51 protein-coding genes (2 of these 51 cut by a window edge) are annotated in these 57,671 nt (G+C 34.6%); 3 read left to right on the forward strand and 48 right to left on the reverse strand.

All coding sequences use genetic code 11. The features are described 5' to 3' along the window. From D8M06_RS09630 to D8M06_RS09665, 8 genes are all read right to left on the reverse strand, one after another. Nucleotides 1-562, reverse strand: partial view of an ABC transporter substrate-binding protein gene (locus tag D8M06_RS09630; RefSeq protein WP_121204192.1) — the 5' portion only. It extends 470 nt beyond the left edge of the window; the window shows 562 of its 1,032 coding nt (coding positions 1-562); its start codon is at nt 560-562; its stop codon lies beyond the left edge, outside the window. An 822-nt stretch (nt 563-1,384) separates the two neighbouring features. Beyond that, a complete protein-coding gene (locus D8M06_RS09635) occupies nt 1,385-2,023 on the reverse strand; it encodes a DUF421 domain-containing protein (protein WP_121204193.1) in 639 nt (212 codons plus the stop codon). A 120-nt stretch (nt 2,024-2,143) separates the two neighbouring features. Beyond that, a complete protein-coding gene (gene asnB, locus D8M06_RS09640) occupies nt 2,144-4,039 on the reverse strand; it encodes an asparagine synthase (glutamine-hydrolyzing) (protein WP_121204194.1) in 1,896 nt (631 codons plus the stop codon). Nucleotides 4,040-4,103: 64 nt separating this feature from the next. Then, nucleotides 4,104-4,892 (reverse strand): hypothetical protein, encoded by a 789-nt coding sequence (locus D8M06_RS09645; RefSeq protein ID WP_121204195.1) that lies wholly within the window; start codon nt 4,890-4,892, stop codon nt 4,104-4,106. Then, the gene (locus D8M06_RS09650) at nt 4,885-5,421 is read right to left on the reverse strand and encodes an RNA polymerase sigma factor (protein WP_121204196.1); all 537 of its coding nucleotides are present in this window, start codon (nt 5,419-5,421) and stop codon (nt 4,885-4,887) included. The genes D8M06_RS09645 and D8M06_RS09650 overlap by 8 nt, the downstream gene beginning before the upstream one ends. A 315-nt stretch (nt 5,422-5,736) precedes the next feature. Continuing rightward, the gene (locus D8M06_RS09655; RefSeq protein ID WP_121204197.1) at nt 5,737-6,279 is read right to left on the reverse strand and encodes a hypothetical protein; all 543 of its coding nucleotides are present in this window, start codon (nt 6,277-6,279) and stop codon (nt 5,737-5,739) included. Between the two features lie 9 nt (nt 6,280-6,288). Further along, nucleotides 6,289-7,458 (reverse strand): ParM/StbA family protein, encoded by a 1,170-nt coding sequence (locus D8M06_RS09660; RefSeq protein ID WP_121204198.1) that lies wholly within the window; start codon nt 7,456-7,458, stop codon nt 6,289-6,291. Nucleotides 7,459-7,725: 267 nt separating this feature from the next. Continuing rightward, a complete protein-coding gene (locus D8M06_RS09665) occupies nt 7,726-9,774 on the reverse strand; it encodes a catalase (protein WP_121204199.1) in 2,049 nt (682 codons plus the stop codon). Nucleotides 9,775-10,044: 270 nt separating this feature from the next. On the opposite strand from D8M06_RS09665, the gene D8M06_RS09670 reads away from it, so the two are divergent. Then, entirely contained in the window at nt 10,045-11,322 is a 1,278-nt protein-coding gene (locus tag D8M06_RS09670; RefSeq protein WP_121204200.1) for a GGDEF domain-containing protein, read from the forward strand. A 40-nt stretch (nt 11,323-11,362) separates the two neighbouring features. On the opposite strand, the gene rlmN is transcribed toward D8M06_RS09670, so the two are convergent. Beyond that, entirely contained in the window at nt 11,363-12,430 is a 1,068-nt protein-coding gene (rlmN, locus tag D8M06_RS09675; protein WP_121204201.1) for a dual-specificity RNA methyltransferase RlmN, read from the reverse strand. A 325-nt stretch (nt 12,431-12,755) separates the two neighbouring features. Here rlmN and D8M06_RS09680 point away from each other — a divergent pair, with 325 nt between their 5' ends. Next, nucleotides 12,756-13,826 (forward strand): YecA family protein, encoded by a 1,071-nt coding sequence (locus tag D8M06_RS09680; RefSeq protein WP_121204202.1) that lies wholly within the window; start codon nt 12,756-12,758, stop codon nt 13,824-13,826. A 59-nt stretch (nt 13,827-13,885) separates the two neighbouring features. Here D8M06_RS09680 and D8M06_RS09685 read toward each other — a convergent pair whose 3' ends face one another. The 38 genes from D8M06_RS09685 to D8M06_RS09865 all read right to left on the reverse strand — a co-directional run bounded on the left by D8M06_RS09685 (nt 13,886) and on the right by D8M06_RS09865 (nt 55,159). After that, complete coding sequence (locus D8M06_RS09685) at nt 13,886-14,860, reverse strand: metallophosphoesterase (protein WP_121204203.1); 975 nt, start codon at nt 14,858-14,860, stop codon at nt 13,886-13,888. A 385-nt stretch (nt 14,861-15,245) separates the two neighbouring features. Beyond that, nucleotides 15,246-15,398 (reverse strand): paeninodin family lasso peptide, encoded by a 153-nt coding sequence (locus D8M06_RS09690; RefSeq protein WP_121204204.1) that lies wholly within the window; start codon nt 15,396-15,398, stop codon nt 15,246-15,248. Continuing rightward, nucleotides 15,352-17,334 (reverse strand): asparagine synthase-related protein, encoded by a 1,983-nt coding sequence (locus tag D8M06_RS09695; protein ID WP_121204205.1) that lies wholly within the window; start codon nt 17,332-17,334, stop codon nt 15,352-15,354. Before D8M06_RS09695 ends, D8M06_RS09690 begins: the two co-directional genes overlap by 47 nt. A 249-nt stretch (nt 17,335-17,583) precedes the next feature. Then, the gene (locus D8M06_RS09700) at nt 17,584-19,377 is read right to left on the reverse strand and encodes an ABC transporter ATP-binding protein (protein ID WP_121204206.1); all 1,794 of its coding nucleotides are present in this window, start codon (nt 19,375-19,377) and stop codon (nt 17,584-17,586) included. Between the two features lie 15 nt (nt 19,378-19,392). Beyond that, nucleotides 19,393-20,565, reverse strand: coding sequence for a nucleotidyltransferase domain-containing protein (locus D8M06_RS09705; RefSeq protein ID WP_121204309.1), 1,173 nt, complete (start codon nt 20,563-20,565; stop codon nt 19,393-19,395). Between the two features lie 10 nt (nt 20,566-20,575). Beyond that, nucleotides 20,576-21,022 (reverse strand): lasso peptide biosynthesis B2 protein, encoded by a 447-nt coding sequence (locus D8M06_RS09710; RefSeq protein ID WP_121204207.1) that lies wholly within the window; start codon nt 21,020-21,022, stop codon nt 20,576-20,578. A gap of 17 nt (nt 21,023-21,039) precedes the next feature. Further along, nucleotides 21,040-21,327, reverse strand: a complete 288-nt coding sequence (locus tag D8M06_RS09715; protein WP_121204208.1) for a lasso peptide biosynthesis PqqD family chaperone — start codon at nt 21,325-21,327, stop codon at nt 21,040-21,042. Then, nucleotides 21,324-22,253, reverse strand: coding sequence for an ATP-binding cassette domain-containing protein (locus D8M06_RS09720; protein WP_121204209.1), 930 nt, complete (start codon nt 22,251-22,253; stop codon nt 21,324-21,326). The genes D8M06_RS09715 and D8M06_RS09720 overlap by 4 nt, the downstream gene beginning before the upstream one ends. Nucleotides 22,254-22,613: 360 nt before the next feature. Further along, entirely contained in the window at nt 22,614-23,678 is a 1,065-nt protein-coding gene (locus tag D8M06_RS09725; protein WP_121204210.1) for a YVTN family beta-propeller repeat protein, read from the reverse strand. A gap of 50 nt (nt 23,679-23,728) precedes the next feature. After that, nucleotides 23,729-27,070 (reverse strand): non-ribosomal peptide synthetase, encoded by a 3,342-nt coding sequence (locus D8M06_RS09730; RefSeq protein ID WP_121204211.1) that lies wholly within the window; start codon nt 27,068-27,070, stop codon nt 23,729-23,731. 31 nt (nt 27,071-27,101) lie between these two features. Continuing rightward, nucleotides 27,102-27,839 (reverse strand): 4'-phosphopantetheinyl transferase family protein, encoded by a 738-nt coding sequence (locus tag D8M06_RS09735; RefSeq protein WP_158591775.1) that lies wholly within the window; start codon nt 27,837-27,839, stop codon nt 27,102-27,104. Nucleotides 27,840-27,875: 36 nt separating this feature from the next. Then, nucleotides 27,876-29,066, reverse strand: a complete 1,191-nt coding sequence (locus D8M06_RS09740) for a phosphotransferase (protein WP_121204213.1) — start codon at nt 29,064-29,066, stop codon at nt 27,876-27,878. Nucleotides 29,067-29,098: 32 nt separating this feature from the next. Further along, nucleotides 29,099-30,871 carry an ABC transporter ATP-binding protein gene (locus tag D8M06_RS09745; RefSeq protein WP_121204214.1) on the reverse strand — a complete coding sequence of 591 codons (1,773 nt, stop codon included), beginning with the start codon at nt 30,869-30,871 and terminating at the stop codon, nt 29,099-29,101. Nucleotides 30,872-30,886: 15 nt separating this feature from the next. Next, nucleotides 30,887-32,077, reverse strand: a complete 1,191-nt coding sequence (locus tag D8M06_RS09750; RefSeq protein ID WP_121204215.1) for a glycosyltransferase — start codon at nt 32,075-32,077, stop codon at nt 30,887-30,889. Between the two features lie 86 nt (nt 32,078-32,163). Further along, nucleotides 32,164-32,664: a hypothetical protein gene (locus D8M06_RS09755; RefSeq protein ID WP_121204216.1), complete on the reverse strand. Its 501-nt coding sequence runs from the start codon at nt 32,662-32,664 to the stop codon at nt 32,164-32,166. Nucleotides 32,665-32,692: 28 nt separating this feature from the next. Beyond that, the gene (locus tag D8M06_RS09760; protein ID WP_121204217.1) at nt 32,693-33,835 is read right to left on the reverse strand and encodes a hypothetical protein; all 1,143 of its coding nucleotides are present in this window, start codon (nt 33,833-33,835) and stop codon (nt 32,693-32,695) included. Between the two features lie 40 nt (nt 33,836-33,875). Beyond that, on the reverse strand, nt 33,876-35,063 hold the full coding sequence (locus D8M06_RS09765) for a glycosyltransferase (RefSeq protein ID WP_121204218.1): 1,188 nt from the start codon (nt 35,061-35,063) through the stop codon (nt 33,876-33,878). Nucleotides 35,064-35,090: 27 nt separating this feature from the next. Further along, on the reverse strand, nt 35,091-36,281 hold the full coding sequence (locus D8M06_RS09770; protein ID WP_121204219.1) for a glycosyltransferase: 1,191 nt from the start codon (nt 36,279-36,281) through the stop codon (nt 35,091-35,093). Nucleotides 36,282-36,317: 36 nt separating this feature from the next. Then, on the reverse strand, nt 36,318-37,409 hold the full coding sequence (locus tag D8M06_RS09775) for a polysaccharide pyruvyl transferase family protein (RefSeq protein WP_158591776.1): 1,092 nt from the start codon (nt 37,407-37,409) through the stop codon (nt 36,318-36,320). 25 nt (nt 37,410-37,434) lie between these two features. Beyond that, nucleotides 37,435-38,436, reverse strand: coding sequence for a glycosyltransferase family 2 protein (locus D8M06_RS09780; RefSeq protein ID WP_121204221.1), 1,002 nt, complete (start codon nt 38,434-38,436; stop codon nt 37,435-37,437). A 17-nt stretch (nt 38,437-38,453) separates the two neighbouring features. Next, nucleotides 38,454-38,870 (reverse strand): FAD synthase family protein, encoded by a 417-nt coding sequence (locus D8M06_RS09785; RefSeq protein ID WP_121204222.1) that lies wholly within the window; start codon nt 38,868-38,870, stop codon nt 38,454-38,456. Beyond that, the gene (locus tag D8M06_RS09790) at nt 38,857-40,041 is read right to left on the reverse strand and encodes a CDP-glycerol glycerophosphotransferase family protein (RefSeq protein ID WP_121204223.1); all 1,185 of its coding nucleotides are present in this window, start codon (nt 40,039-40,041) and stop codon (nt 38,857-38,859) included. Before D8M06_RS09790 ends, D8M06_RS09785 begins: the two co-directional genes overlap by 14 nt. A 20-nt stretch (nt 40,042-40,061) precedes the next feature. Then, on the reverse strand, nt 40,062-41,096 hold the full coding sequence (locus tag D8M06_RS09795) for a glycosyltransferase family 2 protein (protein WP_121204224.1): 1,035 nt from the start codon (nt 41,094-41,096) through the stop codon (nt 40,062-40,064). Nucleotides 41,097-41,108: 12 nt separating this feature from the next. After that, nucleotides 41,109-42,287: a glycosyltransferase gene (locus D8M06_RS09800; protein ID WP_121204225.1), complete on the reverse strand. Its 1,179-nt coding sequence runs from the start codon at nt 42,285-42,287 to the stop codon at nt 41,109-41,111. Next, on the reverse strand, nt 42,259-43,416 hold the full coding sequence (locus D8M06_RS09805; protein ID WP_121204226.1) for a glycosyltransferase family 1 protein: 1,158 nt from the start codon (nt 43,414-43,416) through the stop codon (nt 42,259-42,261). Before D8M06_RS09805 ends, D8M06_RS09800 begins: the two co-directional genes overlap by 29 nt. Further along, nucleotides 43,403-43,774 (reverse strand): helix-turn-helix domain-containing protein, encoded by a 372-nt coding sequence (locus D8M06_RS09810; protein ID WP_121204227.1) that lies wholly within the window; start codon nt 43,772-43,774, stop codon nt 43,403-43,405. The genes D8M06_RS09805 and D8M06_RS09810 overlap by 14 nt, the downstream gene beginning before the upstream one ends. 3 nt (nt 43,775-43,777) lie before the next feature. Continuing rightward, nucleotides 43,778-44,968, reverse strand: coding sequence for an aminotransferase class I/II-fold pyridoxal phosphate-dependent enzyme (locus D8M06_RS09815; protein WP_421904257.1), 1,191 nt, complete (start codon nt 44,966-44,968; stop codon nt 43,778-43,780). Between the two features lie 12 nt (nt 44,969-44,980). Beyond that, entirely contained in the window at nt 44,981-45,613 is a 633-nt protein-coding gene (locus D8M06_RS09820) for an acetyltransferase (RefSeq protein ID WP_121204229.1), read from the reverse strand. 1 nt (nt 45,614) lies between these two features. Continuing rightward, nucleotides 45,615-46,214, reverse strand: coding sequence for a sugar transferase (locus D8M06_RS09825; RefSeq protein ID WP_277749475.1), 600 nt, complete (start codon nt 46,212-46,214; stop codon nt 45,615-45,617). Between the two features lie 4 nt (nt 46,215-46,218). Beyond that, the gene (locus tag D8M06_RS19835) at nt 46,219-46,392 is read right to left on the reverse strand and encodes a YwzD family small protein (protein ID WP_158591777.1); all 174 of its coding nucleotides are present in this window, start codon (nt 46,390-46,392) and stop codon (nt 46,219-46,221) included. Between the two features lie 38 nt (nt 46,393-46,430). Then, on the reverse strand, nt 46,431-47,471 hold the full coding sequence (gene galE / locus D8M06_RS09830; RefSeq protein ID WP_121204231.1) for a UDP-glucose 4-epimerase GalE: 1,041 nt from the start codon (nt 47,469-47,471) through the stop codon (nt 46,431-46,433). Nucleotides 47,472-47,493: 22 nt separating this feature from the next. Beyond that, on the reverse strand, nt 47,494-48,570 hold the full coding sequence (locus D8M06_RS09835; RefSeq protein WP_121204232.1) for an EpsG family protein: 1,077 nt from the start codon (nt 48,568-48,570) through the stop codon (nt 47,494-47,496). A gap of 26 nt (nt 48,571-48,596) precedes the next feature. Then, nucleotides 48,597-49,487 (reverse strand): glycosyltransferase family 2 protein, encoded by an 891-nt coding sequence (locus tag D8M06_RS09840; protein ID WP_121204233.1) that lies wholly within the window; start codon nt 49,485-49,487, stop codon nt 48,597-48,599. Next, nucleotides 49,484-50,596, reverse strand: coding sequence for a glycosyltransferase family 1 protein (locus D8M06_RS09845; RefSeq protein ID WP_121204234.1), 1,113 nt, complete (start codon nt 50,594-50,596; stop codon nt 49,484-49,486). Before D8M06_RS09845 ends, D8M06_RS09840 begins: the two co-directional genes overlap by 4 nt. Next, nucleotides 50,581-51,735: a glycosyltransferase family 4 protein gene (locus D8M06_RS09850; protein WP_241558922.1), complete on the reverse strand. Its 1,155-nt coding sequence runs from the start codon at nt 51,733-51,735 to the stop codon at nt 50,581-50,583. Before D8M06_RS09850 ends, D8M06_RS09845 begins: the two co-directional genes overlap by 16 nt. 28 nt (nt 51,736-51,763) lie before the next feature. Then, nucleotides 51,764-53,587, reverse strand: a complete 1,824-nt coding sequence (locus D8M06_RS09855) for a polysaccharide biosynthesis protein (protein ID WP_121204236.1) — start codon at nt 53,585-53,587, stop codon at nt 51,764-51,766. A 209-nt stretch (nt 53,588-53,796) separates the two neighbouring features. Beyond that, nucleotides 53,797-54,450 carry a CpsD/CapB family tyrosine-protein kinase gene (locus D8M06_RS09860; RefSeq protein WP_241558927.1) on the reverse strand — a complete coding sequence of 218 codons (654 nt, stop codon included), beginning with the start codon at nt 54,448-54,450 and terminating at the stop codon, nt 53,797-53,799. Further along, nucleotides 54,431-55,159 (reverse strand): YveK family protein, encoded by a 729-nt coding sequence (locus tag D8M06_RS09865; RefSeq protein ID WP_121204238.1) that lies wholly within the window; start codon nt 55,157-55,159, stop codon nt 54,431-54,433. The genes D8M06_RS09860 and D8M06_RS09865 overlap by 20 nt, the downstream gene beginning before the upstream one ends. 395 nt (nt 55,160-55,554) lie before the next feature. Here D8M06_RS09865 and D8M06_RS09870 point away from each other — a divergent pair, with 395 nt between their 5' ends. Continuing rightward, on the forward strand, nt 55,555-56,580 hold the full coding sequence (locus D8M06_RS09870) for an LLM class flavin-dependent oxidoreductase (RefSeq protein ID WP_121204239.1): 1,026 nt from the start codon (nt 55,555-55,557) through the stop codon (nt 56,578-56,580). A gap of 397 nt (nt 56,581-56,977) precedes the next feature. On the opposite strand, the gene D8M06_RS09875 is transcribed toward D8M06_RS09870, so the two are convergent. After that, nucleotides 56,978-57,671, reverse strand: the 3' portion of a protein-coding gene (locus D8M06_RS09875) for an ion transporter (RefSeq protein ID WP_121204240.1). Its footprint extends 98 nt past the window's final position; only the last 694 of its 792 coding nucleotides appear in the window; the start codon falls outside the window, past its right edge; its stop codon occupies nt 56,978-56,980.

Consider the following 57,671-nt stretch of genomic DNA (forward strand, 5'->3'; position numbering starts at 1 on the left):
CCCCAGAATTATAAACCATCCCTACTGATGAATCTGGAAAGGTTTCATCAATGAATGCAACAGTCTCTGCAATTGCATCTGGATGCAAATCAACATTCCCAGTAATATTTTCTCCTGCTTCGTCCATGGATGGAACGAGGCCTGCACCAACTGCATCCGAAACAGATGTAAATACAATAGGAATATCACTAGTTGCTTGTAAAGCTCCTAATGCACTTGGTGTTGAATTAGCAAAAATTAAATCTACACCATCTGCAACAAAACCGTCTGAAATTGGTTTAACGTTATTTTGATCATTTTGAGCACTTTGAAAATCAAACTCAACATCTAACCCAGCATCAGAAAGTGCTGCTTGAAAGCCTTCATATGCATTATCTAAAGATGGGTGCTCAACTATTTGTGTTGCCCCTACAATATAACTTTGAGAGCTGTCAGTCTCTGTTTCTTCCCCTTCTGTTTCACCAGAATCTCCTGATGTGCCTTCATCTTCATTTGATTCGGACCCACATGCAGCTAGAACAATAAGACTAATAATCCCAATAAATAGCAAAAACTTTTTCATGTCCACTTCCCCCATTTACTGTGTTAAAGTTTCTAAATATTTAAACGTGATTATATCATACTATTGACCCAATCGCGAGAACTTTTTAACTATTTTTATTAAACTTTCTAATCTTTTTAAACAAAATAGTACAGCAAGTAAGAAAAAGGAACAATATGCAAGTGATTTTTTTACATTTTTAGCTAAGGCTCTTTTCGTATAGTTCGTTGCTTTTGATGTTTTACAGTTGATAGAAACTCCTGATCTATTTAATTAAGAATAGTTTACTCTCGCTTACACTTATTTCTGCTGGCATTCGCTCCGCTAAGATAGGTGTACAGAATATTTTTGAGATTCTAACTCATTAAATCACGTTTAAGGCCGTTATTATTCTTATAAACAACCTATTTTTTGCTTATACAAGTAGGGCAGACAACTTAGCGGAGGAAATACACGGAGACTCCTGCGGGATGATTAGCCTAGGTGAGACTACGGAGAGCGATAGCTCGGAGTAGGCTCAGCAGCGCCCGCGGAAAGCGTAGTGTATTTCCGTAGCGGATATATAGCAATATTCTTAATTAAAGTAATCAATAGTCTATATAAAATGTAATGAAACAAAAAAACAACAATCTTTTAGAAAAGAGCCTTAGCTAAAGATAACCTTTCATATGAAACTTCTACAATCAATTTACAAAGATTTAATATTCAATAAATTGTTTATTTTTAGGTATCTTTGTGTTATAATTTATACAGTATCAACCAATACTAACTATTGTTACCCCCAACCGCCATTACTTAAGTGTTTTGGCGGTTTTCTTATGTATTATCAACAAAACCCGCCAACTACTGTAAACGGTTTGGCGGGTTGTTTTTATGTGATTTTCTTTGTATCTCAGCAAAGATTGTTTCCTGCTGTTCAGGAGGGACAGGTTGTTTATCTTTATATTGCTCCAGTTCATTCTCTTGGCTTGTAAGCTGATTCTGTAATTGCAAGATCATATCTTTCAATTGCTTAAATTCTTTTTTCGTTACAGGCTGAGAATCTTCTTTTAACAGTAACGCGACCCTTCCGTTTGGCTCTAGAGTGGCCCATTGTACATCATCTACACGTTGTACACCTTGCTGCCGTAAGTTCATCTCTAATTGATCGACAGTCATTCTTAGTTTTTTTAAATTGTTCTCTTGTAATGTACCATTATTAATAAGTATTTTGGATTTCCCTGTGATCAGGTTTTCAAAAAAATCTCCCTTTATTTGCAAGAATTCTATAACAACTAGAGATAATACTAGTACTAGTCCGACTGCTAAGGTACTCCAAATATTATCACCGGCGATTGGCTGAACAAGTAAGGAACCGATTCCTATCATGATGACCGTTTGCGCCAATGTCATTTGGGAGATAGATTTCCTTCCAGCAAATCGTAATAAAAAGGTTCCACCAATTAAAATAATAATCGCTTTCCATAATAAATCCCATTCCATCAATTTCACTCCCACCATAATTTCTCTTTTTAGTCTTAGTAGGAGGTTTATTTTTATACTAGCTTTTCGTTCGTTTGGTTACTTTTTATTCCTTGCATATAAGCAATACCTAAGGCGCTTTTAGTTTGGCTGAAGTATTTTTTCTCCGGTATTTTCACCGAAGTCATATACTCTTTCCATATAGATTTGATGCCAAATCATAAAGACTAGGACTGTCCATATTTTTCTAGCATGATCCTTATGATTTGCAGCATGTTCTTCCAATAGACTTAAAACAACTGCTTTGTTAATCCATTGGTTGGTTTCACTTTGTATCATGATATTTTTTGCCCATGCATACAGTTCATTTTTTAACCAGTATTTTATAGGCACAGGAAATCCTAGCTTTTTACGATGAAGCACATGTTCAGGCACCATACCCTCTGCAGCCTTTCTTAAGATCGCCTTCGTCGTACCATCTGCAATCTTGTTATCTACTGGAATACTTCTAGCTACTTCAAAAACTTCTCTATCTAAAAATGGCACTCGTACTTCCAGGGAATTTGCCATGGTCATCTTATCCGCCTTTAGTAATATATCCCCTGTTAACCATGTGTGCATATCTATATACTGCATCTTCAGCACCGGGTGTATATCCTGTACGCTTCTATAAAGATCCATCGTTTGAGTTCGATAAGGTATTTCTGGATTATATTGTTTTAACAGTTTTTGCTTTTCCTCTTCTTCAAAAATCTTTGCGTTACCGATGTACCGTTTTTCCAGTGGTGTTGTACCTCTTTCCAGAAAGCTTTTTCCTTTCACCCCATTCGGTAACAGCTTTGCAAGATAATAGAGGGCGCGATTCATTTTATCCGGTATATATTGAAATAGACGCAAGGAATGAGGTTCCCGATATATGTTATAGCCACCGAAAAGCTCATCTGCACCTTCACCTGATAATGCCACTTTTACATGTTTCCTTGCTTCTCGAGCAACGAAGTACAAAGGAACACAGGCCGGATCAGCTAATGGGTCATCCATATGCCAAATAACCTTTGGTAATTCAGTAATAAATTCCTCTGGTGTTATTGTACGGGAAATATTTTCAACCCCTATTTTTTCAGCACTTTCCTTAGCCACGTCAATTTCAGAATATCCATCTCTTTCAAACCCTACAGAAAAGGTTTTAATAGTAGGATGGTATTGTTTCGCTATGGCAACAATAAGCGTTGAATCAATTCCACCAGATAAAAAGGACCCGACAGGAACATCACTTTGAAGATGCGATTGTACGGAATCAAATAAAACTTCACGCACACAATCTATCATTTGTGTTTCACTCGCTACAACTGGTTGAAAGCTAGCATGAAAATACGGCTTTATCTTCATTGAACTATTTTGCTCTTTGACAAACAAATGGCCAGCAGGGAGCTTCTTTACCTCCTTCGTTAACGTGAATGGTTCTGGCGCATACTGAAAAGACATATAATGCTGTAGTGCCTCTTTATCTAAAGTCTCTAGCTGAGTCAATTCGGAAATGCATTTTTTCTCGGAAGCAACTATCCATTCATTTTCATTCTCCATATAATAGAATGGTTTAATTCCAAATGGATCACGTGCACCATAGATTTTCTTCTCCATTGTGTCCCATATTACAAAGGAAAACATTCCACGTAATTCGTGAACTCCGAAAATACCTTTCTCTAAAAATAGATTAGCCACTACCTCCGTATCCGTTTTTGTATGAAAACGATAGCCCTTTTCCAGTAGCTGCTGTTTAATTGTTAGATAATTATAGATTTCCCCATTAAAAACTAAATGATAACGATTATCCCCAAATGAAAAAGGCTGATGCCCACCTTCTAAGTCAATGATGCTAAGCCGCTTAAATACTAGGGCAGTCTGGGAATCATGGTAAAAACCGTCATCATCCGGCCCCCGATGATTAATCCTTTCTCCTGCTGCCTTTATCGCCTGCAACCGTTCCTCACTAAACTGTAGCTGCCCATTTAAATGTACTCCTAAAAACCCACACACAACATTCATCTCCATATCCTAATTTAGATGTCAATTTGACTTTTATGACCAAATGAGTTTTCTGCTATTTGACGACCTCAAAGCTCTCCAGCATATAATGGAATCTTGCTCCGTGACCTTCCTCTGCTTCTAAAAAGTATGCCTGCTTAATGACAAACACCTGGCCATTATCCGCTTCTGTTATATAATATCTATGGGTTGGTGTATCCCAGTGAAGACCTGTAACGCCATTTTCATCGGTATATTCTAAACCAATACTTTGTACTACTTTTGCTTTTATTGGTGTGGTTACACTCTCTTCTCTGTGTAACTCCATTTCCTCGTCCTTAGCAATCGCTTCTTTAATCTGAGAGATTACCTCCTCGGTGGTTGTGTTTTCTATGCGGGTGATTTCCATATAAACATCTGGTAACTCTTCAGGAAGTGGTTCTATCGTTTCAATACGATCACTTTCTTCTCCTTCCTTCATCTGATAACGATCTTCATCGATGTAAATGACGTATCTTAGTTCTTCATTAGCCTCCAACCGAACGTTCGAATCTTCCTTCTGTCCCTCCAGCTCAATTTCCTCTTTCTTTTCTTCGATAAATAATTCCCGTAAACTTTGAAACATTGCCTGCCCTTTCTCTATTTGATCCTCTGACAACAGTCCAATAAATAAGATTGCCGCAACAACAGCCGCTGTCAATCCAATCACGAACCCTTTTCTAGTTCTGTTATTCGGCCTATTAGTCGAAGATGAAAATAACTCGCTGCTAATATTGTTCCAGACGTCCTCTTTTAAATGGGTCATTTCATCTGTCTGGTCTAATAACTGTTTTTTAACATTTTTTTCAAATTGATGATCATTCATCTTTGACACCTCCTAACATTCGTTTCAACCGTTGTCTTCCCTGGTACAATCGTGATTTGACCGTATTTACATTTAACTCGAATATTTCTGCTATTTCTTTTTCCGTAAAACCATTTAAATACTTTAAAATGAGTGCAGTTCGGTGTTTCTCATCCAACTGTTTTAAAGCAGATGTAACATCCCTATTATCAATTGGTTCTTCTACCTGCTGATTTAAAAAATCTAACAATTGCTCTGATTCAATACTTATTGCTTCTTTTGATTTCTTTTTTAAAAAACGATTGCTTTCATTAACTAATATCCGATAAAACCATGGCTTAAATGGTTTTTCTATATCATAGGAATCTATATTCCGATAAACTTTTATAAACGTTTCTTGAACGATATCAGCTGCATCACTTGTATTGTTTGTTATGGCATAAGCTGTCCTTAACGAATAATCAGCGTATAAATCATATAATTGTTTAAAGGCTTGCTGGTTTCCTTTTTTTATCTTGCGTATCAGCTTTGCTGTTTTTCTTTCTATCAACGAAATCAACCCCCTTCTTTCAGAGCTCTTACTATATATACCTTTTCAGTTTGTAAAAAGTTTTATTAAGGTGATATTTATTAGAAAAATTTTTTGGAAGCTGTATTGTTGGAGAATTTTTGTAGAGAATGGTATAAAATTCGAAACAAGTACTATAGGTAAATAGTGATAGTAATGCCGCTGCGGAAATACACTACGCCGAATATGCGCTACCCCGATTTTTAACTATGAAGCCTTTATGTAAACACTTGCTTTTTACGCTAAAAAAAGAACTGCCAAAGATGGTATCTACCATTTTTGACAGTTCTGCTGTAATTACTTGTTCATGCTTGAGAAGAAGTCTCCCAATGGATCTGCTTCTGCTTTTTCTTTTTCCTTCGTTTCTTCCTCGCTATGGACATCCAACATATCTATGTCGACTTCGTCTAGTTCTCCGGCTGTGGGTTCGAATTCTACTTCGGGTTCACTTGATGCGGCTTCTTCCACTTCTTCCTGGAAGGAAAACACTTCATCGATATTACTGGAGTTACTATTTAACGAAGACAACAATGTCGTGGCACGCATGGGATCGTTGAGCAAATGATAAAGAATTGTCCCTATCATTGCTTCAGAATGTTCGTGTTTTAACCAGCTTTTTTGTTCTTTTGTTAATTTTTTCGGGAGGGGAATTGTCACTACCTCTTGATTTTTCGAAAAGGATTCATTTACGCCCTTAAGAACATAACTGGCTATCGTACTGGAAAAATTCCTTCGTTCCGTTTCTTTTAGCCTTGATAGTTGTTTTAACAGATAATCAGGTGTATCAGAAGGGACACGGAATGTAATAGATTGTCCACGTTCTATTCCTTTTTTCACCATTTAATCACCCTATTTTGCTTCAGTAGCTGCTTTGTCTTCCTTCTTATCTTTACTGCTCGTACCGATATACTGATTAATTAACTTGTAATATGCATTAGCCATCATCCAAATGCTTTCTTGTTCATCCTCAAAGAATTCAATGTTATAGCCATCTAATTTATTATTTAATGCTTTGATATAATCTTTTAATACAGCAGATCCCCCACCTACAAAGTAACAAATTTCCGATTGGGAGTTTTTCGACCAAACATTTCTCAAGAAGCGATACTCCTTCTTCGCTAATTCTAAAAGAATATGATCGGTAATATCATGCACATTTGTTCTGCTGCCCTTCACCATGATATGGTGGCGATTATTTTTTCTTGTAATAATATCTACAATGTCACGACGACTATCTAATTCCACACCATGTCGGGACCGTATCTCTTCACGAATCTGCTCTAACGACTCCGACACACCCAAATTAAACCCTTGTGCCTTATCATCATCAACATTTCTGTTTCTAATGACAGCTATATCGGTTGATAATCCCCCGATATCCTGAATAAGTATTTGTTTATCCAGTAATTCTTTATTTATTACTTTCAAATCATTATCCATTACTAGATTCACATATGCCGCAAATCCCTCTGGATATACCTTTACATCATCAAACTTAAGGTTAACCTTTTTCCCTTGGTGCTTTGGTGTTACTAAAAATTCAACTTGGTGTACAGACCCTAATAATTGGGAACGGTAACCAACGTCTTTCCCTTCTTTCACTTCTCGTAATGGTAAACCTGTTCCTAGTGTATAGTTCGCGTCTACAATATCACTTTTTTCTTTAAAATCAGAAGATTGCACTGCATCTAATGCCAATGCCGCAAATAACATAATCAATGTTTGATCTTCTTCCGATTTACTACTTCCCGGATCAAGTTCTTGTGAGTTAGTAGTTTTCGTTGCTAGATTACCCACTCGATAGATGACACCATTCTCTTCCAGTGCAGGGGAATGCACGCGTATATGTATGTTATCTAACACCTCTTTCTTATCTAACTCTTCTATCCCTATTACAGGACGATCCTCTAAATCTGGTGCAATGATATTTGGGATGTACAATTCATGGTCTAATTTACCGAATATTCCTTTTAGCGCATCATTTCCGACATCAATTGCCGCCACTCTCGATTTTGCCATTGTTATAAAACTCCTCTCATATAACTATCTACTATTATAGAATAATAGTTTTTGTACTAGATTACAATCAGACTTTTTTCGTATTCTTAAATGTTTACATGTACACAAATAGTAAACGTTATTAAATCAAGCCCTACACGATTTTGTACACAAGAAAACAAAAATGTATACATTGTACACATTTTTGTTTTCTTGTAATCAATTTTGCAAACTTGACTTTTCAGGTCCCCTCCCCTATTAAAAAGGGATGGTATTTTTATCTCTGCCTTACACTACTTTTCGATTCCAATGTCTGTGTTCAGCAATAGCAAGTGTAAATTCCTTAATAAAAGTAGGGCCCTTCCCTTCTACAACTCCGATACTTCCATTCAGATTATTCTCTTCCAGAAATCTTATCCCATCATTAGATGCACCAATCGGCTTGTAATGTTTGAATGCTTCATTGAGATAGTAAGTCGTGTTTTTATGAAATACATTACTAGCTACGGATCCACCAACAACATAAATGGCATCATATAATACAGGGTCTGTTGTAGAAAAAGTGTGATCAACCATTAACGAACCACCATTCGTCCCTGTGACAGCTCCCTGTTTTTCACTAATTATTTCATAAGTAATACCTTCTGCATTCAATCCATGCAATATTTCCACAACATCTTTATCGCTAAAACCGTTATTAATTATTACACCTACTTTTCGTGTTTCAGCAGTTTTCGCTGTATTCATCTGACTGAGTGCCTTCGATGACTTTGTAACGGTTGATTCATTTGCATTTTCTGGTGGTGTAGCGCCTATATTCTGAGCTACTGCAGTGGCCAAGTCCCTATCCACGTTAGCGAACATGTCCACTACTTGCTGCCGAACGGTTATATCCTTTACACTTCCGACTTCAAAACTGAAGGCATCAATAATATGCTGTTTCTCCCTGTCACTCATGCTGTTCCAAAATAACTTAGCTTGTGAAAAATGATCGTTAAAACTTTCACTTCTTTGTCTTACTTTTCTTCCATCCACTTTTTCTTGATAATGTGCATAACCGCCTTTATCTTCAGGAACAGGACTTGGAGTGTTATCCGCTAACGAATTTTTGTGGTAAGAAACCTTCCCTTTATTAATTGTTTGGCGATGAAATCCTTCACGCTGGTTGTTATAAAACTGTACAACCGGACGATTAATTGGAATCTCGTGGAAATTAGGCCCACCAAGACGAAGCAATTGTGTGTCGGTATAGGAAAATAAACGCCCTTGCAATAATGGATCATTGGAAAAGTCAATTCCTGGCACTACATGACCAGGATGAAAAGCGACTTGTTCCGTTTCCGAAAAGAAGTTATCCACATTACGATTAAGTGTTAATTTCCCAATGATTGTTACTGGAACATCCTCTTCTGGCCAAAGTTTCGTTGGATCTAGAATATCAAAATCAAAGGCAAACTCATCTTTTTCCTCAATAATTTGGACACCTAATTCATACTCTGGAAAGTTTCCCATTTCAATTGCATCGTATAAATCTCTACGATTATAATCCGGATCTTTCCCAGCAATTTTCTGTGCCTCATCCCATACAAGAGAATGAACGCCAAGCTTTGGTTTCCAATGGAATTTCACAAAATGAGCAACGCCTTCCTTGTTTACAAAACGAAACGTATTAATTCCGAAGGCCTCCATCATGCGATAACTTCTAGGGATAGCTCTAGGCGACATTAGCCACATAACTTGATGAGCAGACTCTTGATTATTTGCTACAAAATCCCAAAATGTATCATGCGCACCAGATGCTTGCGGAACTTCATTATGAGGTTCTGGCTTCAGGGCATGCACAATATCCGGGAACTTAATGCCATCTTGTATAAAAAATACAGGCATATTATTAGCTACTAGGTCGTAGTTCCCCTCTTCGGTAAAAAATTTCGTGGCAAAACCTCGTACATCTCTTACCGTATCGGCAGACCCACGAAACCCAACAACTGTTGAAAACCGAGTGAACACAGGAGTCTTTTTACCTGCTTTGGACAAAAACTTTGCTTTCGTATACTTTTCCATTGACTCATATGTTTCAAACACACCATGTGCTGCCGTTCCTCTGGCATGTACGACACGTTCAGGAATACGTTCGTGATCGAAATGTGTTACTTTTTCTCGAAAATGAAAGTCTTCCATCAGGGTGGGACCACGTTCTCCAGCGGTAAGAGACAGTTCATCTTCTGACATTTTCAACCCTTGATTCGTCGTCAACTCCTTTTTCGAGTCATCTACTTTAAAGTTCTTTAACTGGTCCTGCTTGCTTTTTTCATTCACGTTTTCTTGTTCATGCATAAATATACCTCCCATTCTTATGTATCTATTAGATAACTTTTCCAAAGGAGGATAATCTATGCTTACATTTTTTCATGTAACGGGAGGTTATCTATGTAATGCTTCCATTTGCATCATTATATTTTAAGAAAATTCCTTTTTATTCCTCTCTTCTATTAATTTGTGGTATTATAACTATAATGTAGGTATTTTATACTAAGTAGAGCAGAGTTAGAAGGTAATAAATGCTAATTTGATTACCCCTGCAGATAGAAAGGAATCTAATTATCCATGGGACGTCTCAAGGTATTTATCATAGGTTTATTTGTTGCTTCCGTTGTTATAGCAATTGTATCAGGACCCATTCAAGTGGATACCTCACTTTATATAAAGACATTGGTAATCTACCTTACTTTCACCTTTCTTTATTCCCATTTAAATACGATCTTTAAGAAGGGAAATGTAACGTTAGAGTATGGAATCTCCTATGGACTCTCCATCGCTATGTTCACAGGACCACTCGGGGTCTTTATTTATGAATTAATTATTCGGTTCTATACTTATTTTCAACGAAAACATACCAATACTGCAGATGAGGACGAATTCCTGCATACTTTTTATAATATAGGTGCTTTTGCACTAAACCACGCAATTGCATTCTACCTATTTCACTCTTTAATCCCTTACTTTGGCAATAATACTATTGGATATTGGGCTTTAATTGTCATTCTCGTTGTTCTCATAAATTTTTTATCTGATATTTATCTCAGTATTGTGTTACACAGTATCGGAGAAATCAAAACCCTAAAAGATGTATTCGACTTTATGATACAAAGAAATGTAAGCGATACATTAAAAAAGGCTGTATCCAATGGTCTGTTATATGTATTCCTAATAGAACAACGGTGGGACCTGTTATTCGCACTTTTCGTACTAAATTACCTTGTAAGCCGTTCATTTATGGTTAAGTCTCAAAGTATTCAACATAAAATGGAACGTGACCGTTATGAACAGATGGCATATACTGATTTTCTTTCCAAAGCACACAACCGTGCATATATGAATAAAATTATGAATGAACTTAATCAATCAGGAGAATATCTTTCCATAGTTGTATCAGATATAGACTCATTTAAACGTGTTAACGACACCTATAACCACACAGTTGGTGACCAAGTCATTCAAAGCTTTGCAAATGTGATGAAAAGTTACCTAAATAAAGACGATTACTTATTCCGAAGTGGTGGAGAAGAATTCACCCTCATTCTAAGGCATAGAACGTACGATGAAAGTGTAGCGTTAGTAAAGGATATCAAGCAAGGGATTGAAAACAATAGTGTACAGGCCGAATATCAATCGAAGAGGATATCTATTTCCTGCACAGCTTCCTTTGGCTTATATTACTTCAGAGCAACAGAATCGATTAACATAAAAGATGCTTACTCCATAGCAGATGATTTGTTAATAAAAGCGAAATATCATGGAAAGAACAAGGTTTTTAAGAAGAATGGAGTGGAAGATGTATCAATATATGAGCGATATTCTGATGAAGTAGAAAAGAAAGCATAAAGGACAGAAGTGAAATATCACATCTGTCCTTTTAATGGTTTTATACTGCTTTAGATTTTTTCATTTGTTTACTTCTTAACTGTCCACATGCTGCGTCAATGTCAGCACCATTCTCCCAACGAACGCCGCAATTGATGCCGTGTTCTTTTAACGTTTCAAAGAAAGCTTGAATAGAGTTAGAATCACTGCGTTGGTATTGGATATGCTCATCCACTGTATTATAAGGGATCAGGTTTACATATGCCAGATGTCGATGTTTTTTCAATAGATTAGCTAACTGAATAGCCTCCTCTTTATGATCATTCACATCTTTTAGCATAATGTATTCATACGTAATACGTCTATTTTTCTTCTCTAGATAATAATCAATAGCCGGCATAAGTTTCTCAAGCGGAAATGCCTTATTGATCTTCATGATGCTTGTACGTAGCTCATTATTAGGCGCATGAAGCGATACAGCAAGGTTCACTTGAATATCTTCATCAGCAAAGTCATATATCTTATGTGCTAGGCCACTCGTCGATACAGTGATATGTCTTGCACCAATATTAAGACCTTTATCATCATTCATTACATGCAAGAAATCCATAAGATTTGAGTAGTTATCTAGTGGCTCACCAATACCCATTACAACGATATGGCTGACACGCTCATCTTTCCCTTGCTTATCCAAATGCTTCTGAACGTTCATGATTTGCTCAACAATCTCACTGCCATTTAAATCACGACTCTTGCGCAACAGACCACTTGCACAGAAGGAACAACCAATATTACAACCAACCTGTGTCGTCACACAAACGGATAAACCGTAGCTGAAACGCATCAATACCGTCTCAATCAAATTACCATCAGACAGTTTAAACAGGAATTTTATCGTACCATCTTTTGACTCCTGTCTAATATCTTCATCTAATGTATGCAGAACAAAGTTTTCTTCCAGTAATGCAATCGTATCTTTGTTAACGTTTCTCATTTCATCAAAACTGTTTACACGTTTTTTATAAAGCCAATCCCATACTTGGTTTGCTCTAAAACGCTTTTCTCCACGCTCTACAAGCCAATCCTGCAACTGTTCAAAGGTTAGCCCATAAATGGATGTTTTACTCATTATAAACCCTCATTTCGCTTCATTTCATTCTATTTAACATCATACTCTATGTGACGATTTGAATCAAATTGAAAATAGTGGTATATTTTTGGATTGGATACAGTTTTTCCATTTTGGGAGAAGATTATAGCATTTACAGGAAATAAATCGTCTATGTAGTAAGGTATATTAGGTTTCCTTTTAGTATATCGGGGCACACTGACATTTTATTATCTCCCAGATTCATATAAACGTTTATGTATAGATATTTAGTATTACTTGAAGGATTGGCTAATATCCTTCATAATTAAAAGGTTAGAAAAAGATTTGATGAAGTAGGTATGTAATGATGAGTAAAATAGGACGAAATGAACCCTGTCCTTGTGGCAGTGGAAAGAAATATAAAAAGTGTTGTGGAACAACCAATATCGTATCTTTTAATACAGATCAATATAATTTGGAATTAGATCAACTACATAGAGATCTTGTCGACTATACTTCGAATATGCACGGAAATACCTTAACTAAAACACTTAGCAAATTTTACCAACCGTTCATTCAAGAAGATAGCGAACGAAATAAAATATATGTAACAGGTCTAACGTTATGGGCGATTCTTAATGTAAACTGCCTTGATGAGGACCAAACAATTTTTTATGACTTTTACAAAAAGCAGAAATCAAAAATCAAATACTCAAGAACAAAACAGCTATTTGAAGAATGGAGTCAACGTACGCCAAGTGTATATGAAGTACTCTCAAAAGATCCTAAATCCAATACAGCTAGATTAAGAGATGCCATAACGGATGAGCATTTTGACGTATCATCTGGTACAGGCAATTATTTAGTAGAAGGCAATATAGCCATAGGCATCCTTGTACCATACGTACAAAAATACAACTTCTTTGCAAATATCTTAGAATTCAATCCTGATAAGAAAAAAGAAATCATCGATTTAGCAAAAACATATCATCAGAAATTTAGTAATATGAAAGATTGTTTCCCTGACTTCTTAGGAGATGTTCTTACACTGGAAGATAACAATCAACTAGTCTGGAACAATCCATTGCACGAGAAGGCAGCTCAGTCTTTTGCCGAGCAATTGCAAAAGAAAAAAGTAAATCAGGACTTTATTCATATTGGAATCCTTCTATGGAACTATTACTGCCAGAAAAAGGATCCTACCTTCAAAAAAATCGGTGGCTATGCCGGAGCATTAGAATATCTAGTACAGACTGCCTTTCTAGGTAATAATGTTACACAAGGCAACATAGCAAAGGCATATGAAACATCTGCAGGTACGATTTCAAGTAATTATCGAAAACTAATGGATGTATTAGAAGAAGAAGTTCATAGAGTAAAAGCGAATTTGGATTCAAATGGGAATGAATCCTTACCACACGCTCAGGAGAATTGATCAATCAAGGATAAACAAAATAAGAAGGCTGGTATTCTCTATATGTGAAACTAGCCTTCTTATTTTGTTTTTAGTTTTATGAGATTTATTTCCGGGGAATTAAATAAACGAAATTCCAAAAAGGATATAGCATCACTGCTGCCGAGACCTGTACTAACGTATTGTTTTGTTCCAGCGTATTCCCATAGGCCTTTTACCCGGTCTTGTGGTGGGAAGAAGCTGTTTGGAGTATACCAAGGGTCAGGGATGAAAAGGGCTCCATAGAATGGGATACGAATTTGTCCACCGTGGTAGTGACCGGCTAGTATTAGGTCGAAATCGCGCCACCTTAGGTTTGGATCGTTTTTGATGTAGTCGATGCGGATGTCTGGGATGGGGTAGTGGTTGAGGGCGATTAGGACGTCTTCCTCCTGTATTTCATTTAATCCACTCTTAAGTTCTTCTAGTTTCGTTTTTTGATAAGTTATATATCTTTCATCATCTGCATATTTCGGATAATCTGCACCATTTACCTTATTTATTTTATTAGGGTTATCGACAATAGATAGTTCAAGATTGGTAAAATACACCTTTGCTTCATCTACTTGGATGAAGTCGTAGGTTTCTAGTAAAGAGACTCCCCTATCCTCCATCCCTTGTATAAATTCCCCTTTTTCAACAGTTTCTCCTATTTCGTAGCTGCTTGGGTCTGTATTTCCAGGGACATACCAGGCATTTTCTTTGTCTTCTATACCATCTAATAACGTATAAAAGCTACTATAATTTGTACTTTTTTCGTTATCCAGCATATCTCCGGTAAAAACAATTGCATCGTAGTCTAGGTTGTTGATTTTATTTATTAGTTTTGATTGATTACTGCCGAATTGTTTTTCGTGTAAATCTGTAATCTGAAGAATCTTAAAACCCTCAAACTTCTCTGACATAATTACATTTCCTACATCTTCCTCAACAATTACTAATCTATTATTATCCCAATAAATATAGACTACAAACAAAATTAAAAGTACTACAATTAAATTGGTTATCCTTTTCATAATAACATCGCTCCTACCTACCTTATAGAAATACCTTTGTTTAAAAGCATAATTGAATACTGAGCACACATATTATCAAAATAGATGGATAAATTGCCTTTTACAAGATCTTGATAAATATCAATATGTAGTAAAACAAGGACAATCAATAGATTAATAATTCCATTTATTTCAAATATAAATAGAATAATAACCCTCATACAAAATAATAAGTATAAGGGTTATAAAATAGAATTAACGTTTACTTTTAATGAGATTAATGTGCTGTTTTATCACCATCATATTGGTCTGAATTTCAAACTTAGTATAGTCGTCGTCAGGTTACAATAAGCTTGCCAATACTAACAGAGTTTAGCTTAGACGGAAGCAACCAATTCTTGTACGATTAACTTCCGATATTACCAGGATCTGGATCAGGTTCAACCTCTTCATACTCTCTTCCAATAAAGGTCCAGTCATTCGTATTACCTTTCCAACTTGCCATTGTCTCTTTAATATTCAACAATTCCAATTTTGGCTCTTTCCATTTCTTTTTCATTTGTATCACCTCCTTTAATGTTAAATGAATGTAGAAATCGATATACGATTATACTTCGCATTAAAACTTTAAGTTCAGGGGTAGGCGCAAATTCTACTTTCGGAACTTCCGCTTTTGAAAGGGCATATCTAATTGATTCCAAATTAAAATATTGCTTCACATCTTTATCTAGTAATAGTTGTTTTACCTCTTTAGTAAAATCTGTCCAACACGGTATCATGCGATGAACCCAATCCATTCCTTGAATACCATGATATTTTTGATTTAATCTCACTTTATTCGGTAAATAACCCTCTGTTGCTTGCCTGATAAGAGCTCTGTCTAAACCGTTATTAATAAATTGATCAATAGGTAGTGACATGCAATAATTTATTACGCGAATATCATTTGTTGGATCACGCAATAATAATCCGTATTGCAAAGATAATTTCGCATTAGATGTTCCAGATGAATTCCAAATAAATTCGTTTTCAATAAGGTATTTCCTTTCATTAAAAATAGTAAGTCCAGAGAATCCATTTACTCCTATTCCATAGTTTTCAAGTTTTTCAAATATGTTCATTTTTTTAGCAAAAATGGGATCTATTAGCATAGGAAATTGATAAGACTCTTTTTGTCTTAAAAAAGGAAATGCTTGTTTAGTTATAACCTTAAATATCTTCTTTCTTCCTACTCCAATGTTTTTACTATAATTTTTGAGTTCACGTACAAAACGAATCCATTTCATACTTTTTAATAAATATCCATAATATTCCAATGCCGGACCCCAGGATATCGTAAAGTTACCTCTACCTCCGCTCAATAAAATCCCAATCTCTTCATTACTTGCATGTTCGAAAATACCCCTTATCCAAAACGAATTCTCAAAGAACTTATAGGGCGTTTCGATAATATCCAACCAATCATCTATATCTGTGTACGGGTTTTTGTTATCTAGGCTTAAATAACGTTCCTCAATATTCCCTACATAATCAACTGTTGCACGAATAAAAGGGCGTTCGTCAGGAAAGTAATTTCTTGGCGTATAATCATCAAAACCTCCAGCAGGAATAGAACTATAAGTATGTAACTTTTTATGTTGTTTTCGTAATGTTTTAGCAGCAAAACTTACAATAGATCCTGAATCAAGTCCACCACTTAACGTTGAACCAACGGCTTTAAATGTACGTAATCTTGAGTCAACCGCCTTCTGGAAAACATCACGGAAACCCTCGATATATTCTTCATCTGATTTAAATCTAATCTCTTCATCCAATGATAGTACCTGATATCTAGAAAGAGTAACCTTTCCATCCATTACAGTAATCGTATGTGAAGGCGGAACTTGTTCAATGTCCTTAATAATCGTTTTTGATGCATCAACTACATCTAGCATGATTGAAATTGCCAAGTACTCAGCAAGCCACTCTTCATTTAATTGCTTTTTAATATAGGGTAATTTTAACAGTGGTTCCATTACAGTACAAAATGCAAATTGCTGATCATTTTGGTAATAATATAGAGTTCTTGCACCAGAAAAATCTCTCGCACCAAATAACTTTTGCTTTTTTCTATCCCAAATCATAAAGGCAAAATCACCAATTAAATATTTTACAACTTCCTCTCCCCATTTCGAATAAGCAAGTAGAATCAACTGACTATCCGGCATGATCTTTCTTTCTTCATAATGAACTCCTAAACGATCAAATAATTCATCCCGATTATCAATCATCGCATCTGACGTAATTGCCAATTGCCTTTCATAATCATAAAAAGGCAATTGCTCTCCAATTGATTCTGGTGTAATCCACTGTGCATGACACCCCAAAAAGACATTTTCCTGGTTCCATATTTGTACATCATCAGCAGGATACTTCCTTAATGCCTGCATCATTTGTTGTCCAAAATGATGGGGAACAGGCTCTTTTACATTATAAATACCAGCTATTGCACTCATCATATCTTCTCCAATATAAAATGATTATCTATAGAAAAATTCTTTATTAAGAACATCGATTGTAAAAAAGTTTATTCCTTGGCATTATTCTAATCCAACTTATAACCTAATTGATATCCCAAACAATAGATGTAAACTACTAATTTACAACCAGTTTGTTTCTTATAAAGAACATAACATCATTTGATAAAAATTACAATAATTACTTTTTAAATTTATAAAAATCAATCAATCTATTTTCTCCCTATATTAAAGCAATGCCTCTGTTTGCCGGTTTAATAGATTACTAAATAAACTCTTTCTCTCCTTAGATAATTGGGAGAAGCCTCCTTGCTGAATGACTCTACCTTCATCTAAAACCACTACTTGATCGGCATTTTTAATAGTGGACAAACGATGGGCGATAACAATAATTGTCATTTTCCCTTTTAGACGCTCTAGTGCTTGTTGTATATTGGCTTCATTCTCCGTATCAAGTGCACTTGTCGCTTCATCTAGTACAAGGATAGATGGTTTTCTTAAAATCGCTCGTGCTAAGACTAACCGCTGGCGTTCCCCTCCAGATAGTTTAATACCCCTATCACCTATAACTGTATCCAAACCATTTGGAAGGTTTTGAACAAACCCCAAAGCTGAAGAGAATTCAAGTGCCTCCCACATTTCTACCTCGGTTGCATCTGTCTTCACCAACTGCAAATTTTCCCGAATACTTGTATTGAATAAAAATGGATCTTGTGGGACATAGCTTATCGCTCGACGTAATGATAATAATTTATCTGTTGTTAATACATTTCCATCAATATAGACCTTTCCTTCTTCTGGTTGATTCAATCCCATGAGAATATCGATTAATGTACTCTTCCCTGCACCAGATGGGCCAACAAATGCAGTCATTTGATTAGCAGGTATAGTGATGTAGACATCTCTTAAAGCATAGTTTGATTTATTTTGACTATATCGGAAAGAAACGTTTTGACATTGGATACTTTTCATTACATCAAGCCGATTATTATCGAATGCTTGACTAGTGTATTCCCTTGCGACTTCACATTCATGTTGTAAAGATTTTACTACTTGAAAAGAAGGAATGGTCGTTGCAATTTGTTCCAAAGTTGCTTGAATTCCAGCTACTCTTGGCCATAGTCTCGAGAAGATAGCAATGACAAGTAATAATTGGGCTGCCTGTGCATTAAACATGATTAATGCAAAGTAGATGAAAACCGCAATTATTAAGGCAGATGCTACTTTATAATATAGTTGGGAAGTTGACTTTAGCCTTGTATATTCCACCTGTTCATTTTGCATATTTTTCGTTATGACTCCATACCATTTCAATCGTGACTCTTCCAATGTATTACTTTTGATATCTTTAATCCCATTCAATTGATCGGTTATACCCGCAATATACTCTCTTCCCAATTCATAATTCCGACTTCCAAGTGCCAATGACCTTTTTAGGAACTTACGATTAAAGAAAATGAGTACTAATCCACAAAGGAGTACAAAGGCTGTAATACTTGGTGATAGAATAAAAGCAAGGACGATTTGTATCATGGAAAATGCTATGGATGCAATAAACTGTAAAACAGAATGAGCACCAGCACTTGATCTAGCAATCTCTGCTGTTAGTACATTAATTAGGTCCGATTTTCTATTTCGAATAAAAAAATCCCAGTTTGCACGCAATAGGGATTGATAGGTTTGTACACGCATGTATCTGAGAAACCCTTGTTGTAATATCGTATTTTTAACCGATAATTGTCGCTTGACGATATTTTGACTAATGACGATAAGCAGATAAATTCCCAATATCATCGGTAAGCCAGTGGAAGCTGGAATCCCCTCCAAAAAGTTAAACATACCTAACACCGGAATTTCTGATGCCCCCATATCAACAATCCCACTCATGCTGATTAGAGGAACCAATAATAGAATACCGACCCCTTCTAGTAGTCCAATACCAGCCATAGCAAGTAAGTTAAAATAGATAATCTTCCCTGAATAAGTATGAATCTGTTTTAAAAAATAAACAATTGGTTTCATTGATCAATATTCCTCCTATGGAAGCGCATGTTTCCTTTTTTTCCTCCAAACCCATAAGAATGGGCGTAAAGGAAAATAAAGAAAATGGAAGGGTTTTGGCAATGGCAAGGTCTGGTAATCTTCCGGGTATGGATAGAGAAAACTTAAAATAAAGAAAGCTCTCTGCTGAATACTCATTAGCGAAAATAAATGACTTTTATGATAGCGAGCAATTTCTTCCGGAACTGGGTCCGTATGTAAATTTACCTGTCTTTCTAGGTAAAAGATAGCTTGTTGTGCAAGTTGTTTTGAACTTGTTTTATTTGCTATAACCCTCATTCTGTTGCTTAATTTAGCCTCAAGTAGTTGAGAGGCCAAAAGTAAACCTTGCCCTGCAGCCCGTTGGTAATGGCATTTTTTAATAACTTTCTGCGTCTTTCCCCAATGGAAATCTTGTTCGAGTAACTGCCCAATATCCACGAGCCAGCGAAGCCTTGACCACCCATGTCTAGCTCCATGGGAAATAAGAAAGAAAAATAAATCCTCCTTACTTAATAGATAGACAGGAAAAGTTGTAAGTTTACTCGTTCGCTTTCTATCCCATAAACTCTTGAAGAAAGGTTCATATGCTGGACCAGGATTTAAGCGCCAATGAATTTCTAATTTGACTTTTGTTACTGGATGGAAGTAGGTTACATGATGGTGGCGCCATTTCCAATCATTTAAAACGGTATGAATATAATCATCTTTTTCATATCCCTGATTAATAAGCAGATTGTCCGCCTTACCTAGCTGCTCTATGGGGATTAATAGATCCAGATCACTAGATGTTCGCATGGAGATATCCCCATAAAGGTCATGTGCCAATGCTGGTCCTTTTAAAAATATGACTTGAATATGATTAAGAGCGAATTCCCTACTTAGCCCCTCCATCACACCACTCAATTGCAGCATTTGCAATGTATTGGATTTGTATTGATTGGAAAGGAAATTCCTTACATGAGGAGGTATGGCATCTAGTTGTTTAATCTTTGAATGTAGGATTGGATATACCCGATGATGTAGGGATAATTCCATAAACTGCTTCCAATCTATATCTTTTAGTAATGCAGAATCTATTTTTCTTGGTTTATCCCCTTTTAACAAATAAAGGATTAGTTTCAATTCTTCAGGCAGATTGATTGTCTTTAGGAAAAAGGCATTTTTCATAAGTTCTCCATCACCTTCGCATATTTTTTGCAAACTTACTTACAACCGTAAATCGTTCCATTCCTTCTGAACCTGTTACATAATAAGGTCCACTACGCAACCATGCATGCGCAACTAAGTGACCGTTCTCATCTTTTGCTGTCCCTAAGTAAAGCGTGCTTTCAATCTTACGCCTTTCAAGCATTTTCATTGCAGCAATGGCTTTTACCAAACATTCACTTTCCCAAAATGTATATTTGCTCATTAAATAGATGGTTTGGGAAATTTCAGATAAAGTTTTCTTATCTACTGATTGAATTTCATTGGATGTTTCCGTCATTTTCTCCCCTAATGTTGGGGCAATTTTGGAAAAGGGTCTCCCTTTTAGAATACGAGCCAACCCTAAATAAAAATAAGATTCCAATAAGAGCCATTTCATTTTATTATTAAGTAATAATAACAACTTAAGCTTTCGCATTAGACTCTTTTCCTCTCTTAATCATCGATTTGAATTAAACCCTCTTTTAATAAATGGTTCAAAAAGCTCATAACCTGTTCTTCACATTCCTTTTCCCCGACATCATATTGAGATAATAATCTAGTAATCAGTGCTTTGATTGTAATTGGCGATTTTAGATACTCCCAAATCTCTCCACCGATTTCACCAAGATTATAATATTTTCCATTCTGAATACTTAACATGACCTTCTCTCCATCCATGTCGCTAACAATATTGCCCTCTACTTGGCTTACCACTTGTTCCTTCGATATTGTTTGATTCATATCACTCTCTCCCCCTTTTGAACATTATTTAAAATTAGGTTGACTAACTCATTTGCCGTAAATTGATCTTCTGGTCTTTTAATTTGATAAAAATCGATTTTATTTGCCATTTTTGCTGTTGTTTCAAAATGCCATTCCATTAATCCAGAACGACCAATAAGGAAATTCCGATATGTATGAGCGTATAATGTGTATAAACGTTCCAAAACTTGGATTGACCTTATTTCTGGTAAGCCGCTTTCCTTTTTAGTCAACTCAATAATCCCTGCAAGCGGCATTGGCTTGGTTATAAATTGGTTCTTAACTGGTACAGCAAATTTGGTTTCTCTTTGAATGACAGGTCTAAAGTGGGTGGATTCCATTCCAAAGTGATCAAGGCTCTTCTGCCATAACTTTTGTTGCGGGTAGGATGGTGTGACAATTGGTTGGTTCTCTTTATCTAGGGAAATAGCAATTACATCATCACTTAATAATTGATAACCTCGTCTTAAAAAGGCAGATGCAAGTGTGGACTTTCCAGCACCTGAGTCTCCTACAATGGCATATGCTTTTCCATCAATCACAATAGCACTGCCGTGTAAAGGGAGGATATTGCGTTGTAACAATATGGCGCCCATACAAGTACCTAAGAGGTAAAGACGGATTTGGTCTTCGTGTGCATTTTCATATGGTGATACAGTTATTGTATTCCCGTTTTCGATTTTGAAGATGGCTACTTCTGGGACTTCGAACATGCATAGGTTATTGGTAACGTAGAAGTATTGTTTTGGTTTGGAAAGTTCGAACCATCTATTGGTTAAATTACCTCTTTTTATTTTAATATCATAAGAAAAGGATTTATCTGAAAATAATTCAGGTAGTGTAAATTCACTTTCTATATTAAATCCAAATGCTTTATAACTATTTTTCTGAATTAATATAATCATGGCCTTCCCCCTATGTCTCTTTCTTTTGATAGTAAAATTTCCTGAAATAAGTTTTTCCAATCAACTGATTTCAGCTTTTTCACTTTTTACTAATCTATATATGCACTTTACCCCCGTTGTTCTTAATAAAGAATAATAAAGGTAAAAAAATATACCAAACAATCTGTTCACTATAACGAATTTAATTATGATATAACTTTAGCACCTATTATTTCAACTGTCAATAAAAACATAATAACAATAGACTAGGACTAACTATATAATAAATGCTGTAAAATACAATTGAATATAAGAAACAGTTTAAAATTAAATTTTTAAACCATGCGTAGTTTATCACCCTTATAATAATGATTGTAGTGGTCAGTATTCTGTTTTTAGCTGAATTCCGTGTGGCTTACTTCCTACCTCTATCTCATCAACAAGCTCCATCTTTTCTATATCAATACTAACAACTTTGTTAGATCCACTAAGAGTAAAGTAAACCTTTGATTTATCCTTATTAAATGATATATGTTTAGGTGCAGAAACGTCTTCAACCTTTTTAATAATCTTATCAATGGTTAAGTCAATGATGCTGACACTATTTTCATTTTTATTCGTTGCAACTAAAAGGGAATTTCCATCATCAATAACAAAATCAGTTACATCATCACCAGAATATATTTCATTTACTTTTTCACCTGTATTGGTATCAAATACTTCTATTGCACCATAACTACTTGAAGCCACATAAAGCAAGCTACCTTCAGCATTTGTTCTTGCAACCATAGGAGGACCACCAACTTTGTAAGCGTCTATTACACTATCATTTTTAATTACATACACCAAATGATTCTGATGATCCGTGATATATAATTTTTCTTCATAAACAAATGGATAATTAGTTTTAGCTCCATTTCCTATATCTATCTCCCGAATTACTATATTTTTCTTTGTGTCAATAACATAAACATATTGATCACCTACAGTTGTAATATATAACTCACTTTCATCCTTAGACAGTGCGATGCCATGTGGGTCTATACCAACTTCTATTTCTTTTATCATTTTCTGCTCATTTATATTTATAACTCCTACACTATTTCCATTACGGTGGGTAACATATGCATTTCCACTCTCGTATTCAAATACAACATTTGCAGGTCTTTCGCCTGTCTTTATCTCACTTACAACTTGGTTAGAAGGAAGATTAATAATAGATATTTTATTTTCCTTTTCACTTTGTACATAAAACTGCTTACTAATGTCTGTTGATGTAATTTCTTTTGATTCCTCCTCTGGAAAGCTATTGGTTTTAATATCTGGTTTCTGTTCCACCCTGTTTTCTTGTTTACTTTGTTGGCCGGCATCTTCCGTAAACAGGCTACAACCGGATATAAATATTAATATAGTCAATATTATCATTGTTACAGATACATTTCTCAATACAATCTTCCCCTCCCTTTACCGTTTTCTCTCATGTCTATAATGCCATTTCATTGATTCACCTTCGTTAAATACTCTCCGAGGTATTTAACGACCAATTTAACGTTTGGCTCTTTCAAAAGAGCCTCATGGTCAGCTTGCATATTGTATTCATATATACGGCCATTTTTTGTTGTATCCCATCCCAAATTCTCTTCATAACCTTTGTATTCATTTGCTCGAATAAGTAACATATTATTCGGATATGGATTAGGTTTGTATAGATTAATCGCTTCTCTTAATATAGTTCTATTCGATACCTTTACTGTAGCAGGTGAAGTTCTAACTAACTGTATAGCATTTTTAACTTTACTCTTTAAGAACGTGGCCCTCTGTTTTAACGGCATATTAAATAGCTGTCGTAGATTACTTCCTATTATTACTTTATAATTATTTGATTTTTTTACTGAATTCGTTATTTCTACTGGTTTACGCATTGGATTAGCAAAATTGAGAATAGCTAGTAACGAAACCTTCTGTCGTTCCTCAAGCAGCTTATAAGCCATTTCATGGGCAATGGCCCCACCAAAGCAATATCCAAGTAGGTGATAGGGACCAGTCGGTTGTATTTTTCTGATCTCCTTTATATATCTATCAGCTAACATTTCCACACTAATTGATTCGCCGCTAACTTCATTGTTTACAAATTTTAACCCATATAATGGTTGTTCATCTCCCAATTCTAATGCCAAATCCCTATACACCAATACTTCCCCACCTCCTCCATGAATACAAAAAAATGGCGGCTTTATTCCTAATGGTTGTATCGGAACTAATGAAGACGACGTATCTATTAAACTCTCATTTGATGTAATATGTTTAGCTAACTTTTCTATCGTATCGTCCTTAAATATGATAGAAACAGGCAAATTTTTATTAAATTCCTTTTCAATTTCAGAGAACAATTGCATTGCTAGCAAGGAATTTCCACCTAATTCAAAGTAATGATCTTTAACCCCAATTGGTTTTACTCCTAATAATGTTTCCCACAATTGTACCAACTTTTCTTCTGTTTGATTCCGGGGTAAGGTAATTTGTTCTGATACTGATATGACCGGTTCTGGTAATCGTTTACGATCTATTTTACCAACCGGTGTAATGGGAACATCTTCTAATTCCACAAAAAAAGTAGGGACCATCTGTTGTGGTAATTTGTCTTGAATAAAAAAACGTATCTTTTGTTGATCAAATTTCACACCATTATTCATCACCACATAAGCAACAAGATCTTTATTTCCAGTCCTATCAATATATGTTCCTGCCACAGCTTGACGCACCCCTGGACATAATCCTACGATGGACTCAATTTCCCCTAGTTCAATTCGAGCTCCCCTAATCTTGACTTGATCATCCTTCCTTCCTATAAATTCAATATTTCCATCTGAACGGTAACGTACCAAATCACCTGATTTATACAATCTTCCCTCTGATTTATGGAAGGGATCTGGAATAAATCTTTCATTAGTTAATTCTTTCCTATTCAAATAACCTTTCGCAATACCATCTCCCGACATATATAATTCCCCAATAACACCAATCGGAACAGGTTGAAGGTATTTATCTAATATATACACACGATCATTGGAGATAGGGCGACCTATCGGTATGGTATAGGATTCTGATACCTCGCCTTTAACATGATAGCTCGTTGTATTAACAGAATTCTCAGTCGGGCCATATACGTTAATTAAATGACAACCCTTTAACCTTTTTAAGGATTTTTGGGCAAGCCTAACAGGAAGTATTTCACCTCCTAATAATACTTGCTTTAATCCTTTCAAATATTTAGTATAATCCTCAAGCAATACATTATATTTGCTAGGTGTCGTACCCAATATAGTAACTTTTTTCTTTTCTATTTCCTTTGCTATTTCTTTAAAAGTCGGCTTATTAGAATTTAAGATAACAAGTTTTGCCCCATTTAATAATGAACCATAAATTTCAAATGCTGATGCATCAAAGGCTATAGGTGTGAGATTAATAAAGGTATCTTCCTTTTCTATGTTTGCATAAGTAATATTCTTTACTAGCCGTACAACACCACGGTGGCTAATTGAAACACCCTTGGGTTTTCCTGTTGATCCTGAAGTATATATTACATAAGCTAAGTTTTCGGGATCACTGGTTTGGGAAAATTCAGAAGGTTGAGTTGCAATTGTTTCAACTTCCTTATCTATACATATAAGTTTAGAGTTACAATTAGGAAGTTTGTTAGAAATGCTTTCTGTAGTGATTACATAGGACGCACCAGAATCGTTCAGCATGTAACCTATCCTCTTTTTAGGATACGAAAGGTCTACTGGTACATATGCTCCACCAGCTTTAAGTACCCCTAAAATACTGGCCAACATATCGATAGAGCGATTAAGGCAAATAGCCACTAGATCTTTGTTTGTAAGGTTTAATTTCCTTAGGTAATTAGCTATTTGATTCGCTCGCTTATTCAATTCCTTATATGTCATCTCTTTATCCCCAAAAACTAAGGCAACATTGTCAGGATGTAGTTTTACCTGTTCTTCGAATAGCTGGTTTATACTGGAATTCCTAGGGTAACTTATTGTTGGCTTATTCCATTCCACAAGTAACTGATTTCTCTCTTGATTTGTTAGTATAGGAATTCGAGAAATTGTAATTTCAGGATTAACAAGTACCTCCTCCAGTAGTCTATTAAAATGCCTTGATATCCGGATAATGGTTTCTTTTTCAAAGAGTTCCCTATCATATAAGAAAGAGCATTTCAACCCATTATGCATTTCTTTAATCTCTAAGCTCAGATCAACAAAACCGCTATAATCAATATCAGCCTTTTCTAGTCCATGTGCTGATTTTTCTTGATTTATAAAATCTAAATTTCGTATATTAAGCATTACCTGAAAAAAGGGATTATTACCATTTAGTTTTTCACCAAATTCATCTACAAGTCTTGTAAAAGATATTTGGTGCTCGTAAGCTTCTAGCACCACTTTCGTTACTTCTTTTAAAGCATCCCGGAATGTCATATCTGTTTGTAGTTGTGTTCTCAATACTAAGGTATTAATGTTCAATTGTTCTTTTTTAGAAATATGAGCACCAATACTAATATCCTCCTCGTTACAATAACGATGCAATAATATTTTAAGTATGGTCATGATAAGTATAGAAGTGGAAACATTCTCCTGTTTGGAAAAGTCCTTCATGTTTTCCTTAATATCTTTCTCAATAGTAAAATTATAGAATTCACTCTCAAAACTGGATACAGATGGTCTCGGATGGTCAAATGGAAGAGTTAGCTCAGCTGGTTTGACTCCTATTTTGCTTTGCCAATATTCTAAATCACGTTCTTTATTCTTTTTTTCCAAGATAATATTATTCATTACTTTCACTCCTTACATTATATAAAAACAGTTATCCATCATGATCAGTAAAGCGAAAAAAGCGAACGTGGGGATTTTCAGAACCGATTGCCAATGTCCCTATAAAATCTTCTCCATAATTAAATGAAACCAAAGAGGAATTCGTCATAAATTCACCGTCTTTGGTTTCTTCCATACCACTTAATCCTATTCCTTTAGCTTTTAATAGTGCTTCCTTACGCGTCCAAAAGTTGAAAAACTCCTTAATTTGGTTACCCTTAGGCAATCTTTTTAAAAGGTTCACTTCTTTTTGAGAAAAGTATCTTTTTGCTATGCCCAACCAGTCAAAATCAGATTTAACATATTCGAGATCAATTCCAACTTCATTCTTCGCCGAAACAACATAACACACTACACCTTCAGAATATGACATATTAAATCGAACTGCGTCTTCCCCCTCTTGGTAGTTTAAAAAGGGCTTTCCATACTTATTTTTACCGAACTTTATAGAAGAGGAATCTTCCTTAACATATTTGGATATGATAATTCGTAAAATTGCATGAGATGTAATATATCGGTGCTGGTCACGAATGAATCTAAACTTCATTGCATTAACATTTTCATCTGGAGAAAGCATATTATAAATTTGTAATTCAAAATCCATGGATGCTAGCCAGGTATGAACCTCCTGTCCAGTTTGGAATTTCTTTCTAGAAGCTACCTGTGTGATTTCAGTAACGTCTTCCCAATAAGTGAAACGTTGTTGTGGTTGTTCTTTAAAATGCCCCATGGAAACCCTCCACATCATTAATAAATATTCGTATTTTTAACTTATTTTTATTTGGGGAATCTTTTCTATATAACTCTCAAATAGTTTAAATCTTTTTATCCATGTTAAAACTTCTCCAATTTGTTTTACCCTATTATCATTTGTTCCTTCAAACTTGAGGCTAACTAATTCCAAAAAAAACAAATAGCGATATAAATCATATTGTCCAGATAAAGTTTTTATATCATACTCGTACGTGTAGTTTTCTTTTAGCTCGTCATAAAACAAACTGCAACTTGTGTCTAAAACTTGAGTTAACTTGGCAATGCCATTTATGTCTACTTCATTAAAATGTTTTCTTTTAGATGCCAGCATAAACATTGTATAGTAAAAGTCAAAGTAAAAACTACGAACACCAACAGTATTCCAGTCTATAACATAAGATTGACTCCTACCTAAAAGAATATTTCCTTCCCATAAATCACCATGTGAAAACACCAAATATATTTTTTCCTCCTGATAATAAGTATTAATTGATTCTTGAATGTATGCTAGAAAGTCTTTTATAGCTTTCATATCGGCTGCATTTTCTTGGTTGATTTTTGAATTCTCTATCAATAATTCCAAATTAACAATTTTATTCTTAACATAACTAGAGAGAATAGTTTTCTTCGGTCTCAATGTTGATAATATTTCTTCAAGTATGGGGAAAACCTCAGAATAGAATGTTGCTAAATTAGTAAACTTATAAGATGGCCTTCTAGCGTTTACATAGATTTCCTTTATATAACGTTCTATGACATTCCACTCAATAAGTCTTGGTGTTAATTTGCATCTTGTTGCCCTTCTAACAATATCTATCCTTTCATTAACTTCTATCTTTGATATATAGCTAGGGAAAACAGTAGTTACCACTCGTTTTTTTAAATCAAAAACTTTTAATTCTCCCTGGCGCAACTTTAATAAAAAATGTCCATAATGTTCAGTAGTTACAAATTGCAAATTTCTGCGTTCCTTATGTCCCTTTCTAACTTTATAAAAGTTGCAAGTGAACTTTAATACGCGAATTGCTCTAATTACAAAAATTGGTAAAAGGTTTAGTAACTTAAATCTAGTTCGTCCTTCAAATATTCCGAATGACTTTGTCTTACTATAGAGAGTAAAGAAAAGTGTAATAATACTTTGTTCGATATTTATATACATTTTTTTATCAAATAGTACATATTTATAACCTGTACTTTCACTCATATTTATCACCACCTTTATAAATTAATAATCCCTTACATAACTGACCTCTTCCATTTATCCTCAGTCTTTGCTAATTTTCCATTGCTTATTGTAAACACAATATCGCAATTTTCTATCGTACTTAGTCGATGAGCAATAATAATCAATGTTTTTTCACCCTTCAATCCATCTATCGCCCTCATAATGTCTCGTTCAGTTTCATTATCCAAAGCTGATGTTGCCTCATCCATAAATAATATTTCAGGATTATGGTATATTGCCCTAGCAATTCCGATTCTCTGACGTTGACCACCAGAAAGTCTTACCCCTCTTTCTCCAACTGATGTTTCCAATTGATCAGGAAGTGCTTCTACAAACTCTTTTAATTGTGCCTGTTCTAGCGCTCTCCATACTGCTTCATCATCAATCTGCCCCTCCTTGATTCCAAAAGCAACATTGCCACGGATGGTATCATCGGTTAAAAATATGAACTGTGGAATATAACCTATTTTTTGCTGCCATAATGATTTGTCAGCGTATATACTTTTACCATCTATTAAAATACTTCCTGTTTCTGGCTTAAACAGTCCAAGGATAATATCTACAAGCGTTGTTTTACCGGCACCAGACTCCCCGATAAATGCGACCGATTGGCCAATTGGAATAGTAAGAGAAACACCCTTCACTGAATACTTCTTCTGATTAGGATAACGAAAGGATACTTCATTTAATTTTATGGAATCGACAAATGATCTTTTTCCTTGATTAATCACTGCTGTATCAATACGTCCAATATTTGGAGATTCATCTTTATTCATAAATAAATCCTCATAGACTACAGCTAATGCTGGTTGACTGTAACGAATCGTTGTTATTAATGACACAATACGGGTAATAGAAGGCATTAATCGAAATGCTGCCATCGCAAATAGTGCCATTGTTGAAATAAGTTGTGTTGTACTTGTACCCTGGAAAACGATAATTAGCATCGTTACAAGAACAATCGATACTAATATTGTTTCTATGAATAACCTTGGTATTAGTTCTAACATTTTCATATATCTGCTGTTGTTCGCCTTAATTTGACTTTGACCAGTGTAGGATTTGATAAAAAAATTCTCTTTACCTGATACTTTAACTTCTTTACTTGCTCCTAACCCCTGATTAACCCATTTAATCATCGTTCCACTTACTTTTTGTTGTTCTCTACCTAAACTACTAATTTTTTTACGGAGAAATGCGAAAAATAGAATGACACTTCCTCCTAACAAAATAGAAGCCACCATCGATGCTACTGGTGCTGTTACCAGTAATAATATTAATATACAGGTAGTGACAAGGACTTCTGTAAATAATTGAAATCCCGACATGATGACCCCCTGAAATACCTTAGATACTTCTCCATTTACATTACGGAGTAAATCTGCTGTATTTCGTTGCAAATGAAAAGTATATGGTTTTGTTAAATATTCTTTAAATAAATCACGGGATAACTTCACTTGCTGATTTAAGATAACTCTGAATTGGACATAGTTGAATAAGAGTAAGTAAAGATTCTTACAAACAAATACTATCAACAACATTACAACGGAAAATATGACAAATGTTGTTGTTGATTGGAAGGAAAACATTATATATATATAGGATAAAATTGCTTGTTCATGAATGACACTAGGATTTGTTATTATCCCTACGAAAGGTACAATCAACCCTATTCCTATCGTTTCAAATAAGGCAGCTACTATCATCATAAAGAATAGAATGATTAACTTCTTCTTTTCCCTTTTATTGAAAAGAGTTAATAATTTTTTAACTACATTTTTCAATGTTTTCTCTCCTTTCTAATTTATATAACGAAGCAATTTTTCAACTTCAATAGTTGTATCCAATTCATTGTTAGATAAATTAATAACTAATTTATTTTGTTTTATAGGGTCTTTAATAATAGATTTAATTTGCTCATATAACTCATCTTCACTGATTTCTACAATCCAACCATTATGTCCATTAATGATTTGCTCATGGGCTCCAATAAAATCAGTTGTTACTATTGGCTTATTTAGACATTTGGCCTCTGCTAACGTTAGACAATAACCTTCATGTCTGGATGGTTGAACGTAAATGTCTGACCTTTCCATATATGGGAAAGGATTGGTTTTAGCACCCAATAAAATAAAGTCATTTATTAAATCATACTCTTTAATTAACTGTTCATACAGTTTCCTTTGATTCCCGTCCCCAACACAATACCACCTTACTTCATATCCATTTTGTCTTAGTCTAGATAAAACTTTAATAGCAATATCCTGTCCTTTTTCTCTGGAAAACCTACCAACAGTTACAATCCTAATTCCTTCATAATTTTCATCAAAATCAACTTTTTCTTTTGACATTTCTTTAATTATCTTTTTAGAAAGGATATTCATAAATACCTCTGTCTTATTTTCCATAGCAGGTATCTTTTCTACTAGTTTCTTTTGTGCTTCTTTTGAGACAGCGAAAACTTTATCAAACTTTTTATATAACTTGTTATACAGTTTTTCATTAATCATATGTTTGGAAACGTCAAAATGAACCCAGGATAATTTCCTTTTAGCAGTTACTCTATTCGCTATAAAATAATCAATTATATCGGTTGGTCCCTGATAGGAAATAGCAACATCATATTCCTCTATGTGCTGTGGAATAACTTTAAAAATATTTTTATAAAATATGTACCTATCTTTAAATAACTTTTCAGAGAGAATGTATGAGCTTACGAATGAAGGGATCTTGAAAAACTCTCTGTTGTTCCAATAATCCCTTACCGTCATGTATGGTGACTGTATAATAGTCGGTTTTACCTTTTTATACCATGTTACTTCCTCTACCTTTATCCAATCAGGGACATACTCTATAAAGCCACCCTTTTTTTCAAGCAATAGTATAGTAATATCATACTTTTCTTTTGGTATAACTGACAGAAGGGATAATAGAGATTTTTCTACACCACCAATATTCATACTGCTTAACATAAATAACACTTTCTTCATCTCTAACCCCTCCATCTTTTAATAAGCTTTAATCTGACCAGCACTTGCACTTCTAATAGATTCTCGGCTATTCTCAATCTTGAATTTCATAATTTTACTACTAAATATTTACCTATGCTAATTTCATTCAACAAATATGCAGTAGTGATAATAGATGAAAGCATATTTAATAGGAAGACTATAAAAGAATAGCTAAATATATTCATAAAATCCGGCGGTTCTACATATAGAAATACTAAAAAGAAAAATTCATTTAACAAGAAAATGCTAAATGAATAATTACTAATTGTTATTATTAATTTTGGAGTCTTTTTAACCTTGGATGATAAATACATAAATAAAAATATCATAGAAGCAGCATATAATAACATATCTACTCGTTTTGAACTTTGGTCAATTAAAAAGAACTTATTCATAAGCAACGTACAAACTAATAGCACAAACGGCATCAAGAATACTATCTTTTTATATTTACTTAAAAAGGCTAAAACAGTGTTTCCAATTTGCAGTGCATGACCAAATGTTACAGCTAGACAAGCGATGCACCTGAGCCAAAAGACTTCATTTATCAAGTGACCAGTTTTCATTTTTAATCCCTCAATTTACGTGGATTTTTTATCTCCAAACGATTCTTCTCATCTTCAGATAATTAGCTGCAAGCTTTGAATATACCGGAGTTTTAAAATTTAGTTTTACCATTTCTTCATAAATTTCTTGCATATAATCATCAGAATCACGATATGCTAGAATTTTAGCTATATATTTATCCCTTCTCTTATAATAATTATCAAGGTTGAATATAGATGAAAACTCCTTTAACTTCCCTAAAACCTCTATAGTAAATAGCGTTCTTACACACTTTTCACAGCCACCACAATTAACCCCATCAACAATACAAACATTGAGATACTTTTCTGCTGGTTTATATTGTGAAACAACCCTTGTTTTTTCTACTCTCGTCTCGTATGGGTTTGTTGAAAAGAAACTAAGATTTTCTGTTGATAGCATGCTCATATTAAAAACGTCATAATGACCAGGGCTTCCTGGTTTTAATTCAAAATACTTCAATGAGTATGCCGATGAATAATAATAGACATGAAAAAGCTTCTGTAGTGCCAGTGTTGCAGAAATATTTCGATATGAATGTGTCTCATAAAACCCCATGTGTAAAATCTCACTAATATTTGAGTCTACTGTAATCAAATCTATTCCCAGTTCATCTGCACATGGTTTCACTAAGTTTACACGCTTTTTAAATAAGGATCTTGCATTAGCTCCACCTAAAGTTCCATTCGATCCAACATTATAAAATGTAAAATGGGAGATTTTATAATCATTAGGACATTCGCCTGCTAAATGACTGCATATCGTTGTAAACGTATCTACTCCGCAAGAAAGTCCTGTACCCACACCCCCAGCATTTGTCAAGGGATCAGCTACCAAATTATCACAGTGTATCTTAATTGGTGTATATCCACGAACTTCAGCTGTCAATGGTAAAAGGTGCATATTTAACGTATAATAAAGTCTTTCCGAAATAGATCCTAAAACTTGAATATCATATCCCTTTTTGAATGCTAATAAAAACAGTCCCACGACAAAGGCATCTACTCTTTCAACAGTCAGATAATCACGATACTTATTTTCCACCTCATACCAAAGGATGTCACTACTACCATCCATTTCAAATGTAGACTGCAATTTTACCCCTTCATCGGTTTCCACTATTTCTGGACTATGTATTGTTAACATACTCATTTTTATCATTCCTCCTTATCCCATCAATTATAGATAACACTTAAACAAGACGATAAATCTTCTCCATCTCAAACTTATTATTATGTGTCTCTTTTGATAAGTTGGAACTAAATTCACGACATTGTTTTGGATGGTTAATTAATTCCTTTACTGCCTGATAAATGTCAAACTCATCCACATTGACAATAATACCTGTTTCATTGTTTTTAATTTGCTCTATTGCCCCTATGAAATTAGTCGTTACAATCGGCTTTCTAAGAGCCCTAGCTTCGGCTAATGTAATACAATAACCTTCATGTTTAGAAGGCTGTACATATATGTCACAATCTTTTATATATTGGTATGGATTAGGATCCTCTCCTAATAAAATGAAGTGTTCATTTAAATGTAAGTTATCTATCATCTCCTCATACCTTATTCTGGAATCCCCCTCCCCAACGCAGTACCATCTAATATTAAATCCATTCTCAATTAATTTTGAACATGCCTTTATGGCTAGATCTTGGCCTTTTTCAACCGTTAGTCTACCAACCGTTACTATTCGAATACCATTAAAATCATCTTGAAATCCTTTTCCTTCTATTGCAGCTTCAGTAATCAAATTTGCTGATATTAAATTAAAAAAGACCTCGGTTTTATGCTTTAAAACAGGCAACTGATTTATTACCTTCTCTTTTCCTTCATTCGAAACGACAAAAATTTTATCGAACCTTTTATAAACTTTGGCAGCAAAATATTTATTAAAGCCTATTTTAGTAATATCGAAGTGAATCCATTGGACTTTCTTTTTAGCATTCACTTTTGTTGCAATAAAATAGCTTATGAGATCCATTGGACCAGCATAAGCAACTGCAATGTCAAATTTTGTTTTCATGACAGGTACATTCTTTAATAAATAAAAATAGAATATACTTCTTTCCTTCCTTAGCTTAGAAAGTAGATGGAGAATAATTATGCTACATGCACTTATTACCTTACCTTTCTCCATTGTCTTCCAAGCTACTTTTAACGGAGGGTTATTTACCATATCTCTTATATCGTCGTAGAGACTTACATATTCTATATGGACATGATTTGGAATCAAATCTAAGAACCCTCCATACTTTTCTAACATTAATATGGTTACTTCAAAGTTCTCTTTTGGGAGCTCAGCTATCATATTAAGTAGGGCCTTTTCCGTTCCACCAACATTCATATTTATGATCATAAATACAACTTTTTTCTTCATTTAGTTTATCTCGCTTTCATATAGATATTAACCGATTAACTGATAAAACTTTGATATTTCCTCGATATTTCCTTTCTTCTCGTTATGTAAGTAATCAATGATACTTTGTTTTAATTCATGATCATTTATCAGTTTCAAAATTCCATCACATATTGCCTCAGCATTCATATCAACAACAAGACCATTTTTCCCATGAATCATTTGATTATACACTGCATCAAATCTAGTTGTAACTACTGGGATATTTAGCATTCTTGCCTCAGCAATTGCTAGGCCAAAGCCCTCAAACTTGGATGTTTGTACGTATATATCAGTATTTTTGAAGAATGAATATGGATTTGCTTCTACTCCTAGCAAAATAAAATGACCTGCTAAATCAAATTTTTCAATTAATTCCTCAATCTCATTTTTCAATGGGCCTTTTCCTAATACATACCATCTAAAATTTATCCCTTTTTCTTTAAGCCTTAAACATGCCTTTAGTGCAAGATCATAACCCTTTTGGTTTGCTAATCTTCCAACAGTTAAAATTCTTAACCCATCAAAAGAATCCTTATAGCTATTCCCTATACTTGCCATACTGGAAATAAATTTGGGATTATTTACATCGTATATAATATTAATTTTATTTTCATAATTAGGGAAAGATTCTAGTAATGTTTCTTTCGTTGAATCAGATACAGCAACTATTTTTTCATATTGATCATAAAATCCTTTTTGAAACCCCTTTTCCATTTCATTTAGTCGATAACTAACATTCACCCATGCAAATTTTTTTCTTGCTTTAACTTTTTCCGCAACATAATATGTTGGAACGCCTTGCGCATAACTAATTGCAACATCATATACCTTTGGATTAGTTTCGATTACACTAGAAACACTTTGCCAATAAATTATGGCCTTTTGTGGATTGCTATATTTTTTTTTGCGAATTCGAGTTGAATATTTAAGTCTGGAAGCGAGCATTTTGAACTTACGCTTCGTTATAGCATATTTTAATGCTTCCTTTAAGGTCTTCTTCACAAAATTAGTATATTTTAAGGGTTTAAGAATTGTAACTTCCTCTGGGACTAATTCTTCTAATGGATACCCGTGCGCAAACAATTGCAGGTCAACAGAATATCTTGAGTAATCCAACATGGATAAAAGCGTAACTAAGCTTTTCTCCGCACCTGCAGTATCCAATGAATCAATCACGAATAAAAGTTTTTTCTTCATTTTAATCACCCCTTTTATATCCATTTGAACCCTTTTTCATGCTAAAAATACATCTAATTTTTCAAATTGTTTATCAGCATTTAGAAAAACTTTACTATTATTAAATGTATTATTTTTTATTGCCTCTACTACACTTTCTACACTTAGGTTTTCTATATCTTTTATATGGCAACAAACCTTATTCATTTTTAAATCCACTAATAAGTTATATGTTTTTTCATTATATATAATTGGAAAGAATGGCTGATTATTTAACATTGCTAAAATAACCGAGTGAAATCTTGTTCCTATTATTATTTGACACGATTTAAACTCTCTTAAAAAAGTTTCTATATTCCCATCATAATTAAATACCTGTAAATCAGAAGAAAAATTAGAATTAATATTTTCTTTTATGAAGTTAATTACTTTTAAATCACCCTCATTATCACAAAATGAGAATAATTTTATTTTGTAGCCTTGGTTAATATAGTCTTCTATTAAGCTGATTACCTTATCATTATATGGCTCATAGTATTCCTTTAATCCTTCCAGTTTTTCTAAATCAATAATAGAAAACCCAATTGACTTTTCATTAGTTCGCTTGACCTTTGACCCTAAAGAAAAAGCAATATCCGGAGCTAATCTTACATTGTCAAGGTCCTTAAAAATAGTATATGAATAAGTATCCCTAAAACAAATATCATCATATTCATAAAATAATTCCTTATATTCTTCAATAAATTGCTCATCCTTATATGGCCCAAAATTAGCACCTAATACAAATGCCTTTTTTCCTAGTTTTTTAAATTTCCTTAAAAGGTATTCCCTTTCACTTAACTTTAACTTCCATGCAGGACTTTGCATAAAGATTGATCCACCAATATTTATGAATGCATCATATTTTTTATAGCTAAGAAATAAATCATTTAACAAATAGAAGGGATTATAATTATGGTTTCTAAAATTGAGCCCCCTGTATAAATACGTAATTTTAACATTACGGTAATTTTCGAAAATACGTTTATAATTTCTGTTTGCAGTTAATAAATCCCATTCTACATTCGGATACCTGTCAAATAATATTTTCAAAAATAAATCGTCACCTAAATTTTTTGCAAAGTATGCACATACTAATATCTTCTTCACTATTCAATTCTCCTAACCACATTTTTCATCTAAAGTTAAACACTTCTCTAATCGGAATTATATTTTTGATTTGATGAGAAAGGAAAAATAAGCGTATGTTAAAATGAACGATTGTGATAAGTAATTTGCACTTAAGGGATAACTTGGAATTTTTAATAATTTCTTTATAGTATTTACGTATGTATTTCTTAATTACATACACGTATCCAAATTTTTCCCTTTTTCCTGAAACTTGATAAAGAATGGCATAAATATTGTCTATACACCCATAAGTAAAAGTAGCTATAAATTCATTTGCTAGTTGTGGATAATTTTTATTCATAAAAGTTAATATTTCATCCCATCCAATAAAAGCATCTAATCGTTCTTTATAATATTTAGATGTTAATATACTATTTTTCTGTTTCACGTAGATATATCCAATGTAATTAATATAACTAGCTTTACATGAATTAGAAAAAAGTTTATACGTAGTTGATAAATCTTCATGTATTCTCCCATCAGGAAAGCAAATATTTTTGAAACAGATTCTTTTAAATAGTTTGTTACATAAAGAAAACCTATATAAATTACCTTTAAAAAGTTCATACATTGCTTCTTGGTTATCCAATTCTTTTATATAAATTTTATCAATACTTTCGTTTATCAGTTCCCCATCAATTTCCCGACCTAATTTACAAATAGCAATGTCACTCTCTGTTTCTTGGCACAATTGATATAAAGTTTCATACATCTTTTCCTCAATGTAATCATCCCCATCAACAAAACCAATGTATTCACCTTTTGCTTCTTGAATACCAATATTCCTTGCCGAACTAACTCCTCCGTATAGCTTGTGTATTACTTTTACCCTACTATCCTTCTTAGCATACTTATCACAAATAACTCCACTGCTATCCTTTGAACCGTCATTCACAACAATCACTTCGAAACCAGTAAAGGTTTGTGCCAAAATGCTATCTAAACATTTTTCTAAGTATGGTTCTAAATTATAGACCGGAACAATAATACTTATTGCTGGATTCATCTATAATCCCCCACTTCTTATAACCTAATTTTCTCCTTCACAATAGTTGAAGAAACACCATCCGTATAAGGAAAGTAAACAATCTCCACTCCAACTTCCTTAAACTTCTCTTCCAATTCATTAAAAAGAGCACTTCCTTTCCAATCATCTCCTACAAATAAGACGTCAAAAGGTAAGTGCTCCCATGCTTTATATTTATTTCTATTTACTTGTGGTACTACTTTATCCACATACCTGATCCCTTCTACAATTTCCTTTCTCTCTTCAAACGGTATTACTGGTTGTTTATTTTTATAATTCCTTACAAGTTCATCCGTACTAACACCAACAATTAGATAGTTACAGTATTCCTTTGCTTTCTTTAAAATATTTAGATGGCCGACGTGAAATAAATCAAATACACCTGTGGTATACCCTATATTATACCGCCTCATCAAACTCACTCCTTTCATCTTCAAAACAAATTCTTTCAATACGTTTCAACAGTTTCTCAGAGGCATTTCCTCTCTCATAAGAAGATATCTGATTTAAAAATTGGGTTAATTTCACTTGATATTGATTTGGATCATACTCTGCTATTTCCTCTTGTAACTCTTTATCACTCATTACAGTTATAAACGGTAACTCATTTACATCAAAATACAACTGCCTCTCATTATTTATATAATCCTCCAAGTCTGGCACATAAAGAAAACAAGGCTGCTTAGTTAACGCATAATCAAACATTAGGGAAGAATAGTCGGTTATTAAGATATCAGCTATACTTAAAAGCTCCTGAACATCATCATAAGAAGTAACATCCAATACTTTTTCGCCTAATATTAATTGACTTGATTTAGAAAGGAGGTGCGGATGCATTTTCACTAATACACTCCATTTACCTCCAAACCTTTTCTCCAAAGACTTTATTAAATTATTATAATCCTTATAGTAGTTATTTAGTTGATTTCCTTTCCGGAACGTAGGTGCATATAATGCAACCTTCGTCCCAGAAGAAAGCTGTAATTTTTGGTAAATATTTTCTTTTCTTTGTTTGTCTGACTTAAAGAATATATCATTTCTGGGTGTTCCATATGGGAAAATCTCTCCACCAAACCAAAATGTTCTTTTGAATATCTGTGTACTATAATTACATCCTGATAATAATAGATTACATTTCGATGAATCCTTCTTTGCCATTTTTACATAATCAAGAGGCAGCGAAGCTTCTGCATCCTTTTCGATTTGTTTCAATCGCAAAGAGCTATGCCATGTCTGAATATAATATTGATTATTTCGTTTAACAAATAAATCTGTAGTTCGAAAATTTGTAATGATAATTTTAGAAGTACATAACTCATAGAAATAACGGATGGACATCGTTTTAACCTTTCTGAAACCTTTTATTTCTCCTTTAGATTGGACATCATTAAAAGCCCAAACTAAGTCGAATTTCTCATTAGAGTAATGGGATAAGATATATTCTGTAATATACTTAGGATTGCATCCATACTGAGCACCATAGTAACTAATGAAAAAGATCTTATTCCTCTTTATTGGCAAACAATTAAATATAAAAATGACCAATAAACAAACATAGTGCTTCATTATACTGAACAGTTTCATATGAGTATCCCCTTTTATCTTCAAACTTCCACTCGCTTCAAACCTTCATTTTTTTCAAGAAACTTTATTCTCCTAAGCCCTTTACGAACTGCGAGGAAGAGTAATAGTAAAAATGGATGTATAGAAAATAAAAATAATTGTCCCTTTAATTCTTTATCATTAGAAATTGCTTTCTTAAAGCTGGTATAGTTATCTCTTATGTATGATTGAACATTTCTACGATGGATTCCACTTTTATCTTTTTTTCTATTAAGTATGAGCAAGTTATAGTGTATAAGACACATCTTCAAGATATTTTTATGAGATAACTCAGCCAAATTTTGATAATACCTCTCAATAAATTTGTGTCTTTCTATCAATCCCTTAATAATATCCAGATTCTTCGGCGTATAATTAGCAACAATACTATCGTCCCGTTGATAATAGTAATACAGAGGCTGATTTACTAAAACGAACTTCTCTACTCGGTGCATTACTTGGTGTGCCCAAAATACATCTTCAAACAGAACACCTTTCTTAAAGGATATACCAGAAATAATCTCTGACCGATACAGCTTTCCCCAAGCAAAATTCTTCACTTTCTCATTTATGACTAATTCCTTCATTAATAACTGATTATTAATAATGTCTGGCGGATTATCTTGCTTATAATATCTTTGGTCAAAGAGTAGTTGCTCTTCATAAGCATAATAAAAAGCTGATTGAACAACATCAGCTTTGTACTTTACTATCTTATTTATCATTACTTTAATAGCATCCTTCTCAAGCCAATCATCACTATCGACAAACATCGTAAACTCTCCAGTGACCTCTTTCATTCCGAAGTTTCTAGCATCAGATAATCCGCCATTTTCTTTATGGATTACTTTGATACGTTGGTCTATTTCCTGATAGTGATCAGCTATTTTACCACAATTATCAGGAGACCCATCATCCACTAGAATAATCTCTATATCTTTATAACTTTGGCTAATAATACTTTCTAAACATCGGTAAATATATTTCTCCACCTTATAGATAGGAACAATCACACTTACTTTCCCCTTTTTAAACATGAATTGCCCCTCCTAAACTATTTCATAAAGCTTTTGTAATTCACTTGTGTTTTCATAGTTAGATATTTTACAGTTATTGGATAAATTTCTTCTATACTTCTGATCGTTATATAACTTTTCAACACCATCTGCAATTCCTTCAACTGACAAATCACAAATTACTCCATTATATCCATCTTGAACTTGGCCTCTTGCTGTAGGGTAGTTGGTAATAAGAACAGGCTTTGCAAGAATCTGCGCTTCCCCAACAGTCACAGCCTTCCCCTCATATCGAGATGGCTGAACATAAAGATCTGCTTCCTTCATAAATGGATACGGGTTTATTTTCTTCCCTAATAAATGAAAATTATCTTGGAGATTATATTCAGATATAAGTTGCTTAATCATCGATTCATCTCCTCCATATCCTACTACATACCAGGAAATATCATCATAACCCCTTTCTTTTAGTAACTTAAATACTCGAACGGCATTATCAATTCCTTTTGCATGAGATAATCGCGCTACTGTAATCAGTTTAAAACGAGAATCAACTATCATAGGGTTGTCAACTGGTTCCTTCGCCAGTCTTCGGATCAATTCAGGTGATGTAATATTCTCTATAACAATCACTTTCTTCTTCAAGATAGGATATTTGCGAATAAATGCTACTTTACATTCATCAGATACCGCTACAATATAGTCAAACTTCATCCATATTTTTATGTCCATTGACTCATCGGTGTCTACAGTAGAGAAATCTGTATGTATCCATGCAATTTTCACATTGGCATCTACCTTTTCTGCAACGAAGTAGTGCGGCCATAAATAACTAATCGCAACGTCGTATTTCTTATTGTGTCTTGGCAAAAAAGGTAAGGCATATTTCCACATGTATTGCATTTGTTTATATCCATTTTCCAAAGTTGGATTTTGGTTTGCTCTATACTTTGCTAATAAGCGTGCCATTCCAATTGGGATATGACCACTTTTTAGAATATCTTTGATGGACATACGAAATGTTTTATATCTTAACGATTCTTTTAAAAGTTGAGGTTGCGTAGGTAATTGATCCATAAAATCACCAGTATGACTATACAACATTAAATCAACGTTATATTTCGTATAATCGAAGTTATTTAACATACTTATTAAACTTCGCTCGACTCCCCCTACTTCCATATCAAACGAAGCGATCAACATATTTTCCATTTGTATCAGCCTCATCATCTTTATACATTTTCATTAGTTTCCTAACAGCTTGGTTTAAAGAATAACCATTCCTCTCAAATCCACTAGCAATTTTTTTTGTATCCGATTCCTTATAGGTAGCTTTCTCTAATATTTTATTAGCCCAAATATTAGGATTATCAGCTAATGAAAGCTTTGAAATTAATCCTATATTTAAATCTGCTTCTGGCTGAATGGCTTCCGAAACAATACAAGGAATACCACAAGCCTGAGCTTCTAATAATACTAATCCTAAGCCTTCATAAATGGACGGGAAAACAAAGACATCCATACTATGCAGCATCGTAGGTATATCCTCTCTTAACCCAGCAAAATGCACAACGTCTTTTAACCCTTCTGTTTCTACCATTGTCTCAATATCCTCTCTTAAATCCCCATCACCTACTAATAATAGTCTTATATTCACTTTTTCTTGAACAATATTTTTTAAAATTTGCAATAAAAATTTATGATTCTTTGCTTCAATAAATCTACCAATATGCCCAATTACAACATCATTCTTCCCTATACCTTGTTCTAATGAAAATTCATTTACATTTCTTGTTGGTCTATGAATGAATCGCTGATAGTCAACCACATTAGGAAAAAAGGAATACTTAGATTTGTTTAGAGTTCCTATACCAAATAAATACCTGCCCGCTTCTTTGCTACATGCTAAATAATTGGTAGATAACCGGTTTATGAAATACCTCATAACATTTAGATATAATCTCCTTACTACTCCCTCACTATTATCTAAAGTGGTATGTGCGTGTGAAATTCTAACTTTTACACCTGCTAAGTAAGCCGCTACCATGGATATCCCGCAATGAAATAATGTATGTGCATGTATCGCATCATAAGGTCCATGTTTTTTTATGACCTGATAAAGTTCTAGAACGGAGTTAGACCTTTGCAGCCTTATAATATCGCCGCCTAACTTTTCTATTTCTTTATCATAATCGGCTTCCTCGTTACTATAAGAAACAAAATCAAAATGAACTTTTTCATGATCAATCTTCCGGTAAATATTCATAAGCATCGTTTCTGTACCCGCTCTGTTCATCGCACCGACAACTTGTAGTACCTTTAGTTTCTTAGCACTTTCCATTTTTCTTTTTCACTTCTTGTTTCGTAGTAGATTTCTCCTTTTGCCACTTCGCAAATTCAATTACTGTCTTATACTCCTGAAGTTCGTGCGTCTTTATCCCTGATTTCTTAAGATCCTTTACAAATTCTAACCACTCTGTCTCTGGAGTTTGCTCTAATAATGATTCTCTTTTTATTAAAGTATTTACTTCCACACCTAATACCGCTGCTATTTTTTCGATAATCTGTATCGAAGGATTTTGATTTAAGTTACGTTCAATATTGCTTAAATATGACTTGGAAATATTGGCTCTCTCTGCACACTCTGATAGTGTTAACCCTTTACTCTTACGTATTTTCTGTATCTTCTCTCCTATCATTTTCTATACCTCATATTCTTGTAATTTCAAATCAACCCCATTACTATATGCGTCTCTTATACACTGAATAATCCGCTGCTGTTCGGTTCCTGATAGACTTGATCCAGATGGAAGACAAATGCCAGTTTTAAATAACCTTTCTGAAACGGAATTTCCATTTTCGTGTGGATAATACGTAGCCCCTTTGAAAAGCGGCTGTAAGTGTAGAGGCTTCCACACAGGCCTGGCTTCTATATTCTCTTTATATAAAGCATCTAATAATTGATTAACGTTCATTCCTGCCTGTTCTTCATTTACAGTTAAAGTGGTTAACCAGCGATTTGATTGAGATTCACTTAACTCCTTCATAAATTCGATACCTGATAAATCATTTAATGACTTAAAATACTTATCAAATATATTTCTTCTTAACTGCACTCTTTCATCTAAAACTTGTAATTGCGCTCTCCCAATTCCAGCTAGAATGTTGCTCATCCGATAATTAAATCCCGTTACACTATGCCGATAATAAGGTGCCGGATCTCTAGCTTGTGTAGCCAAATATCTGGATTTTTCTATTGCATCAGCATCATCGGAAACTAGCATCCCCCCTCCTGAAGTCGTAATTATTTTATTTCCATTAAAGGAATACACGCCAAAATCTCCAAATGTTCCACTTGCCTTTCCTTTATATTTGGAACCTAATGATTCTGCAGCATCCTCTATAATGGGTACTTCATATTCCTTACAAATGGTTAGAATTTCATCCATCTTTGCACTTTGCCCATATAAATTAACTACAATTACTGCCTTTGGAAGTTTTCCATTTAAAGCAGCTTCGTGCAAAGCTTTCTTTAATGCTCGTGGTGACATATTCCAAGACTCCAAATCTGAATCTATAAAAACTGGCTCTGCACCTTGATAAAGGATTGGATTGGCACTTGCAACAAACGTAAGTGTTGAACAAAATACTTTATCTCCTCTATTAACTCCTAATAAAGAAAGAGCCAAATGTATTGCAGCGGTTCCTGAACTTACCGCAGCAGCAGCTCCCGCTCCTACTTTCTCTGCTATTTCCTTTTCAAAACCATCTACGTTAGGACCTAATGGCGCAATCCAATTTGATCTAAATGCATTTTCTACAAATGAAAGCTCATTTCCACTCATATGAGGTGGAGAAAGGTAAATTCGAGATTGGGACAATTTCATCACCACTTTTCCAATAGATTAAAGCTTTATTTTGTCTATAATTCTACTTGGAGATCCAACTGCTTTGCTGTATGCAGGAACATTATTTATAACCGTAGATCCAGCACCAATAACAGACCAGTTTCCAACGGTTATTCCAGGAATTATCACTGAAGATGCGCCTAAATGACCTCCTTCTCCAATAGTTACATTTCCGGTTGATGTAGCATTCGGAGATATATGAACATAGTCTGCTATTTTGTTTTCATGTTCTACAATAGATGACGTATTGACAATACAGTGACTACCAATCGATGTTTCTGCATTAATGACAGCTTTTGGCATAACAACCGTTCCATAACCTATAGTTGCTGTTGGGCTTATTACGGCTGTTGGATGTATAATAATCGCATATTGTTTCATTTGTAAATTGAGGCTTTTAATTACTTTTTTGCGGATTGCATTATCTCCAATTGCAACCATTACTCTAAAATCCTTCTCCACTAAAATACTATTAATCAAGGAAAGTGGACCATATAAGATTCCACCTTCTTCAAATTGCATTTCATACTTATCATCCAAGATGGCAACGACTTTAGAGTTTCTAATGGAAGCAATAATATCCTGAATTACTTTGCTATGACCACCATTACCTACTAAAATAATCTTCAAGCTACAACACTTCTTTCGATCCTTGGAATTTTTCCATTGTAATCGACTCACGAGAAGATATCCCTTCCCTTTTTATAACTTTTATAATGGTTATTAGGAAAATTTTACAATCAATAAGAAAACTATGATTTCTTACGTACCACGTATCCAACTCAAACTTCTTCTCCCAAGTTAATGCATTTCTTCCATTAATTTGAGCCCATCCCGTAATTCCTGGTTTCACTCGATGTCGTAATGATTGTTCTTTCGTGTACAAATCTAAATACTCCATTAATAATGGACGTGGACCAATTAAACTCATATCTCCTTTTAACACATTAAAAAACTGAGGTATTTCATCCAAACTATATTTACGAAGAAACAGGCCAAAGTCATTTAATCTTTCTTGATCAGGGAGTAAATTACCATTAATATCTCTTTCATTGGTCATTGTCCGAAATTTATATAGGCAAAAAGGGGTACCATGTAAACCAGAACGCCTTTGTTTAAAAAAGATTGGTTTACCCAATTTCAACTTGATTGCTAAACTAGTAAAGATAAACACAGGGGACAACAAAATAATTAAAGCTAAAGAAACGAACACATCCATCCATCTTTTCACCTGATCACTCCCTAATGCTTTGATTCTGATTATCGATTGTTTTGCCAAATAGTAAGTTCCTTTTTATTTCTTCAATCAGTTTTAAAGCACTCATGTCTCTTGATTGATAACCTTTTGTACATATCTTATTTAAAATCTCCTGCAGCTCTTGTTGTGTTAGTTTTCTCATATCCCCCATACACCGAGCCCTCTTTCTATACATAAAAAAACCGCTACTTACTGTACCGGAGTATGTTCATCAGTTATTATGTTGTATCCATTTGGATTATTTCTTTGCCAACTCCATGTATCACGACACATTGTTTCTAGATCTCTAACCGCTTTCCAATTTAACTTATTTCTTGCTTTCATTGGATCCGCATAACAGATACTAATGTCACCTGGTCTACGGTCTACAATTCGAAAAGGAATTTTAATCCCAGAGACTTTTTCAAATGTTTCAATTACCTCCAGTACACTATAACCTTTTCCTGCACCTAAATTATAAGCATCTATTCCTTTTCCTGATTGAACTTTTTCTAAAGCTCTAAGGTGACCCATCGCTAAGTCTACAACATGGATAAAGTCCCTTACGCCTGTTCCATCTATGGTAGGATAATCATTTCCAAACACTTGCAGATATGGTCTTTTTCCAACTGCAACTTGGGAAACATATGGCATTAAGTTATTCGGTATTCCATTTGGATTTTCTCCAATTAGTCCACTAACATGGGCCCCAATCGGGTTGAAATACCTCAGCAAAACGATACTCCATGATGGATCAGAAAAGGCAACATCTCGAAGAATTTCTTCTATCATCTGCTTCGTCCGTCCATATGGATTGGTTGCTCCTAGTTTCATTTCTTCCGTTATCGGTACTTGTTTCGGGTCTCCATAAACAGTAGCAGAAGAACTAAATACAAGATTCTTTATTCCAAAATGCTGCATGACTTCACATAAAATAACTGTCCCCGTTATGTTATTTTGATAATAATGAAGTGGTACTGTAACCGATTCGCCAACTGCCTTTAAACCCGCAAAATGAATGACAGCCTCTATTTTATTTTCTGCAAACACCCTTTCAACGCTCTTTTTATCCAATAAATCCACTTGGTAAGTTTTAATTGATTGACCTGTTAATCTTTCTACTCTTTGTAACGATTCAGGGTGACTATTTGAAAAATTATCTAAAACTATGATGTCATACCCATGATTTAAAAGCTCCACACAGGTATGACTCCCTATGTACCCCGCTCCGCCTGTAACAAGAATAGCCAAAAAGTCTCCCCCCCCTTTCTCATCAAAAAATTGAAAGAACACTATTGTAATTAATATTCAAACTTATGACCGTTTCATAATAATAGTAGGCCAAATAACACACGATTATTCCGATGTATACGAGCTTTTGATCCTTATACCTAAATAATTTTGGCAACCACGAAATAAGGATCAATTGATATAGCTGAAAGTAAATAGACATTCTTGCAAAAATCCATTGTTCTGTGGAAATCACCATAAATACCAACCCTATTAGAGCCATATTTACGATATAATCACTTTCAGGAAATATACTTCTTAACTTCTTTCTTCCTAGAAAGGCCACAAAAAGAGGGCTTGCTTCCACTGCAACCCTTAAAATATTCGCACCCCCTTCTGAAAAATTATCGTAATTACTGTATTGTGTATCCTCTAAAGCTGTAAACAAAATCGTAGAAAAGTATTCATATCCAATAACAGCAATCACTGCTAGTAATACCAACGCAATCGTTACCTTTGACCAAGCTTTAAAGCGAACCAAGAAAAACATCGGAAGTAGTATTAATGCACTTTGGTGAAAGAGCGATGCAAATCCAATAATGAAAGCATACCTTATAAACTTTCCTTCAATTAAGAACTTTATTGCTGTAAAGGCAATTGCTGCAGCTAACAACTGTCTAATTCCATTCATCGATACTAAAAAAAGACCACCTGTTATATATACATACAGACTTAATTCAACCAGTCTGGAGTATTTGTAAAAAACAAAAATAATGAGAAGGTTTGTTATAAACGCAGTTATAAAAATCAAAGCTTGAGAGTTATCTGATATATAATTTTTGATTAACATTTGAAGGAAGCCAAATCCAATATCCTTTTCTGAAGTAACGTACTCCCAAGTAAAATCATTATCCTCAAAGATATTGCGGTAATTAAACGTATCTCCTATTCCGCTTCGAAAGCCCGATATGAGAACCAACGAAGTTAATCCCCCAAATACTAGTAGTTTATTTGGTTTAACAGGTACTGGAAGATTCGTTGCTAATACAGGTTTTGCAAAATATCTGGCAAATAAAGCGAACAGAAGAACAAAAGTCAGGTTCATCCAAAGTAAAGTCATTTTGCTATATCCTTTCGACTAATACATCACGCATTGATTTCTCTAGTTTTCGATGAAACATATAAATATAATAGGAAGCCTAAAGGGAAAGCTAATACTGTTATTAATTTGCTAGGTGTTTCTATTAAAAATGTTCGATTTTTGCTTAATAAACTTGTAGAAACGTAGTGTATTGCCTGTCTATACCTAAATGAAACACTAGTAAATGGGAGTTTCATTAACTCCTTGCGATAAAAGGAAAAACCCAATGGATTTCTTCGATACTGCTTTAACATATTCCTAGAAGATCCATCTGGCAAATACTCTACTTTACATATGATTTCATTCATCAATAACATCTCGTACTCTTTATCGATCATATAGTATTTGTAATCTAACCCCACGTATTTCTCCCCATCAAAAAGCGGATAAGGATACTTTCTCGTTAATTCTGTTCGATAGACTAGCTTTTTATCTCCTGTCACACCATGAGTATTATATAAATCAAATAAAGTAGAACTCCTTAATTCATTTGGAAGTGGGGTCCCGATAATCGTATTATGTTTATCTGCATCAAGGCCAATAACTCCACTCACCTTACTGTTCCCATGCTTATTCCAAAAGTTTAATATTTTCTCTACCGCATCATCTGGCATATAGTCATCCGAATCTATACACGTATTCAGTTCTGTTTCTATCATTCCATAAGCTGCATTATGCGCCCCGTGCATCCCTTGATTTTCTTGCCAGTGATAGATTATTTCAATTTCATTTTCTCTTTTCCATCCTTCCACAAGTTCTTTCGTATTATCTGTGGATCCATCATCTATTACTAGCCAAACAAAATCTTTACATGTTTGCCGTTTTAAACTTTCATAGCAAATTTGGAGGCAATAGGCACGATTATAGGTAGGAGTGAAAATTGTTAGTTGCTTCATCCCTTCACACCCCCTAAAGATAGATACCTTTTCTCTGTTAATTCGGCAGTCTTTCGTATATCATACCCTTTTTCTATGAGTGTACTTTTTGATACTTCACGCTTATGATTCTTCTGAGATAGACGAATAATTTCCTCAGCCCATTTTTCTTTATCCTGTAATGGAAGCCGAATGATAAGACCCAAATCCATATCGACTTCTTCTGTTATGGCATCTGAGATAAGACAAGGTAGGCCAGCAGATTGAGCCTCTACTAATGTTACTGGCAACCCTTCATGGATGGAAGGAAACACAAAAGTATCAAAGGCTTGAAGTAAGTCAGGAATATCTTCACGAACGCCAAGGAATAACACATTATTCTCCAGTTGACGTCTTTTCACCTGACTCATCCTTATAGCTTTCAGAGGACCATCTCCAACTAACACTAATTGACTATTAGGTACTCGTTGATTGACCTTTTCAAAAACGTCTATCAAAAATCCGTGATTCTTTTGTTCTGCAAATCTTCCAACATGTCCTAGTACCAATGAGTCTTCGCTAATCTGTAATTCTTTTCTTACTCTAGTTCGTATCGATAGATTATAATAGAATTTATCTAATTCAATTCCATTTTTTAAAATGTACGTATTATTCTGTTTGAACAACCAGTTAGCTGCAGCTTGTGAACAGGCATATCGGTGTGTAGCATTGTTATGGACAAGAAGCCCTGCATATTGTTTATATATTTTTGTTAGTAAACTACCTTCACTTTTCGTGTTATGGCTATGGGAGATTCGGATGGGAACATGGGCCTTTTTTGCTGTTTTAAGGACTATACCACTCACTTTATCCAGATGGGAATGGATAATTTTATATTCCGAATGATTCCTAAAGAATTGTTCTAACTGCCGAATAAACCCATGATGACCAACATCTGAAACATAAGGGATACGATGTACTCTTCCTCCAAAATTTCTAATTTCCTGGTCAAACATCCCTTCTTTACAAGTTAGAAAATCAAATTGTACCTTTGACCGATCTATGTTTCGGTAAAGATTCATTAAGAGAGTTTCTGCACCACCACGGTTCATATTAACCACTACATGTAGCACTCTCAGTGGATTGCCCATTCTATTCCCTCCTCTCTATCCATCAATGATTGATATATAGTCTTTTTCTCTTTTAATACCTTTTCTAAACTATAGGTCGATAAGATGGAATCTCGAGCGTTTTTTCCAAACTGTTTTCTAATGTCACTGAACTTTGCTAGGTTAATCACTTTCTCTGCAAAATCAATAGGATCCAATCTAGAAATCAACCAACCATTCTTGTTATTTGTTATTAGCTCTCGATGTCCCCGATTATCAACTGCCACAATTGGCAAACCAGAAGCCATCATCTCCATAACATTCACTGGGAGACCCTCTCTTAAGCTAGAAGCAACCCCAACGTCACACATAGGCACCAGTTGATGAATGTCATGCCTTAATCCTAGTAAATCTACCCTATCGTCAATCCCTAGATGATTTGCAAGAGTCATACAATTTTGCAAAGATGGACCTTCTCCAGCTAGTAACAATTTTACATTTGGAACTTTATTCTTTATCAAAGCTAATACCTGTAAAAGGAATTGCTGATTTTTGTTCTTGTTAAATTCTGCTGCATAAAATAACAAAAAGTCATCGGATTGATATCCAAATGACTTTCTTAATTCTCTCTTATTCTCTTCGTCTATAGGCTTAAATTTATTTGTATTTACTCCTACTCCATGAACATGTTCAATCGAATCAGATTGAAATTGGTGTCTTCTAGCAAGATTATAATCTTCGCTATTAATCGTAATTAGTGTATCTGTATGCTTGGATAAATACCGCTCCATTGGATAATACATTAGCCAATTCTTAAGTGGTGCTCCTTTGCAGAAATGAAAGCCATGTGCCGTATAAATGACCGATGTCCCCATTTTCCTTGTTTGTCGTGCCGCTAATCTAGCAAGAACACCCCCAAGTGGTGTGTGGCAATGAATGATCGAATAGTTATTGTCATCGATTATCTCTTTTAACTGTTCAAACGCTTTTATATTAGATGGATGGAAAGGAGATCGCTGAATGGCTATATTATATTTTTTATTTGTGCATGGTAACTCCATATCACCCGCTGCAGCAACATGAACTTCCCATCCCTGTTTTTGAAACCAATCCATATATGGTAAGTGGAACGCTTTAAAGTGATAATCCACTGTTGCACAAAAAAGGATCTTCTTAACCAATTCATCTCCCCCCATTTGTGTTTGACTTCTATAAATTCATAACAGTTGGTTCTTCTACAACGACATTATTAGCAAGGTTTAATAATTGTTCTCTTAACGTATTAGTGTCCACTTTATTAAAAGTAGCAATGATTTCTTGAATTTCTTCTATATAAAGATTCGTAGTTTTTCCTACGTAAATTTTGGGATACACTTGTTCATCATGCACTTCATTTTTTTGAAGTAACTCCTCATAAAGCTTTTCTCCTGGACGTATACCCGTAAATTCTATTCCAATGTCATCAACGGAATTTCCCGATAATTTTATTAGGTTTCTAGCTAAATCTACTATTTTTACAGGGTCTCCCATATCTAAAACAAATATTTCTCCACCACTTGCAAGTGTTCCAGCTTGAATAACTAGCCGTGATGCTTCTGGTATCGTCATGAAATAACGAACCATTTCTGGATGTGTGACAGTAACCGGTCCACCTTTTTCTATTTGTTTCTTAAATAATGGGATAACACTTCCTCTACTGCCTAATACATTACCAAACCGAACAGCTACAAACTTCGTATCACTATGTGTATCCATATCCTGTACTATCATTTCTGCTAACCTTTTAGAAGCCCCCATTACACTAGTTGGGTTTACTGCTTTGTCTGTTGATACCATCACAAATGTGTCGACTTTACTTCGGCTGGCCGCTCTAGCAACATTCATTGTTCCTATGATATTATTTTTCACCGCTTCTTCTGGGTTTCTTTCCATTAGTGGAACATGTTTATGTGCTGCAGCATGGTATACGACGTCTGGTTTATACTTACGCATAACCTCTTTCATTTTTTGGGCATCCTGCACATCGGCTATTTCTGTAATAAATGACACTTTACAGTCTGCGAAACTTTCCTGCAACTCCATTTCGATGGTATAAATACTATTTTCACCATGACCTAGTAGTATTAATTGACTTGGTTTAAATTCTGTTATTTGTCTGGAAATCTCAGATCCTATTGATCCACCAGCACCTGTTACCAGCACTACCTTATCCGTAATATATTCAGAGATACTTTGAGTTTCCATTTCTACTGGATCTCTACCTAACAAATCCTCCACTTGTACATCACGAAATTGATTTACAGAAACTTTCCCAGTAATTAAGTCTTCTAGAAGGGGTAATATTTGTGTTTTAGCCTCTGTTTTCGCACATTCTTGAAATATCGTATTCAACTCTCTCCTACTTAAAGAAGGAATAGATATAATAATGTGATTAATATGTAGGTCTGTTACTGTACTGGATATTTTATCAATACCACCGACTACCGGAAGACCTAAAATATCAAAGTGCTGTTTTCTAGGATTGTCATCAATAAATGCTACAGGTAGTAAATTGCTTTCATTCGTCTTTAATAATTGTCTAGCTACCATTGTTCCGGCTGACCCTGCTCCAATAATCAATGTTCGAATTTTGTTTTCAGACCGATTCATGATAGAATCACGATAAATTCTCCACGCTAAACGAGATCCCCCAATGGAAAACATATGAAGAAGCCATGTGATGGCAAATAGTTTCAAATAAACAGCTTGTATGAATAAAAAATGAATAATCATAGCCGAAATAATTGTATAGGAGACAACCTTTAAAATAATTAATAATTCCTGAATACTAGCGTACTCCCAAAGTTTTTTGTATAGCTTAAATTTAATCGAAAATAAATAATGAGAAAATAATATTGCAAGACTGCTTATCATCAAAGAGGTATTTAATCGAGGAATTGTAGAGCTTACTAAAAACACACTCAAATATATGGCCGTTAATACAATACATGAATCTACAAAAATAAAAAGTGAGATACGTTGACGATATGTCACTTGCTTGCCTCCTTTCTCCAGAGATTATTATGTATTTAAGGGCATCCAACCCACCCTCACACCACACTACTGACAACGAACGCGTCTAAGGTTGATTACAACCCACAGCATAGCCGAGTGCCTACATTGATAACGGTAAGTATGACATCACCACAACTTTATAACAAAGTATATATTCTCAATAAAGAACATTTTGCGTAAAAAAATATTTACTTTTCGTTCATAATCACTCCGATTAAATTTGCGTGCGCTAAATGAAGAACTCTTTTGGATTTAATCGCCTTTTCCACTTCTGTTTTCCCGCGATTAATGACCAAGACAACTCCCTGACATTGGTTTGCTAAAACTCTTGTCTCTGTTGTTTTCAATACTGATGGAGAATCAATAAGTACAATATCATACCTAGACCCTAATTCATTAAGTAATTCAGACATTGACTGACTGCCGAGTATTTCAGTTGGGTTAAATACTTCGGGACCACTTGTTAACAGGTCAAGATTGTTAATATCGGTCGGAGTGATGGTTTGATTTATTGTTGAAATGCCTTTAAGTAAATTGGATAATCCAACTTTATTGGCTACTTTAAAAATTGTATGCATTATCGGTGCCCTTAAATTTGCATCAATAAGGAGTACTCTTTCCTTTTGTTGAGCCATTGAGACAGCCAAATTTGCTGAAATAGTTGACTTACCTTCACCATCCCCAGGAGAAGTCACTAAAAAAATAGCGTCTTTCTTTTCATCTCTCAAAAAACGAATATTCGCTCGTATCGCCCTGAATTGATCTGCTATGATAGATTCTGAGTTTGCATAAGTAACAAGTTGAATTTTACTAGGGGCAGTATTACGCATTCTGTTTAACACCAACTTTTTCTTCCCCTTTCCTTACTTTGAGCTGACTGCTTTTGTTTGTACTTAATTTCTTCTTTTTCATATTAGATATAGTACCTAGTATTGGTACATCTAATAATGATTCTACTTCACTTTCCTTCCTAATTTTCACATCCAACGAATCTAAAAGAAAGATAAATCCTATACCTACAACCAGCCCAAATAGTAAAGCAATTACTGTTGTGCTATTTGAGGGTGCATTAATTGGATTTAAATTAACTTTGGCCTCCGAAAGTAATTGGACATCTGTAACTCCTAATATATTTTCAATTTCAGATTTGAATGAATCAGCAGTTGCATTCGCTATATTGGCAGCCATTTCAGGATCTAAATCCATGACAGAGATTTCTACTACTTGTGATTCATCTATTCTTGCAACATCTATCTGGTTTGCGATTGTTTCAGGTGATTTTGTAGTTTTTACTTCATCTCCTACCCTTTGCATGATAATAGGATCCTTTATCATGACCATTAATGTACTCATATCCTCTGTTTCAGATCCTATAATCAGTCTCCTCGATGATTCGTATTCTGGTACATAATCATCACTGCTATAAAAATAGCCAGCAAGTGTTGTAATAATAGTAATAAGAATAACAATCCAGAAGCGCCTTCTTAAAAGGTCGAAATATTGTTTTAAATCTATTTCCTTTATATTTGTTCGATGGTATTCTTCATTCATTGAAATCACCTTTTACCTTTACTCATATATTGTTTAACAATATGCAAATTGAAAAAGTTTTATTCTTTATAAAGAACATCAAGATTAAAAACTTTCTTACAGATTTTTTTACTCATCCTCATAATAGTTCATTATAGAGAACGTGTCAATAGTAAATTTCTGATGAATCAGAATTATCGGTAATACTTTCGGTAGACCTATTAAACACATTATCTCCCTAGGATGGTACTATCATCATTCTTAATCAAGAACAAAGTTGAATAGTACTATACGGTTCATTATATTTCAGGTACTATTTAATATTCCGAATTTTTATCTCAAAACCAAAAACTGGACTCTATCCCCCAAAATCTATATCATAGCTTATTAAGAATACCGTTAAAGGAGTGAATAACTTGTACAAACACACCCATGATAAAGCAAGAAAATTTAACCATATACCACTATCTATACTAGATCTAGCACCAATTGTAGAGGGAAGCACTGCTAGTGACTCTTTTAAAGAAAGTGTCGAGTTAGCACAGCATGCGGAGAAATGGGGATATAACCGTTACTGGCTGGCTGAGCATCATAACATGCCAGGTATCGCAAGTTCAGCTACATCTGTTCTAATAGGTCATATTGCTGGGAATACGAATTATATGCGTGTAGGTTCTGGCGGGGTCATGCTTCCGAATCATGCAACTATCGTTATTGCCGAGCAATTTGGTACACTCGAATCTCTCTATCCAGGCCGCATAGACCTTGGATTGGGTCGTGCTCCAGGTACGGACCAAGCAACTGCCTATGCCTTGCGCCGGACATTACATATGGGACCAGAGGACTTCCCAATGCAAGTCAACGAATTACAGGATTATTTTTCAGATGATCCCGTGTCACGAGTAAGGGCTATTCCTGGTCAGGGATTAGATATCCCAATTTGGTTACTTGGCTCCAGTGATTTCAGTGCAAGACTTGCAGCTGAAAAAGGGACTTATTTCTCCTTTGCCAGTCATTTTGCACCAGCTTATTTGCTTCAAGCATTAAAATTATATCGTGATAACTTTAAGCCTTCAGATAAACTAGATAAGCCATACGCCATGATTGGTGTGAACGTGATTGCAGCTGATACAGATGAACAAGCTAATTACCTTGCTTCTTCCCATCAAATGCAATTCTTGAATATCCGAAAAGGAATTCAGTCCAAACTTCAAGCGCCCGTGAAGAATATGGATGAGATTTGGACACCTATGGAAAAAGCCGCAGTGGAGGAATCCCTGGATCCGAATACAACGATTGTTGGAGGACCAGATACGGTTAAACAGAAGCTGGAAAAAATCCAAGAAGCAACAGAAGCCGATGAAATCATCATCAGCTCACAGATTTATCATTTAGAAGACCGCTTACGTTCTTATGAGATCGTTTCAGAATTAATGAAATAAGTAAATGAAGCTGGGACAAAAGTATTTTCTCAAAGGAAAACCCGAACATGATTGGTGCATAATTACCGCTCCGGAAATATACTTCGCACACCTTAGGGGAGCTGGTGAGCCTACTTCGTGCTGAAAAGCGTGTGCGCCTGCGTCTTCCAGTGATGCTTTGAAGCGGGCTTCCTCGGTGCAAGGGAGCAGGGAAGAGTATTCAAGTAGTTCCCTCACTACGCAGACTCACCGATGCTCTTCTTCCCGCAGGACAAGGAACGCTTCGGCAGCGAAACATCGCACGCAGAAAAAAGTGGTCTTCTTTTTTCAAGGAGTCTACGTATATTTCCTCCGCTAATTAGCACTTTGTTCGTTTTTGAGTTAAACACTTTAGTTATGTCCCAGCCTCTTTCTTCTATTATCCAGATTTATTATTCTTCAATAGCTGCTTTATTTCCCTTAACTCCTCTTGTACTTCCGCTAATTTTATATCCGTTGGTGTTGGCTGTTCTTCTCTTGCTGCTTCTTCCACATTACCTACAATAACACCGACAAAGAGGTTAATAATGACAAAAGCTCCGATAACAATAAAGGTAACAAAATACCACCAGGAAGTGGGATCTTCTGCAAGGATTGGCCTCATCACTCCACTTGCCCACGATTCCAATGTAATGACTTGGAATAACGATAATAAGGAATCATGCAGTGTACCGAAATACTCCGGAGCAATAGAGCTATATAGCATGGTACCTATTACAGCATAAATGTAGAAAAATATACCTAATAAAAGCATAATCGTTCCCATTGATGGAATGGACTTGAGCAGTGCATTTACTATTTTGCGAAGCGATGGAATGATGGAGATAGCTCTTAGCACCCGCAAAACCCGTAAAATACGTAAAACCGTCACATAATGGGTTCCAACGAAGACATGTCCACTTGAAACAATTAAAAAATCAAAAATATTCCATGGATCTTTGAAAAATGATTTAATCGATTTACTCCCAACAAAGCGGATGATAATCTCTATGGTAAAGATCCACAGTAATATAGTATCACCTATGTATATCCAGTCGGAATAATTATTTATAAAATATGGGTACGTCTCTAAA

This window comes from Oceanobacillus halophilus (genome assembly GCF_003628505.1).
Classification (GTDB): Bacteria; Bacillota; Bacilli; order Bacillales; family Amphibacillaceae; genus Oceanobacillus; species Oceanobacillus halophilus.

Excerpts from the sequence above, each read along its gene's own strand:
- D8M06_RS09785 (WP_121204222.1), bottom strand. The coding sequence starts at position 38,870 with ATGAGGCGGTATAATATAGGGTATACCACAGGTGTATTTGATTTATTT.
- D8M06_RS09750 (WP_121204215.1), bottom strand. The coding sequence starts at position 32,077 with ATGAAGAAAGTGTTATTTATGTTAAGCAGTATGAATATTGGTGGTGTA.
- D8M06_RS09840 (WP_121204233.1), bottom strand. The coding sequence starts at position 49,487 with ATGAAGCAACTAACAATTTTCACTCCTACCTATAATCGTGCCTATTGC.
- D8M06_RS09665 (WP_121204199.1), bottom strand. The coding sequence starts at position 9,774 with ATGCATGAACAAGAAAACGTGAATGAAAAAAGCAAGCAGGACCAGTTA.
- D8M06_RS09800 (WP_121204225.1), bottom strand. The coding sequence starts at position 42,287 with ATGGAAAATATGTTGATCGCTTCGTTTGATATGGAAGTAGGGGGAGTC.
- D8M06_RS09795 (WP_121204224.1), bottom strand. The coding sequence starts at position 41,096 with ATGTTTAAAAAGGGGAAAGTAAGTGTGATTGTTCCTATCTATAAGGTG.
- D8M06_RS09740 (WP_121204213.1), bottom strand. The coding sequence starts at position 29,066 with ATGAGTGAAAGTACAGGTTATAAATATGTACTATTTGATAAAAAAATG.
- D8M06_RS09685 (WP_121204203.1), bottom strand. The coding sequence starts at position 14,860 with ATGAAAAGGATAACCAATTTAATTGTAGTACTTTTAATTTTGTTTGTA.
- D8M06_RS09655 (WP_121204197.1), bottom strand. The coding sequence starts at position 6,279 with ATGGTGAAAAAAGGAATAGAACGTGGACAATCTATTACATTCCGTGTC.
- D8M06_RS09835 (WP_121204232.1), bottom strand. The coding sequence starts at position 48,570 with ATGACTTTACTTTGGATGAACCTGACTTTTGTTCTTCTGTTCGCTTTA.
- D8M06_RS09765 (WP_121204218.1), bottom strand. The coding sequence starts at position 35,063 with ATGAAGAAAAAAGTTGTATTTATGATCATAAATATGAATGTTGGTGGA.
- D8M06_RS09695 (WP_121204205.1), bottom strand. The coding sequence starts at position 17,334 with ATGAGTGCAATAGCTGGTATTTATAATGTAAAAGAGCCTGTTCCCCAT.
- D8M06_RS09660 (WP_121204198.1), bottom strand. The coding sequence starts at position 7,458 with ATGGCAAAATCGAGAGTGGCGGCAATTGATGTCGGAAATGATGCGCTA.
- D8M06_RS09705 (WP_121204309.1), bottom strand. The coding sequence starts at position 20,565 with ATGAAAAATGCCTTTTTCCTAAAGACAATCAATCTGCCTGAAGAATTG.
- D8M06_RS09810 (WP_121204227.1), bottom strand. The coding sequence starts at position 43,774 with ATGATAGGAGAGAAGATACAGAAAATACGTAAGAGTAAAGGGTTAACA.
- D8M06_RS09805 (WP_121204226.1), bottom strand. The coding sequence starts at position 43,416 with ATGGAAAGTGCTAAGAAACTAAAGGTACTACAAGTTGTCGGTGCGATG.
- D8M06_RS09735 (WP_158591775.1), bottom strand. The coding sequence starts at position 27,839 with ATGGGGCATTTTAAAGAACAACCACAACAACGTTTCACTTATTGGGAA.
- D8M06_RS09865 (WP_121204238.1), bottom strand. The coding sequence starts at position 55,159 with ATGAATGAAGAATACCATCGAACAAATATAAAGGAAATAGATTTAAAA.
- D8M06_RS09715 (WP_121204208.1), bottom strand. The coding sequence starts at position 21,327 with ATGAATCAAACAATATCGAAGGAACAAGTGGTAAGCCAAGTAGAGGGC.
- D8M06_RS09680 (WP_121204202.1), top strand. The coding sequence starts at position 12,756 with ATGATGAGTAAAATAGGACGAAATGAACCCTGTCCTTGTGGCAGTGGA.
- D8M06_RS09790 (WP_121204223.1), bottom strand. The coding sequence starts at position 40,041 with ATGAAACTGTTCAGTATAATGAAGCACTATGTTTGTTTATTGGTCATT.
- D8M06_RS09645 (WP_121204195.1), bottom strand. The coding sequence starts at position 4,892 with ATGAATGATCATCAATTTGAAAAAAATGTTAAAAAACAGTTATTAGAC.
- D8M06_RS09690 (WP_121204204.1), bottom strand. The coding sequence starts at position 15,398 with ATGAAAAAGAAATGGAAAGAGCCAAAATTGGAATTGTTGAATATTAAA.
- D8M06_RS09770 (WP_121204219.1), bottom strand. The coding sequence starts at position 36,281 with ATGAAGAAAAAACTTTTATTCGTGATTGATTCATTGGATACTGCAGGT.
- D8M06_RS09700 (WP_121204206.1), bottom strand. The coding sequence starts at position 19,377 with ATGAAACCAATTGTTTATTTTTTAAAACAGATTCATACTTATTCAGGG.
- D8M06_RS09760 (WP_121204217.1), bottom strand. The coding sequence starts at position 33,835 with ATGAGTATGTTAACAATACATAGTCCAGAAATAGTGGAAACCGATGAA.
- D8M06_RS19835 (WP_158591777.1), bottom strand. The coding sequence starts at position 46,392 with ATGGGGGATATGAGAAAACTAACACAACAAGAGCTGCAGGAGATTTTA.
- D8M06_RS09845 (WP_121204234.1), bottom strand. The coding sequence starts at position 50,596 with ATGGGCAATCCACTGAGAGTGCTACATGTAGTGGTTAATATGAACCGT.
- D8M06_RS09730 (WP_121204211.1), bottom strand. The coding sequence starts at position 27,070 with ATGAATAATATTATCTTGGAAAAAAAGAATAAAGAACGTGATTTAGAA.
- D8M06_RS09635 (WP_121204193.1), bottom strand. The coding sequence starts at position 2,023 with ATGGAATGGGATTTATTATGGAAAGCGATTATTATTTTAATTGGTGGA.
- D8M06_RS09710 (WP_121204207.1), bottom strand. The coding sequence starts at position 21,022 with ATGCGAAAGCTTAAGTTGTTATTATTACTTAATAATAAAATGAAATGG.
- rlmN (WP_121204201.1), bottom strand. The coding sequence starts at position 12,430 with ATGAGTAAAACATCCATTTATGGGCTAACCTTTGAACAGTTGCAGGAT.
- D8M06_RS09780 (WP_121204221.1), bottom strand. The coding sequence starts at position 38,436 with ATGAATCCAGCAATAAGTATTATTGTTCCGGTCTATAATTTAGAACCA.
- D8M06_RS09670 (WP_121204200.1), top strand. The coding sequence starts at position 10,045 with ATGGGACGTCTCAAGGTATTTATCATAGGTTTATTTGTTGCTTCCGTT.
- D8M06_RS09720 (WP_121204209.1), bottom strand. The coding sequence starts at position 22,253 with ATGATTATATTAATTCAGAAAAATAGTTATAAAGCATTTGGATTTAAT.
- D8M06_RS09755 (WP_121204216.1), bottom strand. The coding sequence starts at position 32,664 with ATGAAAACTGGTCACTTGATAAATGAAGTCTTTTGGCTCAGGTGCATC.